We start from the raw sequence: 57,671 nt of genomic DNA, 5'->3' as shown, positions 1-57,671 counted from the left end.
GAAACTGGCTGGCGCGGCAATGATCCTGGTGCTGGTCGCGGTCGTGGCGGTGGCGCTGACGATGTTCGTCGGCGGATTCACTCCTACGGCGGCGGTGACGGTCGAGGCGCCCCGCAGTGGTCTGGTTCTCGACCCGGATGCCAAGGTCAAGATTCGTGGCGTGGAAATCGGCCACGTCGCCTCGGTCGACTACACCACCGATGCCGCGGAACTGACCTTGGCGATCGATCCCGACCAGCTGAAGCTGGTGCCGTCCAACGTGGACGTCGACATCAGGTCCACCACTGTCTTCGGCGCGAAATACGTCAACTTCGACGTTCCAGAAGAACCCGCTGCCACGTCGCTTCAGCCGGGTGCGACTCTCTCCGCGCAGCGGGTGACCGTGGAGTTCAACACGCTGTTCCAGGATTTGTCCGACGTGCTGGCAAAGGTCGAGCCGGAGAAGCTCAATGCGACGCTGTCGGCATTGAGCACCGCGCTGCAGGGCCGCGGCGAGAAACTCGGCGACCTGCTCGTGCAAACCGACGCCTACTTGCGAGACATCAATCCATATCTGCCCACGCTGCAAGACGACCTCGCCAAGACCGGCGACGTCACCAACCTCTATGCGGACACCGTGGCCGACCTGTTACGCATTCTGGACAATGCAACGGTCACGAGTGGAACCCTGGTCGAGGAACAAGGCAGCCTCGACAGTCTGCTGCTCAGCCTCACCGGATTGTCCGATACCACTGGGTCGGTTCTCCGTGAAAACGAGAACGACCTCGTCACATCGTTGGATCTGCTGCGCCCCACCACCGGGCTGCTCGAGGAGTACTCACCCGCGCTCTACTGTTTGTTCGCCGGTCTCGGCGCCGCACTCCCCCTGGGTGAGGCGGTCTTCGGCGGACTGCAGGAGGGTGTCGGCCTGAACGCCGGATTCATGTGGGGCGCTGAGCCCTACACCTATCCGAAGGACCTACCGAAGGTCCATGCGACCGGCGGCCCGCAGTGCGGGGGTCTGCTCGACCGGGTGCCCGACAGCCACTCGGACTATGTCGTCACCGATACCTCGGAAGGTCGCGTGTACACGCCGTCGACGACATTTTCGGTCAACCCGCCGACGATCTTCCAAGTCCTGTTCGCCGGAATGCCAGGAGTGCCGCGCCCGTGAACACTACGTCGAACACCGTCAAGCTGGCCATCTTCACTCTGGTGATGACCCTGATCTTCGCTGGTTTGGTCGTCGTGTTCGGGCAGATGCGATTCGCGCGCGAGAACGGCTACCACGCCGTGTTCACCAGTTCGTCCGGCATACTGCCCGGCGCGAAAGTGCGCATCGCAGGCGTACCGGTGGGCTCGGTCACCTCGGTGAAGGTCGGCAAGGACTATGCAGCCCACGTCGAGTTCGACGTGGACCGGGAATACACGCTGCTCGCCAGTACGCGTGCCGCGATCAGGTACGAGAACCTGGTCGGCGACCGCTACCTCGAGCTGTCCGAGGGGCCGGGTTCGAATCGCATATTGCCTTCGGGTGGCACGATCGGTATCGAACAGACCGCACCCGCACTGGATCTGGATATGTTGCTCGGTGGTTTCCAGCCGTTGCTGCGCGGCCTGAACCCTGCTCAGGTGAACGATGTGACCAATGCCCTGCTACAGATCTTCCAGGGTCAAGGTGGCACTCTGGTGTCCTTGCTCAATAGCAGTGGCGCGTTCGGCAAGACCCTGGCCGATCGCGACGCGCTGATCGGCAGCGTGATCGACAACCTCAACGCGGTGCTGCAAACCATCGATGATCGCGGAGATCAGTTCGCCACGACGATCGCCGAATTGCAGCGTTTGATCAGCGGCTTGGCCGCCGACAAGGATCAGATCGGCGCCGCCATCCCGAGGATTGCCGGGGCCACCGGCGATCTGACCGATCTCCTGGCGCAGGCCCGGCCGGACCTACGGGACACGGTCGAGCAAGCAGGGCGTCTGGCCACCAACCTCGACGAGGGGTCCGACACCGTCGAATGGGTGCTGGAACGGCTGCCGTCGACCTACCGTGATTTGATCCGCGTCGGCGCTTATGGCTCTTTCCTGCAACTCTATGTCTGTTCGACGAACTTCCTGGTGGACGGCCCCGACGGGCAGACTTTGAAAATCAACATGCCAGGTGCCCAGACGACCGGAAGGTGCGCGGACGACCGATGAACCAACGACCATCGACTGCCACCACTATCGGCATCGTGGGCCTCGTACTCGCGGTGGCGGTGGCATTGTCGGCGCTGCAGTTCGGGCAGCTTCCGTTCATTCGCTCCGGCGCAACGTTCACCGCCCACTTCGCCGATGCCGGTGGCCTACTACCCGGCGATCCGGTGCAAGTGGCCGGGGTGCGATCCGGACAGGTCGACACGGTGCGTCTGGACGGCGAGCAAGTGCTCGTCCGATTCACGCTGGACGAGTCCATCGTGCTGGGCGACCAGACTTCGGCGGCGATCAAGACCAATACGGTGCTCGGGCGAAAGTCGCTGGAGGTCGTTCCTTCTGGGTCCGGCGCGCTGCGGCGCGACGACACCATTCCATTGGCCCGCACCACCGCGCCGTATTCGCTGAACGAGGCATTGAGCGATCTGACGGTCACGGTGGAGGGCCTGGATCTCGACCAGGTCGATCGCACGCTCGATACCCTGTCGACCGCGTTTGCCGACACTCCGGCGCCGTTGCGCTCGGCGCTCGACGGGGTCACCGAGCTCTCCCGCAGCATCAACGAACGCGACCGCATGCTGCTGGAGCTGCTGAAGCGGGCGCAGAACGTGACGAAGCTCCTCGCCGACCGTGGAAACGAGATCAACGCTCTGCTCCTGGACGGTAACCAGCTGCTCGGCGAATTGGACCGGCGACGCGCCGCATTGGGCCAGTTGATCGTCTACGTCAACGGTTTGGCCCAACAGCTGTCCGGTCTGGTCGCCGATAACGAGGCTCAGCTGAAACCGGTCCTGGACGAGGTGAATTCGGTGCTGGCGTTGCTACAACGAAACGAGCAGAACATCGCCGATGCGTTGGATGGGCTCGGGCCGTTTGCTGCCGCACTGGGCGAGCAGGTCGGTAGTGGTCCCTATTTCCAGGCGTATGTGGTGAATGCAGCAAGCAAGCTGCTCCAGCCACTCGTGGACGCGTTGGTCTGGCCGGAGCACTTGCCGGACGATCTGGACAGCTATCTGACGCCGTTCCCGTCGATCGAACCCGCGACCGAGGAGCCGCCCCGATGAGCCTGTCGAACGTCCTCCGGAAACCACCACGCGTGGTGCTGGTGTCGATTGCCGCGGTGGTGGCCGTGTTGGTGGCCGCCGGCGTGTGGACCGGCCTGACCCGGATCGGAACCACCGCGGTCACCGCATACTTTCCGTCCACCATCGGCCTGTATCCCGGCGACGATGTGCGGATACTCGGGGTGAAGATCGGCCGGATCGACGCGATCGAGCCGGGCAGCGATCGGGTGGAGGTGCGGATGACACTCGATCGTGGTGTCGACGTCCCCGCCGACCCGCGTGCGGTGATCATTTCGCCTTCGTTGGTCTCGGCGCGCTTCATTCAGCTCGCGCCCGTCTACACCGGCGGTCCCACACTGCGCGACGGCGGCGTGATCCCCATCGAGCACACCGCAGTGCCGGTCGAATGGGACGACATCAAGGAGGAACTGTCCGACCTCGCCACCGCGCTCGGGCCGGTCGGCGACGACGAGCAGGGATCGTTCGGCCGCTTCGTCGAAACCGCCGCCGATAACCTGGACGGCAACGGCCAACGGTTCCACGACACGGTGAAGGAACTGTCCGCCACGCTGACCACCCTGTCCGACGGTCGCGGGGATCTCTTCGGCACTGTGCGCAACCTGCAGAAATTCGTCGAGGTGCTGTCGGCGAGCAACGAGCAGATCGTTCAGTTCGGCGGTCGGCTCGCGTCGGTCTCCTCGGTATTGGAAGGAGTCTCCGCCGACCTCGGCGAGGGTCTGGACAACCTGGAGGTGGCGGTGGCCGACGTGCGCCGGTTCATCGACGGTAGCGGTGGCGAATTGACCGAGGGCGTGCAACGGTTGGCCGACGTCACTCGACTGTTGGTCGACAAACGGCCGGAGTTGGAAAGGGCGTTACACGCCGGGCCGACCGCTCTGGTGAATTTCTATCAGATCTACAAGCCTGCCCAGGGCACGCTGACCGGCGCCATTTCGCTCAACAACCCCGCCGACCCGCTGAGCTTTCTGTGCGGCTCGGTTCAGGCGCTGGAGGTGAACGAATCCGACCGTAGTGCCGACCTCTGCGCACAGTACTTGGCGCCGGTGATCAACAGCCTGAGCATCAACTACGCGCCCTTCTTGAGTAATCCGGTCAGTGGAGTCACCGCGTTCCCCGACCAGCTGCTGTACACCGACCCCGATCTCGAAGCACGGGTGGCGAACCAGACGCCTGCGCAACCGCGACCCATGCCGGTGAGTGTGCCGAAAAGCCCAGCCGAACTGGTGATTCCAGGAGGAACACGATGACGCCCCGACGGATGGGGCGCACGGCCCTGGTCGCAGTGGGACTGGCGGTGACGCTCGGTGTCTCGGGCTGCCAATGGGACGGGTTGAACTCGCTGCCGCTACCCGGCGCCGAGGGCACTGCGCCCGGTTCGTACCAGGTCCGTATTCAAATGCCGAACGTGACGACGTTGACCAGAAATTCCCCGGTACGAATACGCGATGTGGCGGTGGGCACCGTTTCGAATATCGAGGTGGAAGACTGGCATGCACTGGTCACCGTGACACTGAACCCCGATGTCCGCTTACCGGCCAACGCGGTTGCCAAGATCGGCCAGACCAGTCTGTTGGGATCCAATCACGTCGAACTGTCCGCACCGACCGATCAGGCCCCACAAGGACGGTTGGGCCCAGGAGATGTCATACCGCTGTCACGTGCTGGAAGCTATCCGACCACGGAACAGGTGCTGTCCTCGTTGTCGATAGTGCTCAACGGAGGTGGTGTCGCCCAGTTGGAAACCATCACTCGCGAACTCGACGCCGCGCTCACCGGTCGGGAGGACGCCATCCGGGACCTGCTGCCACAGTTGAACGAGCTGACCACGAATCTGGACCGTCAGACCGGCGATATCGTCGCCGCACTGAGCGGGCTGGATCGGCTGAGCGGTCGGTTGGCCGATGAACGCGATGTGGTGGCTGCCGCCGTCGAACAGATCCATCCAGCCTTGACCGTGCTGGCCGACCGCCGGGAGAGCGTGACGCGGGCATTGACCGCGCTCGGCGACCTGAGCGATGTCACGCAACGGATCATCGACACCAGCGGCGACGATCTGAAGGCCAATCTGCGCAGCCTGGTTCCGGTATTGCGGTCGTTGGCCGACACCGGCAACAATCTGACCGAGTCGCTGAAGATGTTGCTCACCTTCCCATTCCCGATGAAATACCTTGATCACGTGGTCAAGGGGGACTACCTGAATCTGTTCATGACAGTCGACATCACGGGGCGGAGGCTGGACTCGAACTTCCTCACCGGAACCTTGCTGGGCGGACAGTTCGGCGGGGTCGAAAGCATGCCCAACATCGTTGCGCCGGACATAGCCACGCAGGGCGGTGACCCGCTCACCGCGCCGCTGCAGCAACCGTCCGCGCCACCAGTGCCGGCTCCGCTGCCGGAACCGACCATCCCTGGACTGCCGCCGATCCCGGGTCTGCCCGCCATTCCGGGTCTTACCGTCCCCATGCCGGGCGCCGTCGAGCCACAGGGGGAGCCGGGACGATGAAACTGAGCCCGTTCGTCCGCACCCAATTGCTGATCTTCTCTGTGCTCACCGTGGTCGGCCTGGTGGTCATGGGCGGGATATATGTCAAACTGCCCGCGATGTTCGGCATCGGCCGCTACGAGGTCACCGTGCAATTGGCGGCGACCGGTGGTCTCTATCCCACCGCGAACGTTGCCTACCGCGGCACGAACGTCGGTGTCGTGGAGGAGGTCCGACTCACGCCGGCCGGAGTCGACGCGTTGTTGTCGATCGAGAGCGATTACACGATTCCCGCCGATGTCGATGCTTCGGTGCGCAGTGTTTCCGCGATCGGCGAACAATACGTCGACTTGGTGCCCGCGCAGGAGGGAACCGGCGGGAACCTGCGGGCCGGCAGTGTGATCCCGGTGGAGCGCACCTCCTTGCCACAGGACGTTGGCGCCCTGCTCGACCAAGCCGACCGACTGCTGGCCAGCGTTGCGGATACCCGGCTACGCCAAGTCATCGACGAAGCATTCCGTGCATTCAACGGCACAGGACCGGACTTGCAGCGGCTCATCGACTCGGCCACGTTGCTGGTCCAGGAAGCGCAGGCCAACTCCGAACCGACCAAGCAACTGCTGGACCAGATCGGCCCGCTCTTGGACACCCAGATCCGCTCGGATGCCGCAATTCGATCGTGGACGGCGGATCTGGCAGCTGTCACCGATCAGTTGCGTGGCCATGATCCGGCGCTGCGCGGCTTGTTGCGCGAAGGGCCTGCCGCACTGGAGCGGGTGCGCGCGCAGATCGACGATCTGCAACCGACGCTGCCATTGCTGTTGATGAACCTGGTCAGTATCGGCCAGGTAGGAGTCATATATCACGCTGGGCTGGAGCAGATCCTCGTGGTGTACCCGCCATTGGTCGCCGCGTTGCTCACTGCGACCCGCGGGCCGCTCGAGTACGGCGCTCTGGTCGACTTCATGACAGTGTTCAACGACCCGCCCGCCTGCACCACCGGCTTCCTTCCACCGGATCAGCGGCGCTCGCCTGCTGAAACCGGCACCCCGGACACGCCCGCGGATTTGTATTGCAAGGTGCCGCAAGACGCGAAGGAGGCAGTACGCGGTGTTCGTAATACACCGTGCGCCGAAGTTCCAGGTGTGCGCGCCCCGACGCCGGAACTGTGTCGTAGCGGGTACATTCCCCTTGGTAACAACCCGCCCTTCGGGCCGCCGGAGCCGGTCGCGCCCGCGAGCGCCTCTCCGGACAATGGCGGCGTGGCGCCGATCGTGGGGCGCGCCTACGACCCCGCTACCGGCATGTTCATCGGGTCCGACGGTCGTACGGTCAGGTATGCGGATGTCGCGCCGGATGGTTCGGCGATCATACCGTCGAGTTGGCAGGAGATGCTGTTGGAGCAGCAACGATGAGTGCAGACAACCGAGCAGGGAACCGCAATCGGCGCCGAGTCGTCCGCTCGTCCGGACCCCCGACGGCCGAAGCGAAAGTGATGTCGGTCACTACTGGTGCGCAGGTCTTCGCCTCGCACTCCCCTTCCGGCCGGGCCACGACCAAGGCCGTTTCAGCGGCCGGTGTCACCGAGATGGTGACACTGGAGAAGCAGTCCGGACCGCAGCGTGGCAGCGGTTACTCACGCATCCTGGAGTTGGCCGCCGTGGTGTTGGTGTGCGCACTCGTATCCGGTGCGGTTCTGTCGGTGTTCGTGACGCGATCGGTGCACCAACGTGACGAATTGCGGGCCGCATACGTGCAGACCGCTAGGCAGGCAGTTATAAACCTCACCAATGTCAACCCCGACACGGTCGAACAGGACTTGGACCGCATGCGCTCCATGACCTCGGGCAAACTGAGGTCCGACTTCAGCAGCGTGACCGGCCCGATGGCAAATCTTCTGCGAGAGATCGGGGCCACCACCACCGGCGAAGTCGTCGAGGCAGCGCTGGAGAGCGCCGACGACCGCTCCGGGCGAGTTTTCGTCGCCGCCATTCAAACATTGACCAATTCCGAGGAGCCTGAGCCGCAAACCAGGAAACACCGGTTCGTGGTGGACGTATCCCACGAAGACGGTAATTTCACGGTGTCGAAGGTGGAACAGGTGCCATGAACAGGATTCGAGTCGACGTCCTTCGTGCAGTGCTCGGCATCGTGGCCATCGTCGCCGCGATCGTCGTTGGCGTGAACGGTTACGGCCTCTGGGACGACCATCTGGTGGAGCGAGCCCGAAAAGAGGCGGTAGCGGCAGCGGGTCGTGCCGTCGAAGAAATGCTCAGCTATACGCCGAACACGGTGGACACCGAGTTGCAACAGGTGATCGACGACAACAGTATCAGTGCATTCCGGGACGAATTCAACAGGTACGTCGAAGAGCAACTGGCTCCGAACGCCAAAGAGGACCAAATCACCAATGTTGCTACCACGCAAGCGGTCGGCGTCGTTTCCGCCAGCCGCGAGCGCGTGGTTGCCTTGGTGTTTCTCAACCAGGTCGCGACCATACGTGATCAGAGCACGATTTCCGGTTCGCGGCTACGCGTGACGATGGTGAGCGTGGACTCGCGTTGGATGGTAGAGGAGTGGACTCCGGTCTGAGTACCGGAGATGGCCCGTGTCGGTCCGGACTGCCGCCTCAGGGCTGGTCTCGGGATTCGGCGTAGGCGTCGTTGGTCAGGAGCGCGCTGCCTGCGACCTGGTCGTTCGCCAACGCGTCCAAGAACGCCCGCGCCCAACGGTCCACGTCATGGGCCAACACCTGGCGACGCAAGGAGCGCATCCGCCGACGCTTGGTGTCCTTGTCGTCGTCCAACGCCGCGACGATGGCATCCTTCACATCGTCCAGATCGTGTGGATTACACAGGTATGCCCGGCGTAATTCGGCTGCGGCGCCGGTGAATTCGCTCAAGACCAATGCGCCGTTGAGCCCACTGTGGCAGGCGACGTACTCCTTCGCAACCAGGTTCATCCCGTCGCGCAGTGGGGTCACCAACATCACATCGGCCGCGACGAAGAACGCCATCAGCTCCTCTCGCGGAATCGGCCGATGGAGGTAGTGCACCACCGGATGGCCGACTCTGGCGAATTCCCCGTTGATCCGTCCGACTTGGCGCTCGATGTCGCCGCGCATCTGGATGTAGCTCTCGACTCGTTCGCGACTGGGTGTGGCCAGCTGGACCATGACGGTGTCGGTCGGGTCGACCCGACCGTCGGCGAGGAGTTCTTCCAGTGCGTTGAGCCGGATATCGATGCCTTTGGTGTAATCCAGCCGGTCCACGCCGAGAAGGATGTTCTTCGGGTTGCCCAGTTCCGCCCGGATCTTCGCCGCACGCTCACGGACCGATCTGCGTCGGGCGTGCTCGTCGAGTTCGGCCGAAGCGATCGAGATCGGGAACGCGCCCACGCGCACGGTACGGAATCCGACTTGGACGACACCGAGTTTGGACCGGACGCCGACCGCGCCGCGAGAGGTCGGTTGTCCGGCCAGGCGACGAGCCAAGTAGAGGAAGTTCTGCGCACCGCCAGGGAGGTGGAACCCGATCAGGTCGGCGCCGAGCAGGCCTTCGACGATCTCGGTCCGCCATGGCATCTGCATGAACAGTTCGACCGGCGGGAACGGGATGTGTAGAAAGAAGCCGATGGTCAGATCGGGGCGCAGCATGCGCAGCATCTTGGGTACCAACAAGAGCTGGTAATCCTGCACCCACACGGTCGCGCCCTTGGCAGCTACCTGGGCTGTGGCTTCGGCGAAGCGCCGATTGACCGTGACGTATGCGCTCCACCACGCCCGGTCGTACACCGGGCGGACGATCACATCGTGGAACAGCGGCCACAGGGTGCCGTTGGAGAAGCCTTCGTAGTACGCGGCCACCTCGGACGCCGAGAGCGGGACAGGATGCAGCTCGAGACCGTCCTCGATGATCGGATCGACATCGACGTCGGGAATTCCCGCCCAGCCGACCCATGCGCCCTTGTTGTTGCGCAGCACTGGTTCCAGTGCGGTCACCAAGCCGCCCGGGCTACGTTTCCATCGGGTGGCACCGTCGGGCAGTCGCTCGAGGTCGACCGGGAGCCGATTGGCAACGACGACGAAGCCGGACCCGGAGGTGGGGCCGGCGAATTCTTCCGTCGGGTCGACTCCAAAGGTGCCTTCGGCATGCTCGGAGTCGTCGGACGGGTTCATCTGATCCACTCACGCATCCTTTGCGCGTTGCGCTATCCCGCTGGAGTCGTGCGCGCGACGTCGCCGTTGGCGTCGAACGAGTTCATGGAAACTATAGAGCCTATTCACCCCTGTTGTTCGGTCCGATACCCAACATCGACAACAACATTCGGCACTCGTCGGCGTCCTCGGCATAGGCGGCGACCACCCGCTGCGCCTGACGCGCGGTCTCGTCGGTGAGTGGCTCGAGATCGTCGTCCGCGATGTCGTTCGCGCTTCCCTTCGCGGCCATATCAGTCCTCTCGGCTCGGTGCGCTGTCTCGTTGGTGCGCTCATGCGTGCGAAAAGTCAATCGTATGCGACGCTGGAGTCCGAGTCTGCCGCTGCCGCCGCACGACACCAACCGCCGGTCACCTCGTTCGGTGTGTGGCGCCCACGGATGCCTATACCGTGGAGAGCGCATACCGTGGAGAGCTCAGCACGAACTCCAGGAAAGGGTCGACATGCCGCTGGCTACCGTGAACGGGATTTCCCTCAACTACCAGGTCAAGGGTGACCGTGCCAGGGGCACCGATGTCAAGGGTTCGGCTCCGCTCGTGGTCATGGTCATGGGTACCGGCAGCCCTGGCCGGGTATGGGAGTTACACCAGGTTCCGGCGCTGGTGACTGCCGGATATCGAGTATGCACGTTCGACAACCGAGGAATTGCGCCGTCCTTCGAGGCAGCCTCCGGCATGACCATCGACGACATGGTCGCCGATACCGCCGCCCTCATCGAGTTCCTGGCCGAGGGGCCGGCGCTGGTCGCGGGCACATCGATGGGTGCGCGAGTGGTGCAGGAATTGACCCTCGCTCGCCCCGATCTGGTACGTAAAGCCGTCTTCATGGCCGGTCACGGGCGACTCGACCAGCTACAGAAGACACTCTCGGCAGGCGAACACGAACTCGATGCCAGCGAAGTGAGACTGCCGCCGAAGTACGAGGCCGCGATGACCGCGGTGATGAACCTTTCGCCTGCCACCTTGGCCGACCCCAATGCCGCGCGAGACTGGCTCGATCTGTTCGAGTTCACCGGCGGACCGGTATCCCCGGGCATCCGCGCTCAGCGCAGGATGGACCACGATTTCGACCGGGTGCAGGCCTATCGCGCTATTCGCGTGCCTTGCCTCGCGGTCGGATTCGCCGATGACCGGATGATTCCGCCCTACTTGTCCCGGGAGATCGCGGAGGCCATTCCGGGAGCACGGTATCAAGAGATTCCGGATGCGGGGCATTTCGGCTATTTGGAGCGACCAGAGGCGGTCAACAAGGTACTATTGGACTTCTTCGCGAGTTGACGGTGAGCGCGAGGTGACGGCACCGTGGGCCGGGATGGAGCCTAGGTAACCGCTCAGGCGTAATGTGTCGCTTGCTAGTGTCGACATAACGCTCGTGCTTCCACGGTGTTTACGGTATCTAGTAACCAGCACCGGGTGAAGCAGGAGCGATCCCGTACATAGCGCCAGTATCCAGTGAGGTGAAATTGAGCACCAACCCCTTCGATGACGAAGACGGCCGCTTCTTTGTCCTGGTCAACGACGAGGAGCAGCATTCGTTGTGGCCGGCTTTTGCCGAGGTCCCGGCCGGTTGGCGGGTCGTGTTCGGTGAAGACAGTCGCGCCGCCTGCGTCGAGTACGTTGAGAAGAACTGGACCGATATGCGTCCGAAGAGTCTGCGCGATGCCATGGCCGCGGACGATGCGGCTCGGCAGGGCGCCCAGTCCTGACCCGCGCCAGTCGATACTGCGCCGGGGCGATCCACTACGCTGTGACTGCGTGACACCGCTACCAGGTGTCACGCAGTCGGCGTGTCCGCTACTATGACAACCGTTTTCCCGCCTCCTTAGCTCAGTGGTAGAGCACTCGCCTTGTAAGCGAGCGGTCGTCAGTTCGATCCTGACAGGGGGCTCTTGGCGAACGGCACCTGGTCCGGGATTTCCCAGGCCAGGAGCTGTTTGTCGTATCCCTGTGACGCCATCCAGTCCGTGGCGCCTGAATCAGGATGCATGAGTGCGCCGAAGGCCGGTGCATGAGTGTGCCGAAGGCTACAGGGTCGGGCTACACCTGACAATCCGCACACGCATCGGCTGGCCGCGGCCAGCGATGGCGAGGTGGATCTTGGTGCTCGGCCGCCCTGTGACCCTCCGAGTGCTTCTTCGGTGACGCCGACGGCGCCCCGTTCACGAGTTCCGGCACCATGTCGATGGGCCCGCACCGCCGGCAGCGTGAGCTCGATCCGATCCACGCTGTATCGGTCGATTCGCCGGGGGTGGTATCGGGTCGAGTCCGGCGTCGATCAGTGCTTCGTCGCCGAGTCCTGTGTCTGGGCAGGCGTTGAACACGATGATCTCATCGATGTTTCGTCTTGTGGGTGGCCGAACCTTCGGTCACCGAGGTGGTGTATCCCGCCGTCGTGGCGATTTGCCGTGATCGCGCAGCAGATGCCCCCCAGTCCAGCGTCTACGGTCGTCACTCGGATCGCCTGCGTGTGATACGTGTAAAATCTTCTTGCTGTTGTGCATTCCGGGGGTTGTCTCGCTTCTCGGCGTGGATGGTCTCGTCGACCGCTACGGTCTGAGATGGATGGGGCCCGCGCTGCAGTCGTATGGAGCCGGCTGCAGCGGCAGGTCGGTTACGGATACCGGTGCGCCGTTGAGAATCGTTGGCGCCGAGTGAAAACGAGCGCGTGTCCGAAGTGCCTATATTGCACATAGATTCGTCCGAGGTCACGCATGAACACCGGATGAGCTACGAACCGGATATGAGGGCACTCCTTGGCATCCTTCGAGTCGAATCCAACAATACGAGGGTAGTATTTCTGCCGAAAGTGGTTGAGATGCACGAGGATAGCGCGTTTCCGTCGGTTGACGCGCGGCATCGTGCGATTGCCGGGGTGCGCGATGGCTGAGTTGATCGATTTCTCCGCAGCGTTGATCGAACCACAAGCGATCAAGGACGCTGGGTATGTCGGTGTCGTAGGCTATTTCAGTGATTCACGTCCCGGTACGAATTTCGGGGCCAAGCCACTGACACGGGAATACTGTGATCGGCTACGCGCTGTCGGACTCGAGATAGTGACCAACTACCAGTACGGCAAAGGAGACACCGCCGACTGGAAAGGGGGGTACGACGCAGGTGTGCATCATGCGCAGATCGCGCTGGGGTATCATTTCGCGGCCGGTGGTCCGGGCTTTCGGCCGCTGTATGCCTCGGTCGATTCGAATCCATCGCTACACGAATGGAATTCACTGATCGTCCCGTTCCTTCGTGGCTGGGCGTCGGTGGTCGGGCTGGAGTGGACCGGCATGTACGGCAATGCGCGGTGCATCGACTGGGCGCTCGAGGATGGCGTCGCCACCTGGTTCTGGCAGCACAACTGGTCCGGCGATCCCTCGATCAACGACGATCACCCGGCGGCGCACATACATCAGATCAGGATCGACCGCGATCGGGTGGGCGGTGTCGTGGTGGACGTCAACACGATTCTCGCCGACGACTACGGTCAGTGGTCGAAAGCGACGCCGCCGGCTCCGGGTCCGGGTGATGAGGTGAACCGACCCGAGTACGTCGAGCTCGACCGGATGGGCAACTCGGCCTCCAGTCGGCACGGCGCGCGCGTGGTGAATTTTCTGCTGCACACCCAGGAAGGCAATGGAACCGCCGAGAGTCTGGCGAATTATCTCAACAATCCACGAAACGGCGTGAGTTATCACTACACGCTGCATGATCGTGTGGTCGTGAACGTCGTGGACACCGACCTGGCGAGTTGGTCGGTGTTGGATGCAAATCCCTACACCATCAACCTCTGTTTCGCGGGCAGTCGCGCAGCCTGGAGCCGCAATGACTGGCTACTGATCCGCGACGATATTCGGATCGCGGCGTGGTTTGCGGTGCAGGATGCGCGCAAATACGACTTCGAGCCGCATGTCATCGTGCCCCCGTACGAGCGACGAGAGGGGATCTCCGATCACAGATACGTCACCGATTGCCTCGGTATCGGCACCCACACCGACGTTGGGCCGAATTTTCCCTGGGACGTCTTCGTGGCGGACGTGCACGAGTTCGCTGGCAGCGGTCCGAGGCAACCTGTGCCGAATGCGATCGACGACAGCGCCGCCGCAAATCCGTGGCTGGGCAGCCGCATCACCGATGGCGAACTCGGGGTGCCCGACGGCATCGGCCGGCGGGCTCATTTCGAACACGGCCACATCTATTGGCATCCCGATACCGGCGCGCATGCGATCCCTGAGGCGTTGTGGGCGACGTACGCGGAACTGGGGTGGGAAACCGGGCCACTCGGCTACCCCGTCACCGAGCGCACCGTCCTCGATGGACCCGACGGCCGGCCGTGGGGTGTGGTGCAGGGCTTCCAGGGCGGAGCGCTCTATCGTCGGCTCTCCAGCGAACGCGCATACCGAGTGCACGGCGCGATTCGTGACCGATGGAACCGCACCGGTTTCGAGAGCGGTCCTCTCGGTTGGCCCGAAAGCGACGAACTCCCTTGGGACGGTGGTGCGTATCAGGATTTCGAGCACGGTCGGGTCTATTGGACCCCGGACCAGACGCTGGCGATGATCTCGGTAGGCGGAGTGGACATTCCGCTGGGGGACGGCGAGGGTTGAGACACGGACCGGAGATTCAGCCCGGCACGTTGGCGCCGCAACCGAGGTCACGCAACGCCCGTGTGATCTTGGTCTGAGCCTCGTCCAGTGATGCGGCGCTCGGGTTCGGATCCGCCGCGGACAGGTCGAAGTCGCTCAGTTCGAACGCCGGGAAGACGTGGACGTGCAGGTGTGGTACCTCCAGCCCAGCGATCAGCAGACCTGCGCGCGGTGCATCCCACGCCGCGCGCACGGCCCGGCCGATCTGCTGTGCGACCCCGGTGAGCCTGGCGAAGGTGCCGGGGTCGACGTCCTGCCAGTGGTCTATTTCCTCGCGGGGCACGACGAGGGTGTGGCCCGGGGTGACCGGGGCGATCGTGAGGAAGCCGACGAACTCGTCGTCCTCCCAGACGAATCGACCAGGAAGTTGACCGGCGATGATCGCGCTGAAGACAGATGTCATATCCGGCAGACTAGACCGGTGCGCGCGCCAGTGGGGCGCACCGGCCGGGTCATGACGCCACGAAATGCGACAGGATGCCCTGCACCTCGTAGATGTCGACTTGTCGGTTGAAACGTTTCTGCAGCGGGTCGTCCGCACCCGAGATCCAGATCGCCAATTCCGCGTCCAGGTCGAAGGTGCCCGCGGTCTCCACCGAGAAATGGGTGATCGCTCGATAGGGAACGCTGTGATAGCTCACCTTGCGTCCGGTGACACCTTGTTTGTCGATCAGGATCAGCCGGCGATCGGTGAACAGCATCGCGTCGCGGACCAGGAGGTACGCGGCATAGATCTGTTCACCGTTACCGAGGAGCTTTCCGTATTCTTGTTGCGCTTGGGCCGGTTCGATCCGGCCGGCATTGCCCATCAGTCCGTCGATCAAACCCATCGTCAGCACATCCTTCAGATGTTCCGGTGTGGTCGGCGCGGGCGGATGGCGCCCACATCCGTTGTCTCCATTCATCATCCCCCCTGCGTGGCCTGGCACCGCCGAAGGCAGTGGGCGAGTCGATTAGGCTGTCTGCCGTGCGTGTACTCGTCATCGGTTCCGGAGCCCGTGAACATGCTCTCGTCTCGGCCCTGCGGCGCGACGCCGCGGTCAGTGCGGTGTTCGCCGCTCCCGGCAATGCCGGGATGGTCCAACGCGCACAGGTCCGGCCGGTCGACCCGTGTGCGGCGGAGGACGTCGTGGCGCTGGCCGCAGAGGTGGCGGCCGACCTGGTGGTGATCGGGCCCGAGGTTCCACTGGTGCTCGGTGTCGCCGACGCGGTGCGGGCAGCCGGCTTCGCCTGCTTCGGCCCATCGGCGGCGGCCGCGCAGATCGAAGGCTCCAAGGCATTCGCCAAGGATGTGATGTCGGCGGCAGGGGTGCGCACTGCGCACAGTGAGATCGTCGACACTCCCGCCGAGCTCGATGCTGCTCTCGATCGGTTCGGGCCGACCTGGGTGGTGAAGGACGATGGACTGGCGGCGGGCAAGGGCGTTGTGGTGACCACCGATCGCTCCGCGGCCCGCAAACACGCAGCGGAACTGCTCGAACAGGGCCACAGGGTGCTGCTCGAATCATTCCTGGACGGTCCTGAGGTGTCGCTGTTCTGCCTGGTCGACGGTGAGACGGTGGTGCCGCTTCTTCCTGCTCAGGACCATAAGCGCGTCGGTGACGGTGACACTGGACCGAATACCGGCGGTATGGGCGCCTACGCACCATTGCCCTGGTTGGACGACGCGACCGTCACCACGATCGTGGAGCAGGTGGTCCGGCCGGTTGCTGTCGAACTGGTGCGGCGCGGATGCGGTTTCTCCGGTCTGCTCTATGCCGGATTGGCGATCGGTGCGGCCGGGCCTGCGGTAGTCGAATTCAATTGTCGATTCGGTGATCCCGAGACACAGGCGGTGCTCGCGTTGCTGGACAGTCCGCTCGGCGAGCTGCTCCACGCTACTGCGACCGGCACGCTTGCCCAGGTCGACCGGCCGCGCTGGCGAGACGGGTCGGCGGTGACCGTCGTGCTGGCCGCGGAGAACTACCCGGCTCGCCCGCGTGTCGGTGACGCCATCTCCGGCGTCGGCGAGGGTGCGCTCGACGATTCTGCCATGGTTCTGCACGCCGGAACCGCGGTGCGCGCCGACGGCTGCCTGGTTTCGGCCGGTGGGCGGGTGCTCAGCGTGGTTGGTGTCGGTGCGGATCTGAGCGAGGCGCGCAGGCGCGTCTACGACCGCCTCGCCACGATCAAGTTGCCGGGCAGTCACTACCGTACCGATATCGGCTTGGCCGCCGTCGAGAACCGCGTCGAGGTCTGAACACGTCGCGACCAGCGGTGAGTACGGCCCATGGTCGTGCGTGGCGACCGGCACCTACTCGAAGCGCAGTCCGCGAAGCGCCAGCCAGTGCAGCGGGTCCACATGTCGCCCACCGGCAATCACCTCGAAATGCAAATGGGGGCCGGTGGAGTCCCCACGATTGCCCATACGAGCGATTTGCATCCCTGCCGGCACCCGCTCACCGACCGAGACGAAGAAGTCGTACATGTGGCCGTAGACGGTGATGCTGCCGTCGTCGTGGCGGATGCGCACCCAGAGCCCGAAGCCTTGGGCGGGCCCTGCGTCGATCACCGTCCCGGTGGCGACCGCGTAGATGGGTGTACCGATCGGTCCCGCGATGTCGATACCTTGGTGGAAGGTTCCCCAGCGGGAACCGAATCCAGAGGTGAAGACACCGCGGGCAGGCAGTACGAAACCGGAGATGCCCGGAAGGATCGATCCGGGGATGATCGGCGATCCGGGGACGATCGGGGCTGCTCCGGCTATCCACGGTTGTGGTTCACCCGCAACGGCGGCGGCGGCCTCGGCCTTGGCTCGCTCGAGCGTCGCGCGTGCGGCGGCCGCGACCACGGCTTGCTCCCGTAGTCGCTCGCCGTTGGCGATCGCATTCAACAGCCGGCGTGCCGAGGGCGGCGTGTGCTGTAGCTGCGGCGGGTAGGCCACCGCAACGCGCTGGGCATGGTTCGGCGCTGGCGTGCGCTCGGTGATCATCCCGGCGAACGAGGTGTCGCTCGTCGTGAGCGCGGCGGTCGTGGTTATCGCGACCAACAGTGCCCGGTGCGCCAGTGCCCACGTGCGGATCTGCTGCGGGTCGGGTACGCGGCGCCGTAGTTCGCGCGACGGTCTGCGATTCCACCAGCCGCGCAACCGCGGTAATCGTGTTCGGTGGCCGGGTAGCTCGGGCTCAGCGCTCGCTTCTTCTGTTTGCTCTGGTGACTGCGACGGTGCGGGCGTATCCCGAGGATGCGGAATGACCCCGATGCCATCCGCTCCTCCCGCTCGGCCGACGCCGTCGTGACCAGCTTTCTCAAGCATTGTGCTGACCATAACCGTGTCCGTGCGCGAGCGGGTGCTCTACCGTCGGTCGAGTGTCCAGAGAATCTCGCCGGTCGACCATTCCACCTTTCTACGTGATGGATGTCTGGAAAGCTGCCGCCGAACGCGCTCGGACTCACGGCGACGTCCTGATCCTTGCAGCCGGGCAACCCTCGACACCAGCACCGCGGCCGGTACTGCGGGCGATCAAGACGGCCGTCGAATCGGAATTGCTCGGCTATACCGAGACCTTTGGCATCCTGGCACTTCGTGAGCTGATCGCCGAACACCATCGCGAGAAATACGGCTATCGGGTGGACCCGGACGACGTCGTGGTGACAACTGGCTCGTCGGGGGCGTTTTCGCTGATCTTTCTCGCCGCATTCGACCCGGGGGACACCGTCGTGGTCGCGCGCCCGGGCTATCCGGCCTATCGCAACAGCCTCACCGCTCTCGGTTGCCGAGTGGTGGAGCTGGACTGTGGTCCGCAGACCCGATTCCAGCCGACCGTCGGCATGCTCGAAGCGTTGCCACAGCCGCCCGCAGGTGTGGTCGTAGCCAGCCCAGCCAACCCGACGGGCACCATGATCGCTCCCGCCGAGCTCGCGGCGCTGGCCCGCTGGTGTGCGCAGCACGGCACTCTGCTGATCTCCGATGAGATCTACCACGGCATCACCTACGACAACTCGCGAACCGACAGCACGACCTCGTCGGCGTGGGAGACCTCACGGGAATCGGTGGTGATCGGCTCGCTGTCCAAGTACTTCTCCATGACGGGTTGGCGGCTGGGCTGGATGCTGGTGCCGAGTGAGCTGCGGCCCGCGTTGCAACGGCTGGCCTCGAACCTGACCGTATGCCCGCCCGCGGTTTCGCAGCACGCGGCACTGCATGCCTTCGGTGCGGAGGCCGCGGCAGAACTGGATGGGCATGTCCGCCGGTACGCGGTGAACCGGCAGTTGCTGCTGGAGGGGTTGCCGACATTGGGGATCACCGACCTCGCCCCGGCCGATGGCGCGTTCTATGTGTACGCCGATATCGGTCATCTCACCGACGACTCGCGTGCTTGGTGCGCCGATGTGCTCGAGCACACCGGGGTTGCGCTGGCACCGGGGGTCGACTTCGACACGGTCGACGGGCATCACACTGTGCGAATCTCCTTCGCGGGCGCCACGTCCGACATCGAGGCCGCGTTGTCTCGTTTGGGCCACCACTTCGGTATCTGAATCTCTTTTCGGATAGTAACTTTCAGCAGTTCGACACCTAGGTCACCTGGATGCGGTAGAACAACGTTGGCTCCATTTCCTCGATGATTTCCACTGGAAGAACCGATGACGACTGGCACGATGGCACAGTGATCACCGCGACGACTCCGAAGGGCGAGCGGCGTCGCCAGGCTTTGGTGGCTGCCGCTGCCGAGCTACTGCTCGAGGGTGGGTTCGACGCGGTGCGGCATCGGTCGGTTGCCACGCGCGCCGAGCTTCCGCTGGCCTCGACCACCTACTACTTCGAATCCTTGGACGATCTGATCGCCCGAGCGGTCGAGTTCAGCGGCAATGCCGAACTCGACGTGATGCGTCGGCGGGTCGGCGAAATCAACCATCGCCGACGGGGTGCGTCGGCAACGGTCGAACTGGTGCTCGATCTCCTCGTGGGGTCCGACTGCATCGACGAGGTTGTGCGCGGGCAGTTGATCGCCCGCTACGAGCGCTCGGTCGCATCGGCGCGCCACCCGCAGCTACGGGAGGTCCAGCGACGGCTTCGTGGGCAGCTGGACGAGTTGTTGGCCGACGCGCTGCGGCGATCCGACCGAATAGTGCGGCTGGAGCAGTTGCGTCGGTTGGTTGCGGTGGTCGATGGAGCGGTGGTCGCGGCGCTCACCGAAGCAGCCCCGGAACCACGGCGGATGGCACGGGGAGCGCTCCAGGAGGTCATCGACATCGTCGCGCCCCCGGTGCGGGCGGCGAGCCCGGACAGTTCGCCGCGGGCGATGTCTCGGCAAACCGACCGTTTCCGGGCATTAGACTGACCGGACGTGAGCGTCATCCCGAACATTCTCGCCTCCCGTTACGCCAGCCCGGAATTGGTGCACCTGTGGTCGCCGGAGCACAAGATCGTGCTCGAGCGGCGGCTATGGTTGGAGGTGCTGCGGGCACAGGTCGACCTGGGCGTAGAAGCGCCCGATGGCGTCGTCGAGGACTACGAACGTGTGCTCGACGAGGTCGATCTCGCCTCGATCGCCGAACGCGAGCGGGTCACGCGACACGATGTGAAGGCTCGTATCGAGGAATTCAATGCTCTGGCCGGCCACGAGCACATACACAAAGGGATGACCAGCCGCGATCTCAGCGAGAACGTGGAGCAGTTGCAGATTCGACTGTCTTTGGAGCATGTGTACGCGCACGGCGTCGCAATCGCGGCGCGGCTGGCCGACCGGGCCATCGAGTACCAGCCGCTGGTGATGGCGGGCCGTTCGCACAATGTTGCCGCGCAGGCCACCACACTCGGTAAACGCTTCGCCTCCGCGGCCGACGAATTGTCGATCGCGCTGACCAGGTTGCGTGAACTGATCGATCGCTACCCGCTGCGCGGTATCAAAGGTCCGATGGGCACCGCCCAGGACATGCTCGATCTGCTCGGCGGAGACTCGGCCGAACTCGCCCGATTGGAGCAGCAGGTCTCCCGGCATCTCGGATTCGCGACCGTGCTCACCAGCGTCGGTCAGGTATACCCGCGTTCGCTGGACCACGACGTGCTCTCCGCACTGGTGCAGCTGGGGGCGAGTCAGTCCTCGCTGGCGCACACCATCCGTCTGATGGCGGGGCACGAGCTGGTCACCGAAGGATTCCAGCCGGGTCAGGTGGGCAGTTCGGCGATGCCGCACAAGATGAACACCCGCTCGTGTGAACGGGTGAACGGTTTGCAGGTGGTGCTACGCGGCTACGCCTCGATGGCCGCCGAGATGGCGGGCGCGCAATGGAACGAGGGCGACGTGTCCTGTTCGGTGGTTCGCCGGGTCGCGCTGCCGGATGCATTCTTCGCCATCGACGGGATGATCGAGACCTTCCTCACCATCTTGACCGAGTTCAGCGCGTACCCGGCGGTCGTCGACCGTGAACTGCATCGCTATCTGCCTTTCCTGGCGACCACCCGCATCCTGATGGCGGCTGTGCGAGAAGGGGTGGGTCGCGAGACTGCGCACGAGGTCATCAAGGAGCACGCCGTTGCGGTTGCACTGGATATGCGCGAGCAGGGTCGAGAGCCCGACCTCCTGGACCGCTTGGCCGCCGACCCTCGCCTTCCGCTGGACCGCGCGGCTCTCGATGCCGCGCTGGCACACAAGTCCGTCTTCGTCGGCGCCGCCGATGCCCAGGTCGGCGAAGTCGTCGATCGGGTGCAGAAGCTGATCGACCGTTACCCGGCAGCGGCCCGCTACCAGCCCTCGCCGATTCTGTAACGGGCAACGACCGTCGCCGGGGATTCGCTCGTCGGCTTCGCTCGCTGCAGGTCGTCGTGCCGCGCCGGGATCGTGCCCTCGTGCTGGAGTGCGGAACCGGGCGTGCGCATAGGCTGTGCGAGCGTGAATCCATACACGATTTTCGCCGACATCATTGCCGGGCATGCACCGTCGAGCAAGGTCTACGAGGACCAGGATGTCGTAGCGTTTCTCGACATTCGGCCGATGACCGCGGGGCATCTGTTGGTCGTGCCGAGGATCGCGGCGCGTAGCCTTGCGGAGCTCGATCCAGCGATCGGGGGCAAGCTGTTTCAGGTGGGGCAACGCCTGGCCGCAGCCCTGCGCTCCAGCGAGGTGCAGTGCGATGGGGTCAACTTCTTTCTGGCCGACGGGGTGACCGCGGGTCAGGAGGTGTTCCACGTGCACCTACACGTCATCCCGCGAACGCCGGGCGATGGTTTCGGGCTGCGGGGGTGCCCGACCAGTCCCCAGCGCGCCGACCTGGACTATCTGGCTGCCTCGATTCGTGGCGCGCTCGGCGACTGAGCTACGCGCTGCGGGTATCCGGCACGGATCGTCGGTCGCCGGACATGCGATTGTCGATCCGATCGCACCGTCCGACCGGCACGGGGGAGCAGAGCCGGACAGTAGGGTGGGCGGCATGGCTCTCGACAGCGGACCGATCTTCGAACCCGGCAGCGGTGCTCCCGTCGTGGAGGCCCCGATCGCCAAGCGGGTGCCCACCGCTCGGGTGCATCACGGCGACGAGTTCGTCGATGACTACGAGTGGCTGCGGGACAAGCACAATCCTGATGTCATCGCCCATCTGGAGGCGGAAAACGCGTATGCGCAAGCACGAACCGCGCACCTGGGCGCGCTACGTGAAGCGATCTTCGACGAGGTCAAGGCGCGCACACTGGAGACCGACCTGTCGGTGCCCACACGCTTGGGCGCGTATTGGTACTACTCACGCAGCTATGCGGGCAAGCAATACGGCGTGCATTGCCGGTGCCCGGTTGCGGCCGGCGCCGACGGCATCGACGCGTGGACGCCACCGCAGCTGGACGCAGAGTCCGCCGTAGCGGGCGAGGAAATATTGCTCGACAGCAACGAGCTGGCCGAGGGGCAAGAATTCTTCGCCCTCGGCGCATTCTCGGTGAGCCACGACGGAAACATGCTCGCCTACTCGGTGGACACCGTCGGTGACGAGCGCTATGTCCTGCGGTTCAAGGACCTACGCACCGGGGATCTACTGGCCGACGAGATCGTCGGCGCCGCGCCGGGGGCCACATGGTCGCTCGAAGGCAGCCATGTCTTCTATCAAACGGTCGACGACTCGTGGCGCCCTGATACGGTGTGGCGTCATCGGCTCGGCAGTACCGAGCGCGATGTCGCGGTGTTTCACGAGCCGGATGAGCGCTACTGGGTGAGCATCGGTGCGAGCCGCTCGGAAAAATACCTGATGATCTGGGTCGGTTCGAAGATCACCAGTGAGGGCTGGGTGCTGGAATCGGACAATCCCGAGGGCGAGTTCCGGGTCCTGTTGCCCCGCCGCGAGGGTGTGGAGTACTCGGCCGAGCACGCCGTGATCGGCGGCGCGGATCGATTCTTGATCCTGCACAACGACGTGGTGAACGGAGTCAAGGCGGAGAACTTCCTGCTCGCGGAGGCGCCCGTCGATGATCCGTCGAACCTGGCGCCGTTGATCGAGCATCGCGACGACGTCCGACTCGAGGAGATCGACTGCTTCCGCGATCACCTGGTACTCAGTTATCGGCGTGAGGCGTTGACTCGAATCGCAGTATGGCCGCTGACCGAGTCGGGTTACGGACAGCTTCGCGAACTCGACTTCGATCTCGAGCTGTTCGCGGTCGGCGTCGGTTCGAATCCCGAGTGGACGCAGCCTACCGTGCGCATCGGCTTGACGTCGTTCATCACCCCGATGCAGGTGTTCGACTACGTCCCGGCCACCCGTGAGTTGCTGTTGCGTAAGGAACAGCCGGTACTCGGGGGTTACGATGCCCGCGACTACGAACAGCGCCGCGACTGGGCACTGGCGCCGGACGGTACCAGGATCCCGATCTCACTGGTGGCGAAGAAGGACGCGAACGACAGCGGACCGAGACCGCTGCTGCTCTACGGATACGGCTCGTATGAGGCCAGCATCGACCCGGCGTTCTCGGTCGCCCGTCTCTCACTGCTGGACCGGGGCATGGTTTTCGCGGTTGCGCACGTGCGCGGTGGCGGTGAGATGGGCAGGCTCTGGTACGAGCACGGCAAGACGTTGCACAAGAAGAACACCTTCACCGACTTCGTCTGCTGTGCCAGGTATCTTCTCGACTCCGGCGCCACGGTGCCGGAGCGGATGGTGGCCGACGGGGGCAGCGCCGGCGGGCTACTGGTCGGTGCCGTGGCGAATATGGCGCCGGAATTGTTCGCCGGAATTTTGGCCAACGTCCCGTTCGTCGATCCGCTCACCTCGATCCTCGATCCGTCGCTGCCGCTGACGGTCATCGAGTGGGACGAGTGGGGGAACCCGTTGGCCGACGAGGATGTCTACCACTATATGAAGTCCTATGCGCCCTACGAGAACGTCGAGTCCAAGGACTACCCGGCGATCTTGGCGATCACCAGCTTGAACGACACTCGGGTGCTGTACGTCGAACCCGCCAAGTGGATCGCCGCGTTGCGGGCCACCACCACCGGCGATCGGCCACTGCTGCTCAAGACCGAGATGAGTGCGGGCCACGGTGGAGTAAGCGGTCGCTACGAGAAGTGGCGGGAAGTGGCCTACGAGTATGCCTGGGTGCTCGATACCGTCGGCCTCGCCGAGTCGCGACAGCCGTGACGTAGTGTTCGCCGCATGGTCATGACGGCTGCATGCCGCAGACATCCGCGGGTGCAATCGTATGAGCATGGGCGCTGAGCTGATCGTGTCGGTTTCCGGGATCAGGGACAACACGCGCGATGCGGCGATCGAGTTCTCCGCTGAGATGGATCGCCGCGGCGTGCCGTTGTCGTTGCTGGTCGCACCGCGGCTGAAGGGCAAGTATCGGCTGCTCGACGACCCGCGAACCCAGGATTGGCTGCGTACTCGCCAAGCCGGCGGCGATGCCCTCGTCTTGCACGGCTACGACCAGGCGGACACGAAGCGGCGGCGCGCCGAGTTCGCTGTGTTGCCCCGGCACGAGGCGCGATTGCGGTTGGCCGCGGCAGACCGGGTGCTCGAGCAGCTCGACTTGCGCACCCGGTTGTTCGCGCCACCACGCTGGACCGCCTCGGCCGGGGCGCTCGAGGCGCTACCGGAGGTCGGCTTCCGGCTGGTGCTCGGCTTCACCTCGATCATCGATCTGGAGCGCAACAGCACACAGCGATCGTGGGTATACGGCATCGGTGACGGCGCTCGCGCCGAGCCCTGGTGGTGTCGTGCCCTGGTTTCGGGAGCCGCGCGGACCGCGCGGCGTGGCGGGGTGTTTCGGCTGGCGGTGTCCGCGGCGCAGCTCGGCCGCTGCGGCCCGCGCCAAGCGGTGCTCGACGCCGTCGACCTCGCGCTGGTCCACGGCGCGGTCGGCGCGACGTACCGATGGGAGCCGTGCGCGGCCGGACGCGCAGCATGACGCGTGTTCCGCGTGCGCCACGCGTCGCTGCTGTGGGCGCGGTCAGGTGGGCGGGGTCGCTGTCGGGGTAGCCGGCGTTGCGGAATGGGTGAAGCCGCCGGCCTCCTCGCGGGTGAGCGGAGTCGAGAACAGCCGTCGCTGCAGCTGTCGTGTGCACCGGACGATATCGGCGAGCAGAAGATCGGCCATGTCGATCGTGAATCCGTGGCGGATCACCGCGCGCATGATCGTCTCGTCGTTTCGGTCGGCGGGCAGCGGATAGGCTGCGATCAGCCATCCTCTCGAACGTAAGCGGTCGGAGAGGTCGTAGAGGTTGAATACCCGGTCGCCGGTCAGCCGCCAGCACACGGCCGCTATGCCTCGTCGCGGGTCACCGTCGTGGAGCAGCTCGAAGCCCTCGATTCCGTGCAGACCGGCGGCCAGGTGCCGCGCCACGCGATAGACGGCCGACTGCACCTTGAAGTAGCCGACACGTCCCAATCGGATGAAGTCGTAGTACTGAGTGATCGCTTGTCCACCGGGCCGGGAAAAGTTCAGGTTGAAGGTTGCCATGCTGTCGCCCAGATAGTCGACGTCGAAGATGAGTTCGTCCGGCAGATCTTTGCGGTCGCGCCACATCGCCCAGCCACAGCCGAGAGGTGCGAGCCCGGTCTTGTGTCCGGAGGCGTTGATCGACTTCACTCGGGGCAGGCGGAAGTCCCAGACGAGATCGGGCGCTGTGAACGGGGCGAGGAAGCCGCCGCTGGCGGCGTCGACATGGATCGGGATGTCCAGGTCTCGAGCGTTCTCCAGGTCGTCGAGCGCGGTGCTGATCCCGGCGACATCCTCGAACAATCCGGTGTAGGTCTGCCCGAATGTGCTGACGACCATGATCGTGCGTTCGTCGCAGACCTGCGCGAGGTCCCCGGGGTGCAGTGTCAGTCGCTCGTCGCGCAACGGGATCTGCCGGATCTCGACATCGAAGTAGCGTGCGAACTTCTCCCAACAGACTTGGACCGGACCGCAGACGAAGTTCGGCCGCCCGGTTCCGCCGCGTGCACGCCATCGGGTCCTGGCCGCCAATCCGCCGAGCATCGCCGCTTCGCTGGACCCGATGGTCGACGTGCCGCGTGTGGTCGAGGGATCGGGTGCGTGCCACAGGTCGGCGATCATCTGGACGCTGCGGCGCTCCAGTTCGGCAGTTTGCGGGTACTCGTCCTTGTCGACGAGGTTCTTGTCCATGCATTCGGTCATCAATCTGCGTGCCTGGTCGTCCACCCAGGTGGTGCAGAAGGTAGCCAGATTCATCCTGGACACGCCGTCGAGCATCAGTTCGTCGTGCACGAGTTCATAGGCGACCTGAGGGATCATCCCGTGTGCCGGAAAACCGGCCTGAGGCGCCGGTCGCCCCAGACCGGGCCGGACGAACAGGTCATCGGCTCCTTCGGACATCAACGGCCTCCCGGTTCGGCTCGATCTGCGCCTGCCGGCGTGAGCGCCGGGCACTGCGCGACCGGCCGCTGCTCATCCGCCGGAGGACGCGAAATGCCACCCAGCACGCTGCCTGCTCAGCTTGGCACATTGCTGGCCGTTCGCGGGAGGAGCTGCGCAAATCTGTCGGGCCGATTCGCGCGGGTCAGAGTTCGGTGGCGGTTTCGGGTTCGAGTACCCGAACTTCGGTTTCGGCGGGCGCCATGTCGGCCAGGCGACCCACGTAGATGCCGCGGGCGTCGGGTTGGATGATTCCGAGATGGATCGGCACGGCCAGCCGTGGATCGACCGCACGCAGATAGTCGACGGCCTCACTGATCCGCATCCAGGGCGCGGCGGCCGGGGTGGCCAAGACGCCGACCGGTACCGGCGGTACCCACAGCGAGTCACCAGGGTGCACGAACTGGGCCGGATCCTGCGCGGTACCCACCTGGAACACCGTGTTGTCGATCACCGGGATCTCCGGGTGGATGACCGCATGCCGCCCGCCGCCACCGGTGATGCGCAGGGCGCCGAAGGTCAGCACGTTGCCCGCGCGCACCGGCTCCCACGGCTCGTCACGCAGACGCGCGGTCTGCGGATCCGACAGCAACCGCGCGCCCGGGTTGGCGGCGATGAGCGCGTCGATCCGATCGGGGTCGATATGGTCGGGATGCTGATGGGTGACCGCGATCGCATCCAATCCGGTGAGGCCTTCGAAGCCGTGTGCGAAAACGCCGGGATCGAACAATATTCTCCTGCCGTGCGCCTCGAGCAGCAGGCAGGAATGGCCGAAGTGTGCTATGCGCATGCCGCTATGTTATCGGTGGTCGGCTTCCGGTCGATATCGTCGAGCCTTCGCCGACCCCGCGGATGTCCCGCGCGACCAGCACAACTACGCTGCTCGGGGAACCCCACAACCACCTGAGGAGCAACGCGTGGCACGAGTCGTGGTCGAGGTGATGCCGAAGGCCGAGATCCTGGATCCGCAGGGGCAGGCCGTTGTCGGTGCGCTCGGGCGCTTGGGATTCGAGGGCGTCTCGGATGTGCGGCAGGGCAAGCGCTTCGAACTCGACGTCGACGACAGTGTCGACGACGCAACGTTGGAAAAGATCGCGGAATCCTTGCTGTGCAACACCGTGATCGAGGACTGGAAGGTGGTCCGCGGCTCATGACCGCCCGAATCGGGGTCATCACCTTTCCTGGCACGCTGGACGACGTCGATGCCGTGCGGGCGGTGCGTTCGGCCGGCGCCGACGCGGTGGGCCTCTGGCACGCCGACGACGACTTGCGTGGCGTCGACGCAGTCATCGTGCCCGGCGGCTTTTCCTACGGCGACTATTTGCGGGCAGGTGCCATAGCGCGGTTCGCCCCGATGATGACCGAAGTCGTCCGTGCCGCTGGTGCCGGGTTGCCGGTGCTGGGTATCTGCAATGGCTTCCAGGTGCTCTGCGAAGCCGGCTTGCTGCCTGGTGCGCTGACTCGAAACGAGGGTTTGCACTTCATCTGTCGGGACGAGTGGCTGACCGTGGAGTCGGTATCCACGGTGTGGACGTCGCGTTTCGAGCCGGGCGCGCAAATCCTCGTACCGCTCAAGTCCGGCGAGGGGCGGTACCAGGCTTCGCGTGCGGTTCTCGACGAGCTGGAAGGGGAAGGTCGCGTCGTGTTCCGCTACGCGGGCGACAATCCGAACGGTGCACAGCGGGGCATCGCGGGTATCGCTTCGCCGAACGGTCGTGTCGTCGGGCTGATGCCGCATCCCGAGCACGCCACCGAGCCGTTGACCGGCCCCAGCGACGACGGCCTGGGTCTGTTCCTTTCCGTCCTGGACGCCCTGGTTTCCGTCTAGCTCGGGCGATTTCGGCGGCCATGATCGGTACCGGGTCCGCCTGCCTAGGATCACAGGCATGCCTGTTTCCACTACCGCGGCGACGGCCACCGGACTGGGTGCCTTCATCGATGCGTCACCATCGCCGTTCCATGTCTGTCGAACCGTCGCCGCAGAGTTGAACGCACGCGGGTTCACCCGGCTTGCCGAGTCGGAGTCCTGGCCTTCGGCAGGTGCCGGACGACACTATGTCGTCCGTGGCGGGTCGGTGGTCGCCTGGTCGAGCGCCCACACCTCGGGCGCGGCTCCGTTCCGTGTGATCGGCGCCCATACCGATAGCCCCAACCTGCGGGTCAAACAGCACCCGGACCTGAGCTCGGCGGGCTGGCGGATGGTCGGACTGGAACCCTACGGTGGCGCGTGGTCGAACTCCTGGCTCGATCGCGATCTCGGGGTGTCGGGGCGGCTGAGCCTCCGCGACGGCAATACCGTGCGCGAGTGTCTGGTTCGCATCGACGAGCCGATTCTGCGGGTGCCACAGTTGGCGATCCATCTGTCCGAGGATCGTCGTGGCGTCACGTTGGATCCGCAACGCCACCTCAACGCGGTGTGGGGCGCCGGAAGCGAGTCCGGCCGGTTCGTCGACTTCGTGGCCGAGCAGGCGGGAATCGATCCGACCGCCGTGCTGGGTTGGGAGTTGATGACCCACGACGTGGCGCCCAGCAGGCTCGTCGGGCGCGATCAGGATCTGCTCAGTGCGCCACGTCTGGACAACCAGGCCACCTGCTATGCCGGCCTGCAGGCGTTTCTCGCCGCGATCGACGAGCCCGGCGTGACGATTCCGGTACTGGCCATGTTCGACCACGAGGAGGTCGGCAGCCAGTCCGATCGCGGTGCGCAGTCCGATCTGCTTCCTACCGTGCTGGAACGCATCGTGCTCGCCGAGGGTGGCGGCCGCGCCGACTATCTCGCCGCGGTGGCCGGTTCGGTGTGTGCGTCCGGCGACATGGCCCACGCCACCCACCCCAACTACCCGGAGCGGCACGAGCCCGCCCATCGGATCGAGGTGAACGGTGGCCCGGTGCTCAAGGTCAACCAGAACCTGCGCTACGCCACCGATGCCAGTGGTGCGGGTGCGTTTGCGCTGGCGTGCGCGCAGGCCGGAGTCCCGCTGCAGCGGTACGTGCATCGCGCCGATCTGCCGTGTGGTTCCACGATCGGCCCACTGACCGCGGCGCGGACCGGTATGTCGACCGTGGATGTCGGCGCTGCCCAACTGGCGATGCACTCGGCGCGCGAGTTGATGGGCGCGGCGGACGTGCCGGCCTACGCCGCCGCGCTGGCCGCCTTCGCGACCCCGGAAAGCGCGGGCGGGTAGCACGACGGCCTCACCTCGTCGGGTCGAACTCGATGCCTCTAGACTTGCGGCCAGGCATCTCGCCGCAACCCAGTGACACCGTTCGTCGCTTCACCATGCCCGGCCGAAAGGACCCTGGTACTCCGTGACTCCGCAGGTCGACACCGTCAGCGCAGCCGCCGCGAACCCTGATTCGCCGCAACCCTACAAAGAACTGGGCCTCAGAGACGACGAGTATGCGCGGATCAAGGAGATTCTCGGCCGCCGGCCGACCGACGCGGAGCTGGCGATGTACTCGGTGATGTGGAGCGAGCACTGCTCCTACAAGTCCTCGAAAGTACATCTGCGCTACTTCGGCGAGACGACCACAGCCGAGATGCGCACGTCCCTACTCGCCGGAATCGGCGAAAATGCCGGGGTGGTCGACGTGGGGGACGGGTGGGCGGTGACTTTCAAGGTCGAAAGCCACAACCACCCGTCCTACGTCGAGCCGTACCAAGGCGCGGCCACCGGTGTCGGCGGGATCGTCCGCGACATCATGGCGATGGGCGCACGACCTGTCGCGGTGATGGACCAGCTGCGTTTCGGTGCCCCGGAGGCGGCGGACACGCGTCGCGTGGTGGACGGCGTGGTACGCGGCGTCGGTGGATACGGCAACTCGCTCGGTCTGCCCAATGTCGGTGGCGAGACCGTATTCGACCCGTCCTACCAGGGAAACCCGTTGGTCAACGCGTTGTGCGCCGGCGTCATGCGGGTCGAGGACCTACACCTGGCCTTCGCTTCCGGAACCGGCAACCAGATCGTGTTGTTCGGTGCGCGCACCGGCCTCGACGGTATCGGCGGCGTGTCGGTACTGGCCTCGGACACGTTCTCCGGCGACGAGTCCGCTGCCGGTCGGAAGAAATTGCCGTCGGTCCAGGTCGGTGACCCGTTCGCCGAGAAGGTGCTGATCGAGTGTTGCCTGGAGCTGTATGCCGCCGGACTGGTCGTGGGGATCCAGGACCTCGGCGGCGCGGGCTTGTCGTGTGCGACTTCCGAGCTCGCGGCGGCCGGGGACGGTGGTATGCGTATCGAACTCGATGCGGTGCCGCTGCGTGCGGCGAACATGACCCCGGCCGAGGTGCTCTCCAGCGAATCCCAAGAGCGGATGTGCGCGGTGGTCACTCCGGAGAACGTGGCTGCGTTCATGGCGGTATGTCGTAAGTGGGACGTGTTGGCCACGGTGATCGGGGAGGTCACCGACGGCGACCGACTGGTTGTCACCTGGCACGGTCAGACCGTGGTCGACGTGCCGCCGCGCACCGTCGCGCACGAAGGCCCGGTGTACCAGCGGCCGGTCGCTCGCCCCGCAACGCAGGACGCGTTGATCGCCGACACTCCGGACCGGCTGACTCGACCGAAGACCTCCGACGAGTTGCGCGGCACCGTGCTGCAGATGATCGCCAGCCCGCAGCTGTGCAGCCGCAAGTGGATCACCGAGCAGTACGACCGCTATGTGCGCGGAAACACCGTGCTGGCCGAGCACGCCGACGCTGGTGTGATCCGGATCGACGAGAAGACAGGTCGCGGCATTGCGCTTGCGACCGACGCGTCCGGACGCTACACGGCGCTGGATCCTTACGTTGGCGCGCAACTGGCGCTGGCCGAGGCCTATCGCAATGTGGCCACGACCGGCGCGACGCCCACCGCGGTCACCAACTGTCTGAACTTCGGTTCGCCCGAGGATCCTGCTGTCATGTGGCAGTTCCAGCAGGCGGTGCGTGGGTTGGCCGATGGCTGCGCGGTGCTGGGCATACCGGTCACCGGCGGCAACGTGAGCTTCTACAACCAGACCGGTCGCACTGCGATTCTGCCCACGCCCGTCGTCGGCGTGCTCGGCGTGCTCGATGACGTGCATCGCCGCATCCCGACGGGCCTCGGCCTCGAGCCGGGGGAGACGCTGATTCTCCTGGGAGAGACGCGCGACGAGTTCGGCGGGTCGATCTGGTCGCAGGTCGCACACGATCATCTGGGCGGAGTGCCACCGAAAGTGGACTTCGCCCGCGAGCAGCTGCTCGCCGACGTGCTGACCGCCGGATCGCGCGACGGCATGATCAGCGCGGCACACGACCTGTCCGAAGGTGGCCTTGCTCAGGCGGTCGTCGAGGCGGCGCTCGCCGGCGAGACCGGGTGTCGCATTCTGCTTCCCGAAGATGCCGACCCCTTTGTCATGCTGTTCTCCGAATCGACGGCGCGGGTGCTCGTTGCCGTGCCCCGCTCGGAGGAAACCAGGTTCACCCGTATGTGCAGCGCCCGAGGCTTGCCGTGGGTGCGTATCGGCGTGGTCGACCAGGGATCGGACTCGGTCGAGGTGCAAGGCCAGTTCTCGATCACTCTGGAGGAGCTGCGGGTCGCGCACGAGAGCACACTGCCGAGGTTGTTCGGCACGGAAGCGGTGTGACCGCGGCTTTCGGCGCAGCGATCGGCTCACTCGTGCACGCGGGATGAGGCGATTGTGGCGGCGTTGCCCGGGTGACGCGCCGGTTCGTCGGATTCGACCGCCATACTGATCGGGTGCTGGAGACCGGTGGGGCCATACGGAGACTGCGTATGCGTACTGTCGCGGTCGTTCGGCGGGCCGAACGGATCATCGATCTGAATTATGTCGGCTTGGTCGTCGCGACGGTGTTCTTCGCATTGTCGGTGACGCCGTCCTTGGTGCCGCGGGATTGGTTGTTCCAGGGTTTGATCAGTGGGATCAATGCCGCGCTCGGCTACGGCGTGGGCTGCTTGCTGGAATGGATGTTTCGTCTGTGGGTACGACCGCGGCTGCAGATCTCACCACCGCCGACCTGGGTGCGGTACGTGGCCAAGTCCGCCGTGCTGTTCACCGCCGCGCTCGCTGCCGCGCTGATGCTGGTGCAATCGGCGCGGTGGCAGCGCGAGATCACGGCGCTGATGGACATGGCGGGCACCACGACACCGGCCTACCTCCGTACGGGCCTGCTCAGCCTGGCCGTCGGCGTCGTCGCAGTGGCCGCGTACCGGACGGTGCGCGAGATCGTGCTGTTTCTGGCTCGACTGCTCATCCGCTGGGCCAGGGTGCCGCGCGAGCTGGCGCCGTCGGCCGGAGTCCTGCTGCTCGTGGTGGTCGCAGTCACGATCTTCAACGGTGTCGCCTCGCGGGCGTTCTTCGCGGTGGCCAACTCGGCCTTCAGCGTGCGCAACGACCACACCTCGGTGAACGCGGTGCAACCCCAGCAACCAGAGCGTTCGGGCAGTCCGGAATCGCTGGCGGCGTGGGAGTCGCTCGGTTTCGAAGGTCGGTGGTTCGTCTCGCACGGCCCTACGGCCAGCCACATCACCGCCGTGACCGGCAGCCCGGCCAAGGAACCGATCCGAACATATGTCGGTCTGGAATCGGTGGCTGGCGACGAGAAACCGGCCGAGCTGGCGGTATCCGAACTGGAGCGAACCGGTGCGTTCGACCGCCAAGTACTGGTGGTGATCACGACCACCGGTACCGGTTGGGTGAACTCCATGGCAGTAGCAGCCATCGAGTACATGTACCGCGGCGACATCGCCAGTGTGGCCACGCAGTACTCGTACTTGCCCAGCGTCCTGTCGTTCCTGGCCGACCGCGGCAAGGCTGCCGCGGCAGGAAAGGAACTGTTCGACGCGGTGTATCGCCAGTGGTTGGCTCGCGGCCCGGAGCAACGACCCACCCTGCTCGTGTACGGCGAGAGTTTGGGATCCCAAGGTTCCGAAGCTGCATTCGACGGGCTGGCCGATCTTCGGACCAAAGTGGACGGTGCGTTGTGGGTCGGCCCGCCGAATTCGAACCGGCTGTGGCGGCAATTCGTCTCGCGCCGTGACCCGGGGTCGCTGGAGGTGGAACCGGTGTATGCCGACGGTCTGGTGGTTCGGTTCGCGGCCGACCGTGCCGGTCTGGCGCGCCCGTCCTCGGAATGGCGTCCGCCACGTATCGCCTACCTGCAACACGCTTCCGACCCGATTGTGTGGTGGTCGACCGACTTGATCTTCGCCCAGCCGGATTGGTTGTCCGAGCCGCGTGGCCCCGATGTGTCCTCGCAGATGCGATGGTGGCCGTTCGTGACATTTTGGCAGGTCACTGCCGATTTGACCAATGCTCAAGGAGTCACCGACGGGCATGGGCACCGCTACGGCAGTCTGGTACTGGATGGCTGGGCCGCGATTGCAGCTCCAGCGGATTGGACTCCTGAGCTGTCGGAGCGGATCCGAGCGGAATTGCAGGCCGCGGAGGAATACGAGCGAGAGATCAAGTGAGCGACGCACGCGCCACGCGCGCGGTCGCAGCCATGGTGCTCCCGCTGGCGTGGAACAACGTGATCCTCCCGCGCTTCGAATTGGGCGTGCGTGGCCGTACGGTCGCGCACGCCGGATTCGCTACCGCCTATGGGTTCGCACTGCGCGGACAGCCGCAGTGGGGCTCGCGCCGGGCTCTGCGATGCGGGTTGCTGGCCGCCTCGGCCGTTGTTGCCGGCTATGGTGCGGCGCTGGCCGTCCCTTGGGTACGGCGGCATGCGAATGCACTGCCCGACCGACGCCCCGCCGTATCGGTGCTCGAGTGGGTTGCGGTGCATATCCCGATCGGCACCGTCTATAGCGAGGAACTCGTGTTCCGTGGCACGTTGAATCCATTGCTGGACGAGGTTTTCGGGTCTCGAGCGGGTGCGCTCCTGGGTGCCGCGGCTTTCGGCCTCTGGCATATCGCGCCGGCGAATACAGCGAGTGACAGCGTGCCGGTCACGGTGATGGTGACCACAGTCGGTGGACTCGTCCTCGGCGCGTTGCGCCGCACAGCCGCCGGGGCCAGCGCCCCGGCACTGCTACATCTGGCCTTGAACGCGGGTGGCGCGACCACACCGCTCCTTGCGCGGTGTCTCGAGCGGCGCCGAGGTGAACAGCGGCGGGGTGAACAGCGGCGAGGTGAACAGTGTCGCCGACCGCACTAGGGTCGGCTGCGTGGTAGCACGAGGAACGGTCGACCCCGCGCAGATGCGCGCAGCGGTTGCGGCGGTGAGCGAATGGTTGCGCGACGAGTCGGCCACCCCACCTCCTCGCGGTGATCTCGCGGCGGCGGTGCGCACCACGGTGCGCACGCTCGCGGCCACGGCTCCTGGACACACGGTCGAGGTCCGGGTGCCTCCGTTCGCCGCAGTGCAGTGCATTCAGGGTCCGCGACACACCAGGGGCACTCCGCCGAATGTTGTGGAGACCGTCCCACGCACGTGGCTGCTATTGGCTACCGGTCTGCTCGAATTCGACGCTGCGGTGACATCCGGCGCGGTCAGCGTCTCCGGTGCCCGCGCATCCGAGGTGGCTCACTGGCTGCCGATCGTCCGCGTTGCCGCTCCCTGAACACCGCTACAGCGGATCGGTCAGCTCCGGTGGCCCCGCACCAAGCCTCTGCGGTCGTAGAAGTGCGTGACCACCACCCCGAAAACCAGTCCGATGGCCAGACCGAGCAGCGACATCCAGATCCCGCGCGCGAGACCGGCGTCCAGGTTTGCATCGAAGTACAGAATCGATCGAATGCCGAGGAACACCTGGTGCATGGGCTCGAATTCGGCCAGAACGCCGAAGTACTTCGGCGTGGCTTCGATCGGGATGGTGCCCGCGGACGACGGAAGGCCCAGAACGATGAAAACGACCAGATTCATCAGCAGGCCCGCTGTGCCGAGCGCCGCGAGCGTGGACAGTGCGGTCACGCCCACCGCGATCATGGCCAACGCGCTGTAGAGGAACAGTGCGAGGGCGTGCTCGACGGTCATGTCCACCACGTGGGCGACGATCAAGAACACACCGGACATGACATGCGCCGCCACGATGAAGACGCCCCACTTGATCATCAGCGTTTTGAATCGCGAGATCGGAGTCGGGGGATAGTGGACGTACCACGGGCCGTACTCGGTGGGTGCGAAACCGAGCTGGGCATCGATCATCGTGTGAATGACCATCGCACCGATCACACCGGCCAGCAGCAGCAGTAGTGCGTAGAAGAATGCGGTCAGGCCTTGGCCACTGCCGGGGGGCAGTGGGTGATACGCCTCGACGATCACCTGAATCGGCTGTGCCAGCACGACCTTGGCCGCGCCGGAGAGTTCGGGGCCGGGTCCACCGCCGGGCTGCTGGGTGGTTTGTGCGATCACTTGCTCGGTCAACTGCTCGCCGACTCGTTTGTTCGCCTCGGCCGTAGCCTGGTCGCTGACTCGAAGCATGATCTGGGTGGCGTACGGACCGGCGCGCGGGTTGGTCTGCACCGTGATCGTCGGTTGCCGGATATCCGCGGGTACGACACTGCCCACGCCGAGGATGGTGAGCTGCTTGCTGAAATCGCTCGGAATGATGATCGCGCCGTAGACCTGTCCGTACTGCATCTGCTGCTCGGCTTCGTTGATGCCGAGCAGACGCAGATCGACCTTGTCGGAGGGCACTCCCTGCACCAGCGCTCGGGCGATCTGGTCGCCGAAATTCACCCGCTGTCCGGCATCGTCTCCACTGCTGGTGACCTCGCCGAGGTCCTGATTGACCAGCGCGATCGGAAAGTCGTGCAGGTTCTTCTCCGGATCCACGACGTAGTGCAGATACATGACGCCCAGCAGGGTGGCCAGACCGATGAGCACCGACAGGGGCCACAGCACCATTCGCGACCACGACCTTCGGAGCCGGATCGTTGTCGGTTCCGTGCGGTCGCTCTCGGAGCTGGTGGTCACAGTCGGTGACCGTAACAGCTGCGAGTGTGGGAATGCGCACTTCTACCGCAGTGCATCGCTGGTTGGCGCAGTGGCGCCGCGAATGCAGAGCGACCCGGCCGTAGAATGATGTGTGCCCCAGCCCGCCCGATCCAGAGAGCACACGGTGAACCACGCCGAACTGCCGGTCGACCGCGCTTCCGCTCGCTCGCTGTCCGCCGCCGATGTCGATGAGCACGCGCCGCGCGAGGAGTGCGGCGTATTCGGAGTCTGGGCTGCCGGGGAGGAGGTCGCCAAGCTCACCTATTACGGTCTCTACGCGTTACAGCATCGTGGGCAGGAGGCGGCCGGAATCGCGGTGTCGGATGGCTCGCAGATTCTCGTCTTCAAAGACCTCGGTCTGGTCAGCCACGTATTCGACGAGCAGACACTGGCCGCGATGCCCGGACATGTCGCGATCGGCCATTGCCGCTACTCCACCACCGGTGGTGTGACCTGGGAGAATGCTCAGCCCATCTTCCGCACCACCGCGGTTGGTTCCGGGCTGGCTCTCGGGCACAACGGCAATCTGGTCAACACCGCCGAGTTGGCCAGCCGTGCACTCGAACTCGGGCTGATCGGCGTCCCCGGCAATGGCAGGCGTCCACAGCCCGCTACCGCGACCTCCGACTCCGACGTGGTCACCGCGCTGCTCGCTCATGCTGCAGCCGACTCCAGCATCGAGCAGGCCGCAATGGAGTTGCTACCGACGGTGCAGGGCGCATTCTGCCTGACCTTCATGGACGAGAACACGCTGTACGCTGCGCGTGACCCGCACGGTGTCCGTCCGTTGTGCTTGGGCAGGCTGGAACGTGGCTGGGTCGTGGCCAGCGAGACCGCTGCGCTGGATATCGTCGGTGCCGCGTTCGTCCGCGAAATCGAGCCTGGCGAACTGCTGGCGATCGACGCTGACGGTGTGCGCTCGTTGCGCTTTGCCAATCCGGAGCCCAAGGGGTGTGTTTTCGAATACGTGTACCTGGCGAGACCGGACAGCGTTATCGCCGGTCGGTCGGTGCACGCCACCCGCGTGGAGATCGGACGGCGCTTGGCGAAGGAACATCCGGTCGAGGCGGATCTGGTGATCCCGGTGCCGGAATCCGGCACTCCCGCCGCGGTCGGTTACGCGCAGGGGTCGGGGGTGCCCTACGGGCAAGGACTGATGAAGAACGCCTACGTGGGGCGTACGTTCATTCAGCCCAGCCAGACCATTCGCCAACTCGGCATTCGACTCAAGCTCAACCCATTGCGTGAGGTGATTCGCGGTAAACGGCTCATTGTGGTGGACGACTCGATCGTGCGCGGAAACACGCAGCGCGCATTGATTCGGATGCTCCGCGAGGCGGGTGCACTGGAAATCCATGTTCGGATCGCGTCGCCACCGGTGCGATGGCCCTGTTTCTACGGCATCGACTTCGCTTCCCGAGCAGAGTTGATCGCCAACGGTACCGGGGTGGAGGGGGACGTCGCGGACATGGTCGAGGGTGTACGTCGCTCGATCGGCGCCGACACTCTCGGCTATATCTCCCTCGACGGCATGATCGCTGCATCCGAGCAACCGCGCTCTCGACTGTGTTCGGCGTGCTTCGACGGAAACTATCCCATCCCGCTGTCCACCGAGGCAGACACCGGCAAGAATGTGCTCGAAAGTCTGTTGAACGGAAAACCGGAGACGTCCCCGGCGCGTTAGCTCGGCCGCGCGCGGTGCCGCCACACGCTGTGGTGGCTCTGCCACATGCCCCGTAGGGCACGACCACATACCCCGTAGGCGCGACCACATGGTGTCGAACGCCGCCAGCATAGGCTGCGGCGCCGCCGCTACGAGTATCCAGACTGTTCGGTTGGCATGAGAAGACCCGATCGCCTGCCCGAGGGGCCACAGCAGCCTATTGTCAAGAGGGTGAGCCACTACCGGTGCGAGGTCGTTATTCATCTCCGGTAGCGTGAGCAGGCATCTATCCGCCGATTCGGTTTGGAGCTTTCCCCGAAAATGACTGAACAGACCCCCAGTGGTGCCTCATATGCCGCAGCAGGTGTGGACATCGAGGCAGGTGATCGCGCAGTCGAGTTGTTCGGGCCATTGGCGAAGAAGGCGACCCGGCCCGAGGTCCAGGGTGGACTCGGCGGATTCGCCGGACTGTTCGCACTGAAGGGGAGCTATCGGGAACCACTACTGGCTGCGGCGACCGACGGTGTGGGTACCAAGATCGCGGTCGCGCAGCGAATGGACAAACACGACTCCATCGGCCTCGATCTCGTGGCGATGGTGGTGGACGACCTCGTGGTGTGCGGTGCGGAACCACTGTTTCTCCAAGACTATATTGCGGTCGGCAAACTCGTCCCGCAGCGAGTGGCCGAGCTGGTCTCCGGCATCGCCGACGGTTGTGTGCGCGCCGGTTGCGCGCTGCTCGGCGGCGAGACCGCCGAACATCCGGGTCTGATGGATCCGGATGATTACGACCTGTCGGCCACCGGCGTCGGTGTGGTCGAGGCGGACGCGGTGCTGGGACCGGACAGGGTCCGTCCCGGCGACGTGGTGATCGCCATGGGGTCCTCGGGCCTCCACTCCAACGGCTACAGCTTGGCCCGTAAGGTGTTGTTGGACATCGACCGCATGTCCCTCACCGGTCATGTCGAGGAGTTCGGCCGCTCACTCGGCGAGGAACTTCTCGAGCCGACCAGGATCTACGCCAAGGATTGTCTCGCACTGATCGCCGAGACCGACGTCCGCACGTTTGCCCATGTCACCGGCGGTGGTTTGGCGGCCAACTTGGCCAGAGTGTTGCCCGCGGGTATGACCGCCGAACTGGATCGCGGCACGTGGAACCCGGCGCCGGTGTTCAAGTTGATTGCGCAGCGCGGCCGGGTGGATCGGTCCGAGATGGAGAAGACGTTCAATATGGGTGTCGGCATGGTCGCCGTCATTGCTCCAGAGGACGTCGATCGGGCGCTGGCCGTGCTGACGGCACGGCATATCGAATGCTGGACACTCGGCACGGTCAAAAAGGCCAAGGATGCCGACGCTGCGCGCGCCGTCTTGGTCGGCGAGCATCCACGGTTCTAGATCACAGCGCACTGCTCTGATCACGTGTACGGGTGGAAAGAGGGAGACCAATTGGTCTCCCTCTTTCCACCACAATCCAAGTCAGCGGCGCCAGTCGTCGTAGTCGTCCTCGTCCCACCGGGACAAAGACTCGTTCGCGTCCTGCTCATCGGACAGCACACCACCACCCCGCTGGGAGTTGGGGCTTCCCGAAAGCTCGCGCTGAAGGCTCGCGAAGTCGGTCGTGGGCGAGCTGTACTTCAGCTCGCGTGCGACCTTGGTCTGCTTTGCCTTAGCCCGGCCACGGCCCATGGCTGACCCCCTCGCGTCACAGCGGGGCGGCCTGGGGTTTGATGGCGGCCCCGTTCGAATTAATACTCTTCCTGACAGACACTTTAGCGTGTGTCCCGCCGTCTCGCTTCCAGGAGTGGGTGAAGAACTACCGATGCGGTGTCGTTTGCCCGCTTGTCGCCGTTCGATCTCAGCCTTGTCGGACTCCCGGATTTGCATGGACGCCCCCGGCGCAGGTGCTGCCGCCGCGCGTCGCGGGCACTGCGAGTAGGGCGCGCAGCGCGGTCCAGTCGATCGTCATTCGACGGAGAATCGCCAGCGTCAGCGGTATTCGAGCGCGGTCGCGGCGCGCCCACGGTGCCGGCGATCACCGCTTCGTCGGGTATGGACACCTATCCAGACCGTCCATACCGATCGTTCGTGCACGCCGGTCCGATGGTTTCTCGAACAACCATTCGATCGAGACCGTTCGTGCGAGAAATCACTCGGCGCCACCGCTCGGAGTCCGTAGCTAGGTATCGGCCTGCTGACGATTGTGCCGTTCGATCTGGCTACGCACATCGTCGGACACACTCGGTTCCTCGGTGAGCAGGATTGCCAGAACATCGAGATTCGTGCCGGCGAACACATCTCGAACGGTGACCCCGTGGTCGGGCACGTGGACGACCGAGACTCGGTCGCCCGCGCCGATCGTGCCCTCGGTGAGTACCCGGAGATACGCGCCGGTGTTACGGCGCATTGCGAATCGTTTCACCCACTGCCGTTCACCGCTCCAGTGCTGGAACGTGACACACGGCACCCGCGGTGCGGTCACCTCCAGGAGGGTGTCGCCGATGCTCCAACGTGCGCCGACCACGGCATCACTGACCGCAAGCCCGGCGATCCGCAGGTTTTCGCCGAACCATCCCGGCGGGAGTTCTCGGCCGAGTTCGATGCTCCATTGCTCGGCGTCCTCGTCGGCGTAGGCATAGACGGCTTGGTCCACACCGCCGTGAAGTTCGGTGTTGCACACATGGTCGCCGGCGAGCCCGAAGGTCTGCACCGCGACGCGACCCGAGACCGGCCGCTTGTCGATCGCGGTGCGACCGATCCGTCCCGGCACGTCGAGGTCGGCATGGACAACGCAGACAGCCAGGATCTCGCCGAAATCATTGGGCATATACAGCGCTCCTCTCGTCGTGAATCGGGCCGGATCGACGCTGAGCAGCAGTACCGGTGTCGCCTGCACGGCCCCGGTCACCCGCCCCAGGAGTCAGTGTCGGCGTAGCCGGTCGACGGCGATCCTGCCGGCCTGCGGCGCATCCTCGGTAGGCATCGAATCCGGATCGATGGCCGCGGTGACGGAACCCACTGTCAGGGTAGCGCCGGCTGTGACGGTTCGCTTGACCAGGGCCAAAGCGATCGGGCCGAGTTCGTAGTGGTCGACGACGGTACCGACCCGGCCGACCGTGCGACCACTCGCGGTGACGTCGGCGCCCGTGGTGGGGCGCTGGTCGGTCGAACCGTCCAGATGGAGCAACACCAGATGCCGCGGCGGTTTGCCCAGGTTGTGTACCCGCGCGACGGTTTCCTGACCCCGGTAGCACCCCTTGTCGAGGTGGACCGCGGCGTGTTCGGCGGCGCTGCCGATCCATCGGACCTCGTGCGGAATCGTCCGCTCGTCGGTGTCCACTGCGACCCGAGGACGTAGCGCGGCGACACGGAGCGCCTCGTAGGCCCACATTCCCGCGGGTGTTGCGCCCGCCGCGGTGAGTCGACCCCACCAGTCGGTCAGGTGGTCGCGCGGGACGAGCAGATCGAAGCTGTCCGTCGTCGGCCACGGCATCCGACGCAGAAACCCGCCGTTCGGCAGTGGCATCGCCGCGTAGATGTCGGGCAGGGCGGTAATGCCGAGGACCGGGGCGAGGGCAGTGACCTGTGGTCCCAGCAGGCTCAACACCACATGGTCGGTAGCCGCGACCGGCACGGCGTCGGCCCAGAAGACCATTTTCTGGAGGAACGACAGCAGATCGGGGCCTCCCTCGGCCTCGGTGTCGATCCACACGGTGCCGTCCAGTTCGGTGAGCACGAAGTGGTGTAACACCCGCCCGCTCGCATCGAGGTCGAGATTCTCCGCCGATTGGCCATTGCCGAGCGCGGCCACGTGTTGCGTGGAGACGGTGTGCAACCACGTGAGCCGCTCCGTGCCCGTGATACGAAGAACGAATCGATGTGAGCGGTCGACAACCGCGAGGCGGTGCATCGCTGCCCGCTGTTCGCCGAACGGATCGCCATAGTGCCAGGCGACCGTGGAATCGGCGGAGTCCGTTGTCCCCGCAACGGCTCCCGAATAGTCGAGGATTGGGCTCGGAGCAACGACCACGGACACGTCTTCACTCTAGGCGTGCACGCTCGACGATGCGCGCCCCGGGCCGTTGTCGCCGAGTTCGACGAGCCGAAACAGCCGGCAGGTAGGTCGTTGCCGGCGCGTCGCGCCAACCGGCCGCGACAGTAGGCGTTGGCTGCTGGCACCGCCTAGGCTCGACCCATGGTGGATCGAGTTCTGGTAACGCTCGATGGTGTGGTTCGAGATGCGGACGCGCCGTTGGTGTATGCGGACGATATCGGCGTATTACGTGGCGACGGCGTCTTCGAAACCGTCCTTCTGCGTGCGGGTGTGGCCTGTGCGATCGAATTTCATCTCGGCCGACTGCGTCGCTCGACACAGGCGCTGGACCTACCCGAACCGGAGTTGGGGAAATGGCGCGAAGCGGTCGAGACCGCTGCCAAGGAGTGGGGTAGCGAGCGTGAAGGAGTCATGCGGCTGGTGCTCACCCGGGGCCGCGATCGTGAAATGTCCGGCATTCCGTCCACGGTGCAGACCGGTGACCTGGCTGGTGCTGCGCCGGCGCCAACGGCTTTCGTGCTGGTGGCGCCGGTGTCCGAGCGTGTCGAGAAGGCGCGTGCCGAGGGGGTTGCCGTGATGACGCTGTCGCGTGGCATCTCGATCGACCTGGCCCAAGCGGCGCCGTGGCAGTTGCTCGGCGCCAAGACCTTGTCCTATGCCACCAACATGGCCGCATTGCGTTTCGCCGCACGTATGGGTGCCGATGACGTGATCTTCACCAGCACCGAGAATCGCGTTCTGGAAGGACCGCGTTCCACTGTGGTGATCGCCCGCGACAAGCAGCTGATCACTCCGCCGGCGAAGAATGGTGTGCTTCCGGGCGTCACCCAGCGCACGCTGTTCATCGAAGCGGAGAAGGCGGGTTGGAGCTGCCGCTACGAGTCGTTGTTCACTGCCGATCTGCTCACCTGTGACAGCATCTGGATGCTGTCGAGCATTTCACTCGCGGCGCGAGTGAACTCGCTGGATGGGCTGCGGATGTCCGCGCCGGACAACGCCGAGGAGATCATCGAATTGGTGGGTCGTGGTATCGAACGGGCCGGCGCCGTCGGCGACTGGTGACGATCGCCTGACCGGCGGTGATGCTCATGACCGGCAGCGATGCTTGTCGATAGCTCGGAATGCGTGATGGACGTCACTCGGTGATCCATGTCCTACGAGGACCAGTGCGAGATGGTGGTGACCACGCAATACCTGGCAATCCGATGTGCATACCTCGATTGTCGGTTTGAGCTCCGCTACCTTTCGGCCAACTCCGGCGTACGCTTACTACGGAACGTCGTAGATGGGCTGGAGGGCGGCATGAACGCGCTGGATATCTCGCGCTGGCAGTTCGGCATCACGACCGTCTACCACTTCCTTCTGGTGCCATTGACCATCGGCCTCGCGCCGCTCGTCGCCGCCATGCAAACAGCCTGGGTGATCACCGGGAAACAGCACTGGCTGCGGTTGACCAAGTTCTTCGGCAAGCTGTTCTTGATCAACTTCGCGCTGGGCGTCGCGACCGGCATCGTGCAGGAATTCCAGTTCGGCATGAACTGGAGTGAGTACTCCCGCTTCGTCGGCGATGTGTTCGGCGCCCCGCTCGCTTTGGAGGGGTTGGTCGCCTTCTTCATGGAGTCGACCTTCCTCGGATTGTGGATATTCGGCTGGACTCGGTTGCCGAAACTGCTTCACCTCGCAGCGATATGGGTGGTTGCCATCGGTGTGAACGCCTCGGCCTACTTCATCGTCGCGGCCAATTCGTTCATGCAGCACCCGGTCGGCGCCCGATACAACCCGGAGACCGGGCGCGCGGAACTCGACAGCATCGTCGCGGTGCTCACCAACAACACCACCCTGGCGGCCTTCCCCCACGTCGTGGCCGGGTCATTCCTCACTGCAGGGACCTTCGTCGCGGGTATCTCGGGGTGGTGGATGGTGCGCGACGCGCGCAGTGGCATGGTGCGCGACGCGCGCAGTGGCATGGTGCGCGACGCGCGCAGTGGCATGGTGCGCGGCAATGCAGCGAAGCTGATCGAGGCGCGCGAGATGTGGCGGCCGGCTGCCCGTGCGGGTAGCGCCGTGATGATCGTGGCGCTGGCCGCTTTGGTGTACACCGGCGACGTTCAGGGCAAACTGATGTTCCAGCAGCAGCCGATGAAGATGGCCTCGGCGGAATCGCTGTGTCACAGCGCGACCGACCCGAACTTCTCGCTGCTGACCGTGGGAACCCACAACAACTGCGACAGCGTCACCCACGTCCTGGAAGTTCCGTATGTGCTGTCCTGGTTGGCCGAGGGCTCCTTCAGTGGCGTAACCCTGGACGGCGTCACCGATTTGCAGCAGGCCGGCATCGAGAAGTTCGGTCCCGGTGACTACCGGCCCAACCTGTTCGTCACCTACTGGTCGTTTCGAGCCATGATCGGGCTGGCCGTGGGCTCGCTCGCGCTGGCGATGGCTGGCCTGTGGCTCACACGCCGCGGTCGGGTCCCGGACCGACGCTGGTTTTCTCGGCTGAGTCTGTGGGTCGTTCCGATGCCGTTCCTGGCCAATAGCGCCGGTTGGATATTCACCGAGATGGGGCGCCAACCATGGGTGGTCGTACCGAACCCGGCGGGCGACCCGAACCTGCGTCTGACGGTGCAGGAAGGCGTCTCGAACCATTCGCCGGGTGTTGTGCTGTTGTCGTTGATCTGCTTCACCATGCTGTACGGCGCACTCGCCGTGGTGTGGTTCTACCTGATACGCCGGTACGTCGTCCATGGCCCCGATCCCATCGTGCCCGAGCCGCAGGACACAGACTCCGCCTCCGGCCCCGGTCGCCGCGAGGAGCCTGCTGTCGAACAGTTGTCGTTCGCCTACTAGGAGCCGGCGATGAGTTTGCAAGAGTTCTGGTTCGTCCTGATCGGTGTGCTGTTCACCGGCTACTTCGTATTGGAGGGCTTCGACTTCGGCGTCGGTATGCTCATGCCGATCCTCGGCAAAGGGTCCGACACACGACGGCGATTGGTGCTCAACACGATCGGACCGGTATGGGATGCCAACGAAGTCTGGTTGCTGACCGCCGGCGGTGCAATGTTCGCTGCGTTCCCGGAGTGGTATGCGAGCCTGTTCTCCGGCTTCTATCTCGCGTTGCTGGTATTGCTCGTCGCGTTGATCCTGCGTGTGTGCGCCATCGAGTATCGCGGCAAGATCGATGACCCGCGCTGGCGCGCCCGGTGCGATATCGGTATCGGGATCGGATCCTGGATTCCGGCACTGGCCTGGGGATGGGTGTTCGCCAATGTCGTGCACGGGGTTCCGCTCGACGAGCACAAAGAGTTCGCGGGTTCGGTGGCGGACTTGTTCGGACCGTACGCGGTGGTCGGGGGGCTGGCGACCGGCCTGTTGTTCGCACTGCACGGGGCGATGTTCCTGGCCCTCAAGACCGGTGGCGAGGTGCGCGCCGACGCGCGACGCACCGCCCGATTGCTGTTGGGTCCCACCGTGGTCGTGGTCGGCGGGTTCGGGCTGTGGACGCAGCTGGCGTATGGGACGGGCTGGACCTGGATTCCGTTGGCGCTGGCGGTGCTCGGATCGATCACCGCGGCGGTGGCCGATATCGCTCGGCGCGACGGGTGGGCCTTCACCGGAACCACCGTGACCGTGGCCGCGGTCACCGCCCTGTTGTTCGGTTCGTTGTTCCCGAACGTGCTTCCCTCGACATTGGACGCGGCCTTCGATCTGACCGTGTACAACGCTTCGTCCACGCCGTATACCTTGACCGTGATGAGCTGGGCCGCGGTGGTGGTCACTCCGGTCGTGTTGGTCTACCAAGGGTGGACGTACTGGGTGTTTCGCAAGCGGATCACCGTCGAGCAGATCCCCGCTCCGGCGGGCCTGCCTGCCCGGACCAGGCGGGACTGACGCCATGGCCCGCCCGCCGATCGACCCTCGTCTGTGGCGGTATGCCCGTTCGGCGCGTAGCTACCTGGTCATCAGCGTCGCGCTAACGCTGGTGACCACTGGTTCGATCGTGGTTTCGGCGGTGCTGATCGGGCGGGTGTTGGCCGGTGTCGTCACCGACTCCGGCCGGCGTACCGTTGGCGCATGGACGACGGAGTTGGCGATTCTTGCGCTCGCGGTCGCCTGCCGGGTGCTCGCTACCTGGGTTCAGTCGCGTGTGGCACATCGTGCGGGTGCGAGCGTGATCGCGGAGTTGGAATCCGCGGTACTCGAGGTCGGTGCCCGGCTTCCGTTTCGTGAACTCGACACCCGCCGAACCGAGCTGGCCGTGGTGGTCGGCGCCGGATTGTCCGGGTTGCGGAACTACCTCGTCGGCTATGTGCCCGCCGTCGTGTTGGCGGTGCTGGTTCCCCCGATCGTGCTCGCGGTCATCGCGGTGCACGATCCGAGCTCCGGATTGATCGTGGTGGTTACGCTACCGCTCATCCCGGTCTTCATGATTCTCATCGGAAAACTGACCGAGGGACGGGCTGCGGCCACCTTCGCAGCCGGTACTCGCCTGTCGGATCAGTTGCTCGATCTGTTCGCCGGCATGCCGACATTGCGAGCGCTCGGGCGCGAAACCGGCGACGAGCACTCGCCCGGGGAGTCTTCGTCGCCAGCGCGCCAGGGTATCGGTCCGGTCGAATCGAGGGGCCGCTCGGCAGCCGCTCACACCATGCAGTTTCGCGTGCGGGACCTCGGTGAGGCGGTGCGGCAGCGGACCATGCAAGCACTGCGCATCGCGTTCCTGTCGGCAATGGTGTTGGAGCTGCTCGCAACGCTCAGCGTGGCGCTCATCGCGGTGTCGATCGGCCTGCGCTTGGTATTCGGCGAGATGAGTCTGTATGCAGGGTTGGTCGCGTTGATGCTTGCTCCCGAGGTATATCTGCCGCTGCGAACCGTCGGTGAGCGCTTCCACGCTGCCCAGGACGGCATGGCTGCCGCGGACAAGGCATTCGCGGTGCTGGACTCGGAGTCGAGCGGTCACCCTGGCATCGTCTCCGGCGATCACCGACGGATACCCGCCGATCGCGTGTCGACCGCTACTGCGCTGGCCGGCGACACCACTCCGGTGTGCGCGCCACGAACCGAGTGTGCGCCCGCAGCACGACGAATCGCCGCCGGGAGTTCGGCGGGTGGTGCATCGATCGAGATCGACGATGTTTCGATACGCACCCGAGACGGATGGGCGCCCGCCGGGCTGTCGGCGACATTTCCTCCCGGCTGCGTGACCGTGCTCGCCGGGCCCAATGGAGTCGGAAAGTCGACCATCGTGCAGGCGATGCTGGGTTTGATCCCGCCGGATCGCGGCTCCATCACGGTCGACGGTGCAGACCTGCGCGAGGTCGACACCGACCAGTGGTGGACCCGTGTGGGCTGGTTGCCCCAACGACCGGTGTTGGTGCCGGGAACGGTGCGCGACAACCTCGAACTTCTCGGCGCAGCGTCGGTGAATCGGTCCGCACGGCACCCGACCGGCGCGGACGAGTTGACAGCGGCGTGTGCCGCGACCGGGTTCGATCGCGTGCTCGACGAGCTGCCCGATCGGTGGAACACCGTCATCGGTCCCGCAGGCGTCGGGCTGTCGCTCGGTCAACGCCAATGCTTGGCACTCACTCGGGTGCTGGCTGCGGGCCGACCGGTGCTACTGCTGGACGAGCCGACTGCGCACCTGGACGCCGCCTCGGAAGTGCCGGTGTTGCGTGCGCTCCGGAAGCGAGCGCAGGCAGGCGCCACGGTCGTCATCGTCGGGCATCGTCGAACGGTACTGGCGTCGGCCGATCGGATTGTCCAGGTACATCATCACCGGCTCGCACAGGACCGGCCATGACAGTCGGTTTGCGGACTCGGTCGTGGCCGGCTGCGAGATGGTGGGGTGACGACGACGCGAACGACACCCCTGCCGGTGGATCGCGTGTCACCGTGTTCGGCGATGTGGGGCGGATGTGGCGGCTGCTCGAGTTGTCCATGCCACGGGTCGCGGTGGCAATCGGATGGGGCGTACTGTCGCTCGGCAGCGGACTCGCTCTCGCCGCATTGGCCGCGTGGCTGATCGCACGCGCCTGGCAGATGCCGCCGGTGCTGGATTTGAGTATCGCGGTGGTGGCGGTGCGCGCCCTGGGAATCTCGCGTGGCCTGTGTCGCTACGTCGAACGTCTCGTGACCCACGATGTCGCCCTACGGTCCATGACCGCCGCGCGCACAACGGTCTATCGGACGCTGGCCAGGTCGAATTTCTGGCTCTACCGCCCCCAGGCCCTCGGTGGCGGCTGCGAGCCCCGCACCGCGCACCGTGGCGACCGCGATCGTCGGGTCCCGCCACGACGGGGTGATCTGCTGGTCCGGATCGGTACCGACATCGATGATCTGGGAGCAGTGGTGGTTCGGGTCTTCGTGCCGGTCGCGGTCGCCGTGGTCGTCTCGGTTGCCGCGGTCGCGTTGTCGGCGACGATTTCGGTGGCGGGCGCTGCAATCCTCGCCGGCGGGCTGGCCTTGTCCGGGATCGTTGCGCCGTGGGTGTCGGCACGGACGGCGGCCACGGCGCAACGCGCCGCGCGTGCCGACCGCGCCGAGTTCGTCGCGCGCAGTGTCACGATCCTCGACCACGCCGCCGAGCTGCGCGTTGCGGGTCGGCTGGATGCCGCTGTGCTCGAAGCGACCGCCGCCTCGAGCAGAGCCGCTGCTGCAGAAGACGCTGTAGCTGCTCGCGGTGCCTGGTCGGCGGCGGCGACCCCGCTGTCGATCGGCGTGAGTGTGCTCGGCGCCTTGATGATCGGCATCACCATCTTTGGTGCCGGTGGTGCCGAGGGCGCTATGACACCCATGGCTCTGTTCGTCTTGGTGCTGCTGCCGCTGTCGGCCTTCGAGGCAGTGGGTTCGCTCCCGGCGGCGGCCCAGGCATTGACGATTGCCCGTGCGGCGCTACACCGTCTATCGGAACTGGCGGAAGATTCGGTCGTACCCGACCCCGCGACCGAGCGGCCTGCGACGTTGCATCCGAGGACCGGACCGATGCCACCCCTCCCGCCAGCAGTTGCGTCGTTCGACGAGCTGGCGGACAGACGACGGATCGCACTGATCGGGCCCAGTGGCGCGGGAAAGACGACGGTGCTGATGAAGTGGGCGGGGATGTTCGACACCCCCCGCCCAGGAGTGACCTTCTTCGCCGAGGACGCGCACCTGTTCGGTACGTCGGTGCTGGAGAACCTGCGGGTCGCCCGGGGCGATCTCACAGTGGCGCAGGCCGAGAATGCAGTACGCGCAGTCGGTCTCGGTCGCTGGCTGGACGGATTGCCGAACGGAGTGCACACCGATCTGATCGGGGGAGCAGCAGCAGTGTCCGGCGGTCAACGTCGTCGCCTGCTGCTGGCGCGCGCGCTCGTCTCGCCCGCGCGGGTGTTGCTGCTCGATGAACCGACCGAGCACCTGGAGGCGCACGCGGGGGCTCAGCTGCTACGTGACCTGCTGGACATCGACAGCGGCCTGGTCGAGCGGGAGCGGACTGTGGTTGTGGTCACACACCAGTTGCCGGACGATCATCGAGCCGACACGGTGCTCCGGATCGGCCGATCCGATCAGGTGACGGTCCGGTGATAAATCCGTTGCCGAGTGGCCCGACGCCGCGTTAGATTCGTCCGCACACGAGGAAGGAGGTGGTCCGAAGAATGGTTGGTCATAGGACACGTGAGGTGGCTGTCCGCTAGCGTCACCGCTGCCGGTATGCCGTGCGCGAGCGCGTAGCGAATCCCAGGCAGCCACCCGACCCCCGAGTTCCGGTCTGTCCGACCGGACCTGTGTGATACTCATCTTGCACAGGTAGCGCTCGGGGGTCGTTCCGCGTTCATGGCGTGACAGGTCACGAGTGGTTCATGGCGTGACAGGTCACGAGGTAGTTCCATTCATCGCGTGACAGGTCACGGGGTGGCGGGCCGCAGCGTGACGGCCCGGTGTACGCGACCGTCCGGCGTGGCCGACCGAGGACGGAGTCGACCGATCAGCCGACGTAGCGTTGCAGGCGAGCCGAGAGCCGGGGTTCGAGCGGTCCGTCCGCGACGACACGTTCTTCGACATAGGCCAGATCGCCTCCGCCGACGATGCCGTACAGGCGCTTGGCACCGCCGACAACGATGCCGGACTGGCTTCTGATCACCACGTCGGTGGCCAGTTCCCACGATGACTGGGTCAGCGCCTGGCCGTAGAACAGTTCGACGATGCCGCCGTTGTGCGTCAACAGCAACTCGATGACCTCGTCGTCGCCATCGATCCCGACACGCCAGAAGCCGGTCTCCCGAAGATCGGGTCCGGAGTATTTGCCGTCCGCATCGATGGCCCACGACCGGGATTCCCACAACAAGTAGTCGCCGCCGTCATGCGAAGCGACGATCTGCTGGCCGAAGCGGTAGTCACCCCGCTCGGGATCGTTGCCTTCCCCCTCGCCGCGCCATACGCCCACCAACGGCAACAAGGCGAGCATGGACGCGCTCAGGTCCGGTCCCAGCCGAAGATTGGCGGTGTCCTCGGGTAGCGGAAGGCCGGGCAGGACCGGAATGTTGCGGGCACTGGTGGACTTCGCCCGCTCGGCAGCCTCGGCGACAGCCTGGTCGCCGCTGCGACGCTCGTCGGGTTCGTCGGAAGCCGTGCCGTTCAATTGTTCGCTCGCTCGCTCGGCCGGATTGGGATCCTCGCTAGCGAGTTCGCTCATGATTCGGTGAACAGTCGGTAGAAGACGTACAGCCCGAACCAGCCGATCAGCACGGACACGATCACGAGCATAATCTCGAAGAAGAGGACCACGTTCGAAGTCTAACTACTGGCGCACGATCGAACGCAAACGGCCTCGACGCTCCCGCGGGAGGTGAAACGTCGAGGCCGGTGCACGCGCGATATCTACTTGGCGACCGTGACGTCGACCGGATGGATGCCCGCGCCTTCCGGACGCACTTCGGCGGAGCCGTTGCCGGCCGAGGACAGGGCACGGATGGTCCACGAGCCGGGAGCGGCGAAGAACCGGAAGTCACCGGTGCCCGACGCGACCACCTCGGCGGTGAAGTCACCGTTGCCGTCGAGCAGGCGGACGAAAGCTCCGCCCACTGGCTGACCGTCGGTGCCGAGCACACGACCGGTGATGACCGTTTCCTTCTCTACGTCGACACCGGCCGGGATGACCTGGCCTTGGGTGGGTGCTGCACACATATTGAATTACTCTCCCAACTCGATCGGTGCGCCGACGAGGGACCCGTATTCGGTCCAGCTCCCGTCGTAGTTCTTGACATTCTGGTGACCCAGCAGCTCTTGTAGCACGAACCAGGTGTGCGAAGAACGCTCACCGATCCGGCAGTAGGCGATGGTGTCCTTCTCGCCGTCCAGGCCGGCGGCACGATAGATCTCGGCCAATTCCGTGTCCGATTTGAAGGTGCCGTCTTCGTTTGCGGCCTTGCTCCACGGCACATTGATTGCGCTCGGGATGTGACCGGGGCGCTGGCTCTGTTCTTGGGGCAAGTGCGCGGGCGCCAGAATCTTACCGGTGAACTCGTCGGGTGACCGCACGTCGACCAGGTTCTTGGCGCCGATCGCTGCGATGACCTCATCTCGGAAGGCCCGAATCGAAACGTCCGGTGCAGCGGCCTTGTATTGGGTGGCGGGCCGGTTCACCGGCTCTGTGGACAGCGGACGGCCATCCAGCTCCCACTTTTTGCGACCACCGTCGAGCAGTTTGATGGTGTTGTGGCCGTACAGCTTGAAGTACCAGTAGGCGTACGCGGCGAACCAGTTGTTGTTTCCGCCGTACAGGATGATCTCGTCGTCGTTCGAGATACCGCGTGCCGAGAGCAGGTCGGAGAACTGCTCTTGGTTCACGAAGTCGCGACGAACCTGATCCTGCAGATCCTTCTTCCAGTCGAGCCGGACGGCACCCTCGATGTGACCCCCGTCGTAGGCGGAGGTGTCCTCGTCGACCTCGACGAAGACGACGCCGGGGGCGTTGAGGTTCTCTTCGGCCCAGTCGACGGAGACCAGGACATCGGAGCGAGCCATTGTTTTCCTTTCAGATGTGACATGCAGCGGTCAGTTCGTTGCCGGGGATGCGGTCCGGCGGACCCGGGCGACCATCGGGTAGATCTGGCAGCCCAAGCAGATCCCGAATGCAGCGTTCAGGAACGCTGCGAACAGGGCGAGGCCGGCGAATACGGCGCCGACGACGGTGGAGCCGAAGGTGAAGCCCGCCAGGCCGACGGCCGCGAAGCCGAAGCCGAGCAGCTGAGCGAACCGCAGCGGGGCCACCGGCTCGGTTTCGCTGGCCGGTGCCCGATGCGGCGCGACGAGCATGGCGTAGATCCGGCCATAGGGATGGTTGCGGGGCCCGTAGGCCGCGCCGATGGCGAAGACAACCGTCTGGCCGGCGATCAGCACGATCGCGACGATGGGCGCCCACATTGCGGCGAGAAGGACGACAACCAGAGCCGCGGTGGTGACCCATGCGGTGAAGCGGGGTCCGCGAACATCGACGTGGTCGGTGGTTGTGAGGGAATGGGTGGAGTTCGGGCTGGGTTCAGCAGCCTCGACGGGAGCCTGCCCGGCAGTCTGGATGGACTTCTCGGTCTGGATGGACTTCTCGGTCTGGATGGACTTCTCGGTCTGGATGGACATCGTGCGTACTCCTGCGCTGAATATGCCTGTGGCTGCAGAGTTGCCAATTCGCCGACGGGTGCGGAAGCCCGCGCGTACGGCGCATGACGGCCGGAGCTGGGGAAAGGGGAGGCCGACCGATCAGCGGCACAGACAGCAACAACCACCGAGCCGACACAGATCCACTGTCCGGCGTCGAGTGAGCATCAGCTCGTGGTTGGTGAGCACGCGAACAGTTTACCCAACTCGACCGGGAAATTGGATGGGGGTGGGTCACATCCGTCGATCCGAGCGTGCTCGAGGCTTACGCGGCGGTGGTGAGCGACTCGACCGCCGAGCGCAGATCTGTGGCTTTCGGCACGCCCGAGATCCGGAACCGCTCCGTCCCCTCGGCGTCGAACACGAAGGTAGTGGGCAGGGACAGTACGTTCAGTTCGCGTGCGAGGGCTGGTTCGGCATCGATGTCGACCTCGATGTCCTGCGGCGGCCGGGGCGACTGCGCAAGTTGATCGGTGACATTGGCAACTACCCGGCGAACTGCTTCGCAGGGACCACACCACTCGGCGGAGAAATGCACGATGGCCGGGCCGTCGCCGGTCATGCCCACCGCTGTCAACTGCCCTGCGCGCGTCGATCCCGACGCCGCGGTGACATGGGCCGCACGGACCTTCCCACCGTGGCGGCGCAGCAGAAATCCCACCGTCAGCACGGCGAGCGCAACTACGGCGAGGACGGTGATTTCGATCATGGTTGCTGCAATCGGTCGAGGTCGATCGTGACGTTCACACCCTTGCCCTCCACGATGATGTGGCCACCCCGAGCGGACGCTGCCGTGGGTGGAACACCGAAGGGCAACTCCTTGGTGTCGATGGTACGGGTGAACTGAGCCAACACTGCGGGCCGATCGGCTTCGACGACCGCCGTCACCGGAATGGCCTCGAGGCTGCTGAGATCGCCGCGATGGAAGTCGGTTGCGACGATCATCACCCGATCGCCGTCGAGCAGCAGATCTGCCTGGACATTGACCCTTTGGCCGCCGTATGGCACGCCTGGGGAGTCCGGCAGCGTGCCGCTGAGCACCAGAGCTTCCGTGGTAGTCGTCCCCGAATCCTCCGAGCCGTCGGTCTCATCGGACTCGTCGGTGGGGCGCAGATGTACCTGCAGGTCGGGAATGCCGAACAACCTGCCGAGTTCGATGGGTTCGATGCGCAGACTGCTGTCGACCCGTGCGGCGCGAACGCCGCGCAGGCTGCCGTCGACCAGTTCGCCGCCTGGCAGTCGCACCTCGGTCAGTGTCGCGCCCAGTGCGATCTCACCGGGAATATCGGGCCGCCTGACCCGCGCACGGATTTCGATCTTGTCGTAGCGACCGTCGCGTGCCTGGGCGAGAAATGGGAAACCATGAATTGTCACCTCGGGATCGGCGGTGAGATCGGCGCCGTGGCGCAGTGCTCGAGATACCCGATACTCCGAGTACGCCGCTGTGCTGAAGTCGATGACGACGGCGACTCCCGCCAGACACAGCAGGCCTATGATCAATTTGCGCATGCTCCCCCGTTTCTGCGGGTCTCGAGCCACGGCATCTCGAGTCGCGCCGAACGCGCGCAACGCGGCGTTCGATCGTCTCCCGCGTCGGACGCCCTGCGGCTGCTGGGCATGCCCGATGCGTAAACCATGAACGCACAATATCGGTTGGTCCGAATCCCGGCGTCAGGTGTCCTGTACTGGGTCTTGGACCTCGGAATGGGTGATCGTGCACCGCTACGCGCTAATCTTGCATCCGATTACCTGTGATTAGCGACGTGGCTGTGGCGGTGTTGCTGCATCCGCGACGCTACGAGATGGGAGGAGGGCCTGTGGAGCTGCTCCTGCTTACCTCCGACCCCAATCCCGAGTCGGTGTTGCCCTCGTTGGCCCTCCTCGCGCACACTGTGCGCCCTGCACCGACAGAGGTGGCATCCTTGCTCGAAGCAAGTACCGCGGATGTGGCTTTGGTGGACGCCCGGACCGATCTGGCCGCGGCTCGCGGACTGTGTCGACTGCTCGGCAGTACCGGGTCGTCGGTACCCGTTGTCGCGGTACTCACCGAGGGCGGCTTGGTTGCGGTGAACGCCGATTGGGGACTCGACGACATCCTCTTGCCCGGAACCGGGCCTGCCGAACTCGATGCCAGGTTGCGGCTGTTGGTCGGGCGAAACGGCGGTGTGGCCAGCTCGGAGAGCGCCGGCAAGATCACCCTCGGTGAGTTGGTGATCGATGAGGGCACCTACACCGCGAGGCTGCGCGGTCGTCCACTCGATCTCACCTACAAAGAGTTCGAACTGCTCAAATACCTTGCGCAGCACGCAGGCCGAGTATTCACCCGTGCACAATTGCTGCAGGAGGTATGGGGCTACGACTTCTTCGGTGGTACTCGCACGGTCGACGTGCACGTCCGTCGACTTCGAGCCAAGCTCGGCACCGAATACGAATCGCTGATCGGCACGGTCCGCAACGTCGGTTACAAGGCTGTGCGCCCCGCCCGCGTCACGACAAAGGGAGACCAGGTGAGCTTTCCGGATGACGACGAGGGCAGTGACGATTCCCCGCTCGCACCGGTCAATGGTTCTGTGCAGTGAATGGGTTCTGTGCAGTGAATGGGTTCCGTGCGCTGGGGTCGCACCGCGGCCGCTCGGGTGAGTCGCGAGCGTACGACATCATCGATCATCGACCTCACGCCGTGGTTGTTCCCCGCGACGTCGTTCGGAGGGCAACCGCGCGGGGAGCTGGTTGGAGGAGCGGAGGCCGATGAGCGGCGCGATGGCATGGATGGATCGACTCGACGCAGACACCGCACGGGCCATCACGGACCTGCTCGGGCGGGCTGCGGCGGCCGATGACGTGGCCCCGATTTCGGAGCAGGCAATGTTGTCGATGACCCTGAGGTCGTCGATTACCCCGAGGTCGTCGACGACCCCGGGCGCTGCACTCGCATCCGGCATGTCGCCGGCGTCGGAAGAACCCACCGTCGCCCGTCATCTGCTCGCGATGCGCGGGGACTCGATCGTAGGCTACGCGAATTTCGTTGCGGCCCATGGTGAGCATCCGGCGATGGCGGAGGTCGTGGTCGATCCGCCGCACCGCGGCCGTGGCGTGGGCGCCGAGTTGACCACACGGGCACTCGGTGCCGGCGGTCCGGGCACACGGGTTTGGGCGCATGGCGATCTGCCAGCGGCCAGAGCCGTCGCCACGCGGCTCGGGCTGCGTGCGGCGCGTGAGTTGTGGCAGATGCGACGGTCTCTTGCTACTCCCGAGTTACCTGAACTGGTCGTTCCGCACGATATCGTTGTGCGCACCTATGCCGGTCCTGCCGACGACGCGGAATTGCTGCGGGTGAACCGGGCCGCCTTTGCTTGGCATCCGGAACAAGGCGGGTGGACCGAACGTGATATTGCGATCCGCCGTGCCGAATCATGGTTCGATCCCGCAGGTCTGTTCCTCGCCTTCGCCGAGACGGCCCCCGACCGCCTTCTGGGATTTCATTGGACCAAGATGCATCTCATGGAGAACCCACCGATCGGGGAGGTCTACGTGGTCGGACTGGACCCGGTGGCCCAGGGGCGTGGACTCGGTCGTGTGCTCACCGTGGCCGGATTGCGTCACTTACGCGATCGCGGCCTTACCGAGGTGTCGCTGTACACCGAGGCGGACAATGTTGCCGCGGTGCGCACCTATACCGGTCTCGGCTTCGCCCCTGCCCATGTCGACGTCGCCTATGCCGTGGCCGAGTGCGAATAGCAGCCGGCGTGTAGAGTGCTGCTGAGTAAAATTGGGGCAAACGTCACATTCCACGCATGCAATCGCGCCGGGCTGTTCACTCCCCGTTCACTCAGTACGATCCAACTGTCAACCACATAACCCTACGTTGAGGAAGGGCAGCACCCCGTTGCCCTGGTGCGCTGGTTCGCCGCGAACAGCACCACAGCATGCGTCCGGGCCGGTGAGGGACCGGACGGGTAGGACGCCTTTCCGGAGGAATCAGTGAATCTCAAGCGCAGCAGCGCCCTTGTCGGTGTGCTGGCGGTCGGTGCCATGACGCTCGCCGCCTGTGGCAGCGACGACAACACCTCGGCCAGCGCCGGCAACCTGGAGAAGGTCGACATCACCTGTGGTGGCAAGCAGACTCTCAAGGCCAGTGGCTCCTCGGCGCAGAAGAACGCGATGGAGCGTTTCATCGCCGCCTACGAATTGAACTGCGACGGGGCAACACTCGACTACACCTCGAGTGGCTCCGGCGCGGGGGTCAAGGAGTTCATCGGCGGTCAGACCGATTTCGGTGGTTCGGACTCGCCGCTGAACCCGAAGAAAGACGAGCCACAGCGCGCTGCCGATCGGTGCGATTCGCCGGCATGGAACCTGCCCACCGTCTTCGGCCCGGTCGCGATCACCTACAACATCGAGGGTGTGACAGATCTCGTTCTGGATGGTCCCACTGCGGCCAAGGTCTTCAACGGCGCCGTGACCACCTGGGATGCCCCCGAGATCGTGGCGCTGAATCCGAATGCCGCGTTGCCCGCCGAAGAGATCATGGTGGTTTTCCGTAGCGATCAGTCGGGTACGACCGACAACTTCCAGCGCTACCTCGACGCAGCGTCCGACGGAGCCTGGGGCAAGGGTGCGGGCAAGGTGTTCGCGGGCGGTGTCGGCGCTGGTTCCAAGGGCAACGAGGGCACCTCCGCCGCGGTGAAGAGCACAGTGAACTCGATCACGTACAACGAGTGGTCCTTCGCCAAGGCGCAGGGCTTGTCGATTGCGCGCATCGTGACGTCGGCGAGCGACGATCCGGTGACGCTGACCGCCGCCTCGGCGGGCAAGGCGATCGAGTCGGCCACGATCTCGGGTGAGGGCAATGACCTGGTCATCGATACCTCCTCGTTCTACATGCCGTCGGAAGCGGGCGCGTATCCGATCGTGATGCCGACCTACGAGATCGTGTGCTCGACCTATTCCGATGCCGAGACGGCCCAAGCGGT

Annotated in this window: 52 protein-coding genes and 1 tRNA gene (1 of these 53 only partly in view); 36 read left to right on the top strand and 17 right to left on the bottom strand. The window is 65.1% G+C overall.

The window, feature by feature from the left end:
* Positions 1-19: 19 nt before the first annotated feature.
* From K940_RS0102655 to K940_RS0102620, 8 genes are read left to right on the top strand one after another with little or no spacing between them, the layout of a single operon-like run.
* Positions 20-1,153, top strand: coding sequence for an MCE family protein (locus tag K940_RS0102655; RefSeq protein WP_051406836.1), 1,134 nt, complete (start codon positions 20-22; stop codon positions 1,151-1,153).
* Positions 1,150-2,178 carry an MCE family protein gene (locus tag K940_RS0102650; RefSeq protein ID WP_028476237.1) on the top strand — a complete coding sequence of 343 codons (1,029 nt, stop codon included), beginning with the start codon at positions 1,150-1,152 and terminating at the stop codon, positions 2,176-2,178. The genes K940_RS0102655 and K940_RS0102650 overlap by 4 nt, the downstream gene beginning before the upstream one ends.
* Positions 2,175-3,236: an MCE family protein gene (locus tag K940_RS0102645; protein ID WP_028476236.1), complete on the top strand. Its 1,062-nt coding sequence runs from the start codon at positions 2,175-2,177 to the stop codon at positions 3,234-3,236. The genes K940_RS0102650 and K940_RS0102645 overlap by 4 nt, the downstream gene beginning before the upstream one ends.
* The gene (locus K940_RS0102640; protein WP_028476235.1) at positions 3,233-4,504 is read left to right on the top strand and encodes an MCE family protein; all 1,272 of its coding nucleotides are present in this window, start codon (positions 3,233-3,235) and stop codon (positions 4,502-4,504) included. Before K940_RS0102645 ends, K940_RS0102640 begins: the two co-directional genes overlap by 4 nt.
* The gene (locus K940_RS0102635) at positions 4,501-5,760 is read left to right on the top strand and encodes an MCE family protein (protein ID WP_028476234.1); all 1,260 of its coding nucleotides are present in this window, start codon (positions 4,501-4,503) and stop codon (positions 5,758-5,760) included. Before K940_RS0102640 ends, K940_RS0102635 begins: the two co-directional genes overlap by 4 nt.
* Positions 5,757-7,154: an MCE family protein gene (locus tag K940_RS0102630; protein ID WP_028476233.1), complete on the top strand. Its 1,398-nt coding sequence runs from the start codon at positions 5,757-5,759 to the stop codon at positions 7,152-7,154. The genes K940_RS0102635 and K940_RS0102630 overlap by 4 nt, the downstream gene beginning before the upstream one ends.
* Entirely contained in the window at positions 7,151-7,849 is a 699-nt protein-coding gene (locus K940_RS30645; protein WP_051406811.1) for a hypothetical protein, read from the top strand. The genes K940_RS0102630 and K940_RS30645 overlap by 4 nt, the downstream gene beginning before the upstream one ends.
* Positions 7,846-8,331 carry a hypothetical protein gene (locus K940_RS0102620; RefSeq protein WP_036527295.1) on the top strand — a complete coding sequence of 162 codons (486 nt, stop codon included), beginning with the start codon at positions 7,846-7,848 and terminating at the stop codon, positions 8,329-8,331. Before K940_RS30645 ends, K940_RS0102620 begins: the two co-directional genes overlap by 4 nt.
* Before the next feature lie 37 nt (positions 8,332-8,368).
* Here K940_RS0102620 and K940_RS0102615 read toward each other — a convergent pair whose 3' ends face one another.
* Together K940_RS0102615 and K940_RS32830 are read right to left on the bottom strand one after the other, a co-directional pair.
* Positions 8,369-9,916, bottom strand: a complete 1,548-nt coding sequence (locus K940_RS0102615) for a trehalose-6-phosphate synthase (protein WP_036527292.1) — start codon at positions 9,914-9,916, stop codon at positions 8,369-8,371.
* A gap of 100 nt (positions 9,917-10,016) precedes the next feature.
* Complete coding sequence (locus tag K940_RS32830) at positions 10,017-10,187, bottom strand: hypothetical protein (RefSeq protein WP_196812078.1); 171 nt, start codon at positions 10,185-10,187, stop codon at positions 10,017-10,019.
* Positions 10,188-10,398: 211 nt separating this feature from the next.
* Between K940_RS32830 and K940_RS0102605 the strand changes: the two genes are divergently transcribed.
* The 4 genes from K940_RS0102605 to K940_RS31405 all read left to right on the top strand — a co-directional run bounded on the left by K940_RS0102605 (position 10,399) and on the right by K940_RS31405 (position 14,555).
* Positions 10,399-11,232 carry an alpha/beta fold hydrolase gene (locus tag K940_RS0102605; RefSeq protein ID WP_028476230.1) on the top strand — a complete coding sequence of 278 codons (834 nt, stop codon included), beginning with the start codon at positions 10,399-10,401 and terminating at the stop codon, positions 11,230-11,232.
* Positions 11,233-11,417: 185 nt separating this feature from the next.
* A complete protein-coding gene (locus K940_RS0102600; protein ID WP_011207082.1) occupies positions 11,418-11,660 on the top strand; it encodes an MbtH family protein in 243 nt (80 codons plus the stop codon).
* Between the two features lie 110 nt (positions 11,661-11,770).
* Positions 11,771-11,842 (top strand) — tRNA-Thr (locus K940_RS0102595).
* A gap of 991 nt (positions 11,843-12,833) precedes the next feature.
* On the top strand, positions 12,834-14,555 hold the full coding sequence (locus K940_RS31405) for a glycoside hydrolase domain-containing protein (RefSeq protein ID WP_081706121.1): 1,722 nt from the start codon (positions 12,834-12,836) through the stop codon (positions 14,553-14,555).
* Between the two features lie 16 nt (positions 14,556-14,571).
* On the opposite strand, the gene K940_RS0102570 is transcribed toward K940_RS31405, so the two are convergent.
* Together K940_RS0102570 and K940_RS0102565 are read right to left on the bottom strand one after the other, a co-directional pair.
* Positions 14,572-14,997: an HIT family protein gene (locus K940_RS0102570; RefSeq protein ID WP_028476228.1), complete on the bottom strand. Its 426-nt coding sequence runs from the start codon at positions 14,995-14,997 to the stop codon at positions 14,572-14,574.
* Positions 14,998-15,046: 49 nt separating this feature from the next.
* Entirely contained in the window at positions 15,047-15,424 is a 378-nt protein-coding gene (locus tag K940_RS0102565) for a PH domain-containing protein (protein ID WP_028476227.1), read from the bottom strand.
* A gap of 137 nt (positions 15,425-15,561) precedes the next feature.
* Between K940_RS0102565 and purD the strand changes: the two genes are divergently transcribed.
* Complete coding sequence (gene purD / locus K940_RS0102560) at positions 15,562-16,833, top strand: phosphoribosylamine--glycine ligase (RefSeq protein ID WP_028476226.1); 1,272 nt, start codon at positions 15,562-15,564, stop codon at positions 16,831-16,833.
* Positions 16,834-16,887: 54 nt separating this feature from the next.
* Here the strand turns inward: purD and K940_RS0102555 are convergent, their stop codons facing one another.
* Positions 16,888-17,889 carry a M23 family metallopeptidase gene (locus tag K940_RS0102555; protein WP_028476225.1) on the bottom strand — a complete coding sequence of 334 codons (1,002 nt, stop codon included), beginning with the start codon at positions 17,887-17,889 and terminating at the stop codon, positions 16,888-16,890.
* A 98-nt stretch (positions 17,890-17,987) separates the two neighbouring features.
* On the opposite strand from K940_RS0102555, the gene K940_RS0102550 reads away from it, so the two are divergent.
* The 6 genes from K940_RS0102550 (at position 17,988) to K940_RS0102525 (ending at position 24,960) form a co-directional block, all read left to right on the top strand.
* Positions 17,988-19,112, top strand: a complete 1,125-nt coding sequence (locus K940_RS0102550) for a pyridoxal phosphate-dependent aminotransferase (protein ID WP_036527288.1) — start codon at positions 17,988-17,990, stop codon at positions 19,110-19,112.
* Positions 19,113-19,240: 128 nt separating this feature from the next.
* Positions 19,241-19,915 carry a TetR/AcrR family transcriptional regulator gene (locus tag K940_RS26705; protein WP_051406810.1) on the top strand — a complete coding sequence of 225 codons (675 nt, stop codon included), beginning with the start codon at positions 19,241-19,243 and terminating at the stop codon, positions 19,913-19,915.
* A 6-nt stretch (positions 19,916-19,921) separates the two neighbouring features.
* Positions 19,922-21,343, top strand: coding sequence for an adenylosuccinate lyase (purB, locus tag K940_RS0102540; protein ID WP_028476223.1), 1,422 nt, complete (start codon positions 19,922-19,924; stop codon positions 21,341-21,343).
* A gap of 123 nt (positions 21,344-21,466) precedes the next feature.
* On the top strand, positions 21,467-21,889 hold the full coding sequence (locus K940_RS0102535; protein ID WP_028476222.1) for an HIT family protein: 423 nt from the start codon (positions 21,467-21,469) through the stop codon (positions 21,887-21,889).
* 115 nt (positions 21,890-22,004) lie between these two features.
* Positions 22,005-24,191 (top strand): S9 family peptidase, encoded by a 2,187-nt coding sequence (locus K940_RS0102530; protein WP_051406834.1) that lies wholly within the window; start codon positions 22,005-22,007, stop codon positions 24,189-24,191.
* 67 nt (positions 24,192-24,258) lie between these two features.
* On the top strand, positions 24,259-24,960 hold the full coding sequence (locus K940_RS0102525; RefSeq protein WP_028476220.1) for a DUF2334 domain-containing protein: 702 nt from the start codon (positions 24,259-24,261) through the stop codon (positions 24,958-24,960).
* 42 nt (positions 24,961-25,002) lie between these two features.
* Here K940_RS0102525 and K940_RS0102520 read toward each other — a convergent pair whose 3' ends face one another.
* Complete coding sequence (locus tag K940_RS0102520) at positions 25,003-26,391, bottom strand: glutamate decarboxylase (RefSeq protein WP_028476219.1); 1,389 nt, start codon at positions 26,389-26,391, stop codon at positions 25,003-25,005.
* A 184-nt stretch (positions 26,392-26,575) separates the two neighbouring features.
* Entirely contained in the window at positions 26,576-27,220 is a 645-nt protein-coding gene (locus K940_RS0102515) for an MBL fold metallo-hydrolase (RefSeq protein ID WP_028476218.1), read from the bottom strand.
* Between the two features lie 127 nt (positions 27,221-27,347).
* Between K940_RS0102515 and purS the strand changes: the two genes are divergently transcribed.
* The 7 genes from purS (at position 27,348) to K940_RS0102480 (ending at position 34,976) form a co-directional block, all read left to right on the top strand.
* Entirely contained in the window at positions 27,348-27,584 is a 237-nt protein-coding gene (purS, locus tag K940_RS0102510; RefSeq protein ID WP_028476217.1) for a phosphoribosylformylglycinamidine synthase subunit PurS, read from the top strand.
* Positions 27,581-28,258: a phosphoribosylformylglycinamidine synthase subunit PurQ gene (gene purQ / locus K940_RS0102505; protein WP_028476216.1), complete on the top strand. Its 678-nt coding sequence runs from the start codon at positions 27,581-27,583 to the stop codon at positions 28,256-28,258. The genes purS and purQ overlap by 4 nt, the downstream gene beginning before the upstream one ends.
* A gap of 58 nt (positions 28,259-28,316) precedes the next feature.
* Complete coding sequence (locus K940_RS0102500) at positions 28,317-29,615, top strand: M18 family aminopeptidase (RefSeq protein WP_028476215.1); 1,299 nt, start codon at positions 28,317-28,319, stop codon at positions 29,613-29,615.
* A gap of 124 nt (positions 29,616-29,739) precedes the next feature.
* Positions 29,740-32,034, top strand: coding sequence for a phosphoribosylformylglycinamidine synthase subunit PurL (gene purL / locus K940_RS26700; protein WP_036527284.1), 2,295 nt, complete (start codon positions 29,740-29,742; stop codon positions 32,032-32,034).
* A gap of 149 nt (positions 32,035-32,183) precedes the next feature.
* Positions 32,184-33,881, top strand: coding sequence for an alpha/beta-hydrolase family protein (locus K940_RS0102490; RefSeq protein ID WP_081706120.1), 1,698 nt, complete (start codon positions 32,184-32,186; stop codon positions 33,879-33,881).
* The gene (locus K940_RS26695; protein WP_231390218.1) at positions 33,878-34,570 is read left to right on the top strand and encodes a type II CAAX prenyl endopeptidase Rce1 family protein; all 693 of its coding nucleotides are present in this window, start codon (positions 33,878-33,880) and stop codon (positions 34,568-34,570) included. The genes K940_RS0102490 and K940_RS26695 overlap by 4 nt, the downstream gene beginning before the upstream one ends.
* A gap of 10 nt (positions 34,571-34,580) precedes the next feature.
* Positions 34,581-34,976, top strand: a complete 396-nt coding sequence (locus tag K940_RS0102480; RefSeq protein WP_028476213.1) for a sterol carrier family protein — start codon at positions 34,581-34,583, stop codon at positions 34,974-34,976.
* A gap of 20 nt (positions 34,977-34,996) precedes the next feature.
* Here K940_RS0102480 and K940_RS0102475 read toward each other — a convergent pair whose 3' ends face one another.
* Positions 34,997-36,262 carry a YhgE/Pip domain-containing protein gene (locus K940_RS0102475; protein ID WP_028476212.1) on the bottom strand — a complete coding sequence of 422 codons (1,266 nt, stop codon included), beginning with the start codon at positions 36,260-36,262 and terminating at the stop codon, positions 34,997-34,999.
* 214 nt (positions 36,263-36,476) lie between these two features.
* Here K940_RS0102475 and purF point away from each other — a divergent pair, with 214 nt between their 5' ends.
* A complete protein-coding gene (gene purF, locus K940_RS0102470; protein WP_028476211.1) occupies positions 36,477-38,036 on the top strand; it encodes an amidophosphoribosyltransferase in 1,560 nt (519 codons plus the stop codon).
* Between the two features lie 300 nt (positions 38,037-38,336).
* Positions 38,337-39,410 carry a phosphoribosylformylglycinamidine cyclo-ligase gene (gene purM, locus K940_RS0102465; protein WP_028476210.1) on the top strand — a complete coding sequence of 358 codons (1,074 nt, stop codon included), beginning with the start codon at positions 38,337-38,339 and terminating at the stop codon, positions 39,408-39,410.
* An 81-nt stretch (positions 39,411-39,491) separates the two neighbouring features.
* Here the strand turns inward: purM and K940_RS0102460 are convergent, their stop codons facing one another.
* From K940_RS0102460 to K940_RS0102445, 3 genes are all read right to left on the bottom strand, one after another.
* Positions 39,492-39,701, bottom strand: a complete 210-nt coding sequence (locus tag K940_RS0102460) for a DUF3073 domain-containing protein (protein WP_028476209.1) — start codon at positions 39,699-39,701, stop codon at positions 39,492-39,494.
* A 490-nt stretch (positions 39,702-40,191) separates the two neighbouring features.
* The gene (locus K940_RS0102450; RefSeq protein ID WP_028476207.1) at positions 40,192-40,839 is read right to left on the bottom strand and encodes an MOSC domain-containing protein; all 648 of its coding nucleotides are present in this window, start codon (positions 40,837-40,839) and stop codon (positions 40,192-40,194) included.
* 93 nt (positions 40,840-40,932) lie between these two features.
* Entirely contained in the window at positions 40,933-42,048 is a 1,116-nt protein-coding gene (locus K940_RS0102445; protein WP_028476206.1) for a folate-binding protein YgfZ, read from the bottom strand.
* A gap of 159 nt (positions 42,049-42,207) precedes the next feature.
* Here K940_RS0102445 and K940_RS0102440 point away from each other — a divergent pair, with 159 nt between their 5' ends.
* The 5 genes from K940_RS0102440 (at position 42,208) to cydC (ending at position 49,629) form a co-directional block, all read left to right on the top strand.
* Positions 42,208-43,128 (top strand): aminodeoxychorismate lyase, encoded by a 921-nt coding sequence (locus tag K940_RS0102440; protein WP_028476205.1) that lies wholly within the window; start codon positions 42,208-42,210, stop codon positions 43,126-43,128.
* Between the two features lie 240 nt (positions 43,129-43,368).
* The gene (locus K940_RS0102435) at positions 43,369-44,913 is read left to right on the top strand and encodes a cytochrome ubiquinol oxidase subunit I (protein ID WP_028476204.1); all 1,545 of its coding nucleotides are present in this window, start codon (positions 43,369-43,371) and stop codon (positions 44,911-44,913) included.
* Between the two features lie 9 nt (positions 44,914-44,922).
* Entirely contained in the window at positions 44,923-45,954 is a 1,032-nt protein-coding gene (gene cydB, locus K940_RS0102430; RefSeq protein ID WP_028476203.1) for a cytochrome d ubiquinol oxidase subunit II, read from the top strand.
* 4 nt (positions 45,955-45,958) lie between these two features.
* Positions 45,959-47,866 (top strand): ABC transporter ATP-binding protein/permease, encoded by a 1,908-nt coding sequence (locus K940_RS0102425; RefSeq protein ID WP_051406809.1) that lies wholly within the window; start codon positions 45,959-45,961, stop codon positions 47,864-47,866.
* Positions 47,867-47,979: 113 nt separating this feature from the next.
* Positions 47,980-49,629: a thiol reductant ABC exporter subunit CydC gene (gene cydC / locus K940_RS0102420; protein ID WP_036527354.1), complete on the top strand. Its 1,650-nt coding sequence runs from the start codon at positions 47,980-47,982 to the stop codon at positions 49,627-49,629.
* Between the two features lie 400 nt (positions 49,630-50,029).
* Here the strand turns inward: cydC and K940_RS0102415 are convergent, their stop codons facing one another.
* From K940_RS0102415 to K940_RS0102385, 6 genes are all read right to left on the bottom strand, one after another.
* On the bottom strand, positions 50,030-50,737 hold the full coding sequence (locus tag K940_RS0102415) for an FABP family protein (protein WP_051406808.1): 708 nt from the start codon (positions 50,735-50,737) through the stop codon (positions 50,030-50,032).
* A gap of 185 nt (positions 50,738-50,922) precedes the next feature.
* Positions 50,923-51,228 carry a DUF1416 domain-containing protein gene (locus K940_RS0102405; RefSeq protein ID WP_028476198.1) on the bottom strand — a complete coding sequence of 102 codons (306 nt, stop codon included), beginning with the start codon at positions 51,226-51,228 and terminating at the stop codon, positions 50,923-50,925.
* Positions 51,229-51,234: 6 nt separating this feature from the next.
* Entirely contained in the window at positions 51,235-52,068 is an 834-nt protein-coding gene (locus K940_RS0102400; protein ID WP_028476197.1) for a sulfurtransferase, read from the bottom strand.
* Between the two features lie 30 nt (positions 52,069-52,098).
* Positions 52,099-52,680 carry a DUF4395 domain-containing protein gene (locus K940_RS26690; protein ID WP_081706106.1) on the bottom strand — a complete coding sequence of 194 codons (582 nt, stop codon included), beginning with the start codon at positions 52,678-52,680 and terminating at the stop codon, positions 52,099-52,101.
* 283 nt (positions 52,681-52,963) lie between these two features.
* Positions 52,964-53,407 carry a thioredoxin family protein gene (locus tag K940_RS0102390; RefSeq protein WP_028476196.1) on the bottom strand — a complete coding sequence of 148 codons (444 nt, stop codon included), beginning with the start codon at positions 53,405-53,407 and terminating at the stop codon, positions 52,964-52,966.
* Positions 53,404-54,207 carry an LmeA family phospholipid-binding protein gene (locus K940_RS0102385; protein WP_028476195.1) on the bottom strand — a complete coding sequence of 268 codons (804 nt, stop codon included), beginning with the start codon at positions 54,205-54,207 and terminating at the stop codon, positions 53,404-53,406. Before K940_RS0102385 ends, K940_RS0102390 begins: the two co-directional genes overlap by 4 nt.
* A gap of 308 nt (positions 54,208-54,515) precedes the next feature.
* Here K940_RS0102385 and K940_RS0102380 point away from each other — a divergent pair, with 308 nt between their 5' ends.
* The 3 genes from K940_RS0102380 to pstS all read left to right on the top strand — a co-directional run.
* Positions 54,516-55,277, top strand: a complete 762-nt coding sequence (locus tag K940_RS0102380) for a response regulator transcription factor (protein WP_028476194.1) — start codon at positions 54,516-54,518, stop codon at positions 55,275-55,277.
* Positions 55,278-55,446: 169 nt separating this feature from the next.
* Complete coding sequence (gene mshD, locus K940_RS0102375; protein WP_028476193.1) at positions 55,447-56,436, top strand: mycothiol synthase; 990 nt, start codon at positions 55,447-55,449, stop codon at positions 56,434-56,436.
* A 243-nt stretch (positions 56,437-56,679) separates the two neighbouring features.
* A protein-coding gene (gene pstS, locus K940_RS0102370; RefSeq protein ID WP_028476192.1) for a phosphate ABC transporter substrate-binding protein PstS crosses the window boundary here: on the top strand, positions 56,680-57,671 show its 5' portion. Its footprint extends 121 nt past the window's final position; only the first 992 of its 1,113 coding nucleotides appear in the window; its start codon is at positions 56,680-56,682; its stop codon lies off the right edge, out of view.

The organism is Nocardia sp. CNY236 (assembly GCF_000482385.1).
Taxonomy (GTDB): Bacteria; Actinomycetota; Actinomycetes; order Mycobacteriales; family Mycobacteriaceae; genus Nocardia.
Note: the sequence above shows the minus strand (reverse complement) of the source record. Positions and strands in the feature narration are given on the sequence as shown.

Bases quoted from the DNA above. Each gene is read 5' to 3' on its own strand.
- K940_RS0102655 (WP_051406836.1), top strand. From the start codon at position 20: ATGATCCTGGTGCTGGTCGCGGTCGTGGCGGTGGCGCTGACGATGTTC.
- K940_RS0102645 (WP_028476236.1), top strand. From the start codon at position 2,175: ATGAACCAACGACCATCGACTGCCACCACTATCGGCATCGTGGGCCTC.
- K940_RS0102640 (WP_028476235.1), top strand. From the start codon at position 3,233: ATGAGCCTGTCGAACGTCCTCCGGAAACCACCACGCGTGGTGCTGGTG.
- K940_RS0102635 (WP_028476234.1), top strand. From the start codon at position 4,501: ATGACGCCCCGACGGATGGGGCGCACGGCCCTGGTCGCAGTGGGACTG.
- K940_RS0102630 (WP_028476233.1), top strand. From the start codon at position 5,757: ATGAAACTGAGCCCGTTCGTCCGCACCCAATTGCTGATCTTCTCTGTG.
- K940_RS30645 (WP_051406811.1), top strand. From the start codon at position 7,151: ATGAGTGCAGACAACCGAGCAGGGAACCGCAATCGGCGCCGAGTCGTC.
- K940_RS0102620 (WP_036527295.1), top strand. From the start codon at position 7,846: ATGAACAGGATTCGAGTCGACGTCCTTCGTGCAGTGCTCGGCATCGTG.
- K940_RS0102615 (WP_036527292.1), bottom strand. From the start codon at position 9,916: ATGAACCCGTCCGACGACTCCGAGCATGCCGAAGGCACCTTTGGAGTC.
- K940_RS32830 (WP_196812078.1), bottom strand. From the start codon at position 10,187: ATGGCCGCGAAGGGAAGCGCGAACGACATCGCGGACGACGATCTCGAG.
- K940_RS0102605 (WP_028476230.1), top strand. From the start codon at position 10,399: ATGCCGCTGGCTACCGTGAACGGGATTTCCCTCAACTACCAGGTCAAG.
- K940_RS31405 (WP_081706121.1), top strand. From the start codon at position 12,834: ATGGCTGAGTTGATCGATTTCTCCGCAGCGTTGATCGAACCACAAGCG.
- K940_RS0102570 (WP_028476228.1), bottom strand. From the start codon at position 14,997: ATGACATCTGTCTTCAGCGCGATCATCGCCGGTCAACTTCCTGGTCGA.
- K940_RS0102565 (WP_028476227.1), bottom strand. From the start codon at position 15,424: ATGGGTTTGATCGACGGACTGATGGGCAATGCCGGCCGGATCGAACCG.
- K940_RS0102555 (WP_028476225.1), bottom strand. From the start codon at position 17,889: ATGCTTGAGAAAGCTGGTCACGACGGCGTCGGCCGAGCGGGAGGAGCG.
- K940_RS0102550 (WP_036527288.1), top strand. From the start codon at position 17,988: ATGGATGTCTGGAAAGCTGCCGCCGAACGCGCTCGGACTCACGGCGAC.
- K940_RS0102530 (WP_051406834.1), top strand. From the start codon at position 22,005: ATGGCTCTCGACAGCGGACCGATCTTCGAACCCGGCAGCGGTGCTCCC.
- K940_RS0102525 (WP_028476220.1), top strand. From the start codon at position 24,259: ATGGGCGCTGAGCTGATCGTGTCGGTTTCCGGGATCAGGGACAACACG.
- K940_RS0102520 (WP_028476219.1), bottom strand. From the start codon at position 26,391: ATGTCCGAAGGAGCCGATGACCTGTTCGTCCGGCCCGGTCTGGGGCGA.
- K940_RS0102515 (WP_028476218.1), bottom strand. From the start codon at position 27,220: ATGCGCATAGCACACTTCGGCCATTCCTGCCTGCTGCTCGAGGCGCAC.
- purQ (WP_028476216.1), top strand. From the start codon at position 27,581: ATGACCGCCCGAATCGGGGTCATCACCTTTCCTGGCACGCTGGACGAC.
- K940_RS0102500 (WP_028476215.1), top strand. From the start codon at position 28,317: ATGCCTGTTTCCACTACCGCGGCGACGGCCACCGGACTGGGTGCCTTC.
- K940_RS0102490 (WP_081706120.1), top strand. From the start codon at position 32,184: ATGCGTACTGTCGCGGTCGTTCGGCGGGCCGAACGGATCATCGATCTG.
- K940_RS0102475 (WP_028476212.1), bottom strand. From the start codon at position 36,262: ATGGTGCTGTGGCCCCTGTCGGTGCTCATCGGTCTGGCCACCCTGCTG.
- purM (WP_028476210.1), top strand. From the start codon at position 38,337: ATGACTGAACAGACCCCCAGTGGTGCCTCATATGCCGCAGCAGGTGTG.
- K940_RS0102460 (WP_028476209.1), bottom strand. From the start codon at position 39,701: ATGGGCCGTGGCCGGGCTAAGGCAAAGCAGACCAAGGTCGCACGCGAG.
- K940_RS0102450 (WP_028476207.1), bottom strand. From the start codon at position 40,839: ATGCCCAATGATTTCGGCGAGATCCTGGCTGTCTGCGTTGTCCATGCC.
- K940_RS0102440 (WP_028476205.1), top strand. From the start codon at position 42,208: ATGGTGGATCGAGTTCTGGTAACGCTCGATGGTGTGGTTCGAGATGCG.
- K940_RS0102435 (WP_028476204.1), top strand. From the start codon at position 43,369: ATGAACGCGCTGGATATCTCGCGCTGGCAGTTCGGCATCACGACCGTC.
- cydB (WP_028476203.1), top strand. From the start codon at position 44,923: ATGAGTTTGCAAGAGTTCTGGTTCGTCCTGATCGGTGTGCTGTTCACC.
- K940_RS0102425 (WP_051406809.1), top strand. From the start codon at position 45,959: ATGGCCCGCCCGCCGATCGACCCTCGTCTGTGGCGGTATGCCCGTTCG.
- cydC (WP_036527354.1), top strand. From the start codon at position 47,980: ATGTGGCGGCTGCTCGAGTTGTCCATGCCACGGGTCGCGGTGGCAATC.
- K940_RS0102415 (WP_051406808.1), bottom strand. From the start codon at position 50,737: ATGAGCGAACTCGCTAGCGAGGATCCCAATCCGGCCGAGCGAGCGAGC.
- K940_RS0102405 (WP_028476198.1), bottom strand. From the start codon at position 51,228: ATGTGTGCAGCACCCACCCAAGGCCAGGTCATCCCGGCCGGTGTCGAC.
- K940_RS0102400 (WP_028476197.1), bottom strand. From the start codon at position 52,068: ATGGCTCGCTCCGATGTCCTGGTCTCCGTCGACTGGGCCGAAGAGAAC.
- K940_RS26690 (WP_081706106.1), bottom strand. From the start codon at position 52,680: ATGTCCATCCAGACCGAGAAGTCCATCCAGACCGAGAAGTCCATCCAG.
- K940_RS0102390 (WP_028476196.1), bottom strand. From the start codon at position 53,407: ATGATCGAAATCACCGTCCTCGCCGTAGTTGCGCTCGCCGTGCTGACG.
- K940_RS0102385 (WP_028476195.1), bottom strand. From the start codon at position 54,207: ATGCGCAAATTGATCATAGGCCTGCTGTGTCTGGCGGGAGTCGCCGTC.
- mshD (WP_028476193.1), top strand. From the start codon at position 55,447: ATGAGCGGCGCGATGGCATGGATGGATCGACTCGACGCAGACACCGCA.